Origin of the sequence: Gordonia sp. BP-119, from assembly GCF_016924115.1 — a bacterium.
Classification (GTDB): domain Bacteria; phylum Actinomycetota; class Actinomycetes; order Mycobacteriales; family Mycobacteriaceae; genus Gordonia; species Gordonia hongkongensis.
Window position 1 is genome coordinate 230,687 of sequence record NZ_JAFFZF010000001.1, and the last position, 57,239, is coordinate 287,925.

General features: G+C 68.4%; 55 protein-coding genes and 1 tRNA gene (2 of these 56 running past the window's edge). 29 read left to right on the plus strand and 27 right to left on the minus strand.

The annotated features are described in order from the left end of the window. The 3 genes from JW364_RS00990 to JW364_RS01000 all read left to right on the plus strand — a co-directional run. A protein-coding gene (locus JW364_RS00990) for an aminotransferase class I/II-fold pyridoxal phosphate-dependent enzyme (RefSeq protein WP_058251038.1) crosses the window boundary here: on the plus strand, window positions 1-694 show its 3' portion. 581 nt of this gene lie to the left of the window's left edge; the window shows 694 of its 1,275 coding nt (coding positions 582-1,275); its start codon lies beyond the left edge, outside the window; its stop codon occupies window positions 692-694. Window positions 695-782: 88 nt separating this feature from the next. Further along, window positions 783-2,291: a glycosyltransferase 87 family protein gene (locus JW364_RS00995; RefSeq protein WP_205333152.1), complete on the plus strand. Its 1,509-nt coding sequence runs from the start codon at window positions 783-785 to the stop codon at window positions 2,289-2,291. A 43-nt stretch (window positions 2,292-2,334) separates the two neighbouring features. Continuing rightward, entirely contained in the window at window positions 2,335-4,806 is a 2,472-nt protein-coding gene (locus JW364_RS01000; RefSeq protein WP_205333153.1) for a DNA polymerase III subunit gamma and tau, read from the plus strand. A 108-nt stretch (window positions 4,807-4,914) separates the two neighbouring features. On the opposite strand, the gene JW364_RS01005 is transcribed toward JW364_RS01000, so the two are convergent. Both JW364_RS01005 and JW364_RS01010 read right to left on the minus strand, forming a co-directional pair. Then, entirely contained in the window at window positions 4,915-6,237 is a 1,323-nt protein-coding gene (locus tag JW364_RS01005) for a class I SAM-dependent methyltransferase (RefSeq protein ID WP_205333154.1), read from the minus strand. After that, a complete protein-coding gene (locus JW364_RS01010) occupies window positions 6,234-7,616 on the minus strand; it encodes an FAD-binding oxidoreductase (RefSeq protein WP_205333201.1) in 1,383 nt (460 codons plus the stop codon). Before JW364_RS01010 ends, JW364_RS01005 begins: the two co-directional genes overlap by 4 nt. Window positions 7,617-7,698: 82 nt before the next feature. Here JW364_RS01010 and JW364_RS01015 point away from each other — a divergent pair, with 82 nt between their 5' ends. The 8 genes from JW364_RS01015 (at window position 7,699) to JW364_RS01050 (ending at window position 13,622) form a co-directional block, all read left to right on the plus strand. After that, entirely contained in the window at window positions 7,699-8,136 is a 438-nt protein-coding gene (locus tag JW364_RS01015; RefSeq protein WP_205333155.1) for an SRPBCC family protein, read from the plus strand. A 118-nt stretch (window positions 8,137-8,254) separates the two neighbouring features. Continuing rightward, entirely contained in the window at window positions 8,255-9,154 is a 900-nt protein-coding gene (locus JW364_RS01020) for a pseudouridine synthase (protein WP_374100781.1), read from the plus strand. Window positions 9,155-9,178: 24 nt separating this feature from the next. After that, window positions 9,179-9,508: a hypothetical protein gene (locus JW364_RS01025; RefSeq protein ID WP_058251043.1), complete on the plus strand. Its 330-nt coding sequence runs from the start codon at window positions 9,179-9,181 to the stop codon at window positions 9,506-9,508. Next, a complete protein-coding gene (locus JW364_RS01030) occupies window positions 9,486-9,902 on the plus strand; it encodes a YbaB/EbfC family nucleoid-associated protein (protein ID WP_240198449.1) in 417 nt (138 codons plus the stop codon). The genes JW364_RS01025 and JW364_RS01030 overlap by 23 nt, the downstream gene beginning before the upstream one ends. Window positions 9,903-9,970: 68 nt before the next feature. Next, a complete protein-coding gene (gene recR / locus JW364_RS01035) occupies window positions 9,971-10,582 on the plus strand; it encodes a recombination mediator RecR (protein ID WP_058251045.1) in 612 nt (203 codons plus the stop codon). A gap of 44 nt (window positions 10,583-10,626) precedes the next feature. After that, complete coding sequence (locus tag JW364_RS01040; protein WP_205333158.1) at window positions 10,627-12,258, plus strand: alpha/beta fold hydrolase; 1,632 nt, start codon at window positions 10,627-10,629, stop codon at window positions 12,256-12,258. A 14-nt stretch (window positions 12,259-12,272) separates the two neighbouring features. Beyond that, window positions 12,273-12,815: a (d)CMP kinase gene (locus JW364_RS01045; protein ID WP_091344307.1), complete on the plus strand. Its 543-nt coding sequence runs from the start codon at window positions 12,273-12,275 to the stop codon at window positions 12,813-12,815. A gap of 84 nt (window positions 12,816-12,899) precedes the next feature. Next, window positions 12,900-13,622 (plus strand): uracil-DNA glycosylase, encoded by a 723-nt coding sequence (locus JW364_RS01050; protein WP_058251048.1) that lies wholly within the window; start codon window positions 12,900-12,902, stop codon window positions 13,620-13,622. Window positions 13,623-13,657: 35 nt separating this feature from the next. Here JW364_RS01050 and JW364_RS01055 read toward each other — a convergent pair whose 3' ends face one another. Together JW364_RS01055 and JW364_RS01060 are read right to left on the minus strand one after the other, a co-directional pair. Continuing rightward, window positions 13,658-14,380 (minus strand): type 1 glutamine amidotransferase, encoded by a 723-nt coding sequence (locus JW364_RS01055; RefSeq protein ID WP_058251049.1) that lies wholly within the window; start codon window positions 14,378-14,380, stop codon window positions 13,658-13,660. Continuing rightward, the gene (locus JW364_RS01060; RefSeq protein WP_205333159.1) at window positions 14,377-15,678 is read right to left on the minus strand and encodes a MurT ligase domain-containing protein; all 1,302 of its coding nucleotides are present in this window, start codon (window positions 15,676-15,678) and stop codon (window positions 14,377-14,379) included. Before JW364_RS01060 ends, JW364_RS01055 begins: the two co-directional genes overlap by 4 nt. Before the next feature lie 75 nt (window positions 15,679-15,753). On the opposite strand from JW364_RS01060, the gene JW364_RS01065 reads away from it, so the two are divergent. Further along, the gene (locus JW364_RS01065; RefSeq protein ID WP_205333160.1) at window positions 15,754-16,836 is read left to right on the plus strand and encodes an alpha/beta hydrolase; all 1,083 of its coding nucleotides are present in this window, start codon (window positions 15,754-15,756) and stop codon (window positions 16,834-16,836) included. Here JW364_RS01065 and JW364_RS01070 read toward each other — a convergent pair. Next, window positions 16,825-17,817 (minus strand): EamA family transporter, encoded by a 993-nt coding sequence (locus tag JW364_RS01070; protein WP_205333161.1) that lies wholly within the window; start codon window positions 17,815-17,817, stop codon window positions 16,825-16,827. The genes JW364_RS01065 and JW364_RS01070 overlap by 12 nt on opposite strands. Before the next feature lie 75 nt (window positions 17,818-17,892). Next, window positions 17,893-18,255 (minus strand): thioredoxin, encoded by a 363-nt coding sequence (gene trxA / locus JW364_RS01075; RefSeq protein ID WP_205333162.1) that lies wholly within the window; start codon window positions 18,253-18,255, stop codon window positions 17,893-17,895. A 103-nt stretch (window positions 18,256-18,358) separates the two neighbouring features. Between trxA and JW364_RS01080 the strand changes: the two genes are divergently transcribed. Next, entirely contained in the window at window positions 18,359-19,240 is an 882-nt protein-coding gene (locus JW364_RS01080) for a LysR family transcriptional regulator (protein WP_205333163.1), read from the plus strand. 80 nt (window positions 19,241-19,320) lie between these two features. On the opposite strand, the gene JW364_RS01085 is transcribed toward JW364_RS01080, so the two are convergent. The 6 genes from JW364_RS01085 to leuA all read right to left on the minus strand — a co-directional run bounded on the left by JW364_RS01085 (window position 19,321) and on the right by leuA (window position 25,990). Continuing rightward, window positions 19,321-20,472, minus strand: a complete 1,152-nt coding sequence (locus JW364_RS01085; protein WP_058251055.1) for an acyl-CoA dehydrogenase family protein — start codon at window positions 20,470-20,472, stop codon at window positions 19,321-19,323. A gap of 51 nt (window positions 20,473-20,523) precedes the next feature. Continuing rightward, window positions 20,524-21,195 carry a TetR/AcrR family transcriptional regulator gene (locus JW364_RS01090; protein ID WP_058251056.1) on the minus strand — a complete coding sequence of 224 codons (672 nt, stop codon included), beginning with the start codon at window positions 21,193-21,195 and terminating at the stop codon, window positions 20,524-20,526. Further along, the gene (locus tag JW364_RS01095; protein WP_068972280.1) at window positions 21,188-22,381 is read right to left on the minus strand and encodes an acetyl-CoA C-acyltransferase; all 1,194 of its coding nucleotides are present in this window, start codon (window positions 22,379-22,381) and stop codon (window positions 21,188-21,190) included. The genes JW364_RS01090 and JW364_RS01095 overlap by 8 nt, the downstream gene beginning before the upstream one ends. 176 nt (window positions 22,382-22,557) lie before the next feature. Continuing rightward, window positions 22,558-22,878 carry a putative quinol monooxygenase gene (locus tag JW364_RS01100; protein WP_068972281.1) on the minus strand — a complete coding sequence of 107 codons (321 nt, stop codon included), beginning with the start codon at window positions 22,876-22,878 and terminating at the stop codon, window positions 22,558-22,560. Window positions 22,879-23,015: 137 nt separating this feature from the next. Next, window positions 23,016-24,035, minus strand: coding sequence for an LLM class flavin-dependent oxidoreductase (locus JW364_RS01105; protein WP_068972282.1), 1,020 nt, complete (start codon window positions 24,033-24,035; stop codon window positions 23,016-23,018). A 104-nt stretch (window positions 24,036-24,139) separates the two neighbouring features. Continuing rightward, on the minus strand, window positions 24,140-25,990 hold the full coding sequence (gene leuA / locus JW364_RS01110) for a 2-isopropylmalate synthase (protein ID WP_068972287.1): 1,851 nt from the start codon (window positions 25,988-25,990) through the stop codon (window positions 24,140-24,142). Window positions 25,991-26,347: 357 nt separating this feature from the next. Between leuA and JW364_RS01115 the strand changes: the two genes are divergently transcribed. Beyond that, window positions 26,348-27,751 (plus strand): MFS transporter, encoded by a 1,404-nt coding sequence (locus tag JW364_RS01115; RefSeq protein ID WP_205333164.1) that lies wholly within the window; start codon window positions 26,348-26,350, stop codon window positions 27,749-27,751. Between the two features lie 98 nt (window positions 27,752-27,849). Here the strand turns inward: JW364_RS01115 and JW364_RS01120 are convergent, their stop codons facing one another. From JW364_RS01120 to JW364_RS01130, 3 genes are read right to left on the minus strand one after another with little or no spacing between them, the layout of a single operon-like run. Next, a complete protein-coding gene (locus tag JW364_RS01120; RefSeq protein WP_205333165.1) occupies window positions 27,850-28,755 on the minus strand; it encodes a glycoside hydrolase family 16 protein in 906 nt (301 codons plus the stop codon). A gap of 59 nt (window positions 28,756-28,814) precedes the next feature. Further along, on the minus strand, window positions 28,815-29,393 hold the full coding sequence (locus JW364_RS01125) for a nitroreductase family protein (protein WP_205333166.1): 579 nt from the start codon (window positions 29,391-29,393) through the stop codon (window positions 28,815-28,817). Between the two features lie 40 nt (window positions 29,394-29,433). Beyond that, entirely contained in the window at window positions 29,434-31,050 is a 1,617-nt protein-coding gene (locus JW364_RS01130) for an MFS transporter (protein WP_205333202.1), read from the minus strand. Between the two features lie 121 nt (window positions 31,051-31,171). Between JW364_RS01130 and JW364_RS01135 the strand changes: the two genes are divergently transcribed. Then, on the plus strand, window positions 31,172-31,834 hold the full coding sequence (locus JW364_RS01135; RefSeq protein ID WP_058251062.1) for a TetR/AcrR family transcriptional regulator: 663 nt from the start codon (window positions 31,172-31,174) through the stop codon (window positions 31,832-31,834). Between the two features lie 336 nt (window positions 31,835-32,170). Here JW364_RS01135 and JW364_RS01140 read toward each other — a convergent pair whose 3' ends face one another. Next, a complete protein-coding gene (locus JW364_RS01140; protein WP_068969849.1) occupies window positions 32,171-33,472 on the minus strand; it encodes a mannosyltransferase family protein in 1,302 nt (433 codons plus the stop codon). Window positions 33,473-33,620: 148 nt separating this feature from the next. On the opposite strand from JW364_RS01140, the gene JW364_RS01145 reads away from it, so the two are divergent. Both JW364_RS01145 and JW364_RS01150 read left to right on the plus strand, forming a co-directional pair. Further along, window positions 33,621-34,886, plus strand: coding sequence for an aspartate kinase (locus tag JW364_RS01145; RefSeq protein ID WP_065630659.1), 1,266 nt, complete (start codon window positions 33,621-33,623; stop codon window positions 34,884-34,886). 2 nt (window positions 34,887-34,888) lie between these two features. After that, window positions 34,889-35,914: an aspartate-semialdehyde dehydrogenase gene (locus tag JW364_RS01150; RefSeq protein ID WP_065630660.1), complete on the plus strand. Its 1,026-nt coding sequence runs from the start codon at window positions 34,889-34,891 to the stop codon at window positions 35,912-35,914. Here JW364_RS01150 and JW364_RS01155 read toward each other — a convergent pair. Then, on the minus strand, window positions 35,911-36,675 hold the full coding sequence (locus tag JW364_RS01155; protein ID WP_068969848.1) for a FadR/GntR family transcriptional regulator: 765 nt from the start codon (window positions 36,673-36,675) through the stop codon (window positions 35,911-35,913). The genes JW364_RS01150 and JW364_RS01155 overlap by 4 nt on opposite strands. Window positions 36,676-36,800: 125 nt before the next feature. On the opposite strand from JW364_RS01155, the gene JW364_RS01160 reads away from it, so the two are divergent. The 7 genes from JW364_RS01160 to JW364_RS01190 all read left to right on the plus strand — a co-directional run bounded on the left by JW364_RS01160 (window position 36,801) and on the right by JW364_RS01190 (window position 43,459). Continuing rightward, a complete protein-coding gene (locus JW364_RS01160) occupies window positions 36,801-37,319 on the plus strand; it encodes a gluconokinase (protein WP_205333167.1) in 519 nt (172 codons plus the stop codon). After that, complete coding sequence (locus JW364_RS01165; protein WP_058251067.1) at window positions 37,319-38,716, plus strand: GntP family permease; 1,398 nt, start codon at window positions 37,319-37,321, stop codon at window positions 38,714-38,716. Before JW364_RS01160 ends, JW364_RS01165 begins: the two co-directional genes overlap by 1 nt. 31 nt (window positions 38,717-38,747) lie before the next feature. After that, a complete protein-coding gene (locus JW364_RS01170; RefSeq protein WP_205333168.1) occupies window positions 38,748-40,169 on the plus strand; it encodes a hypothetical protein in 1,422 nt (473 codons plus the stop codon). A gap of 127 nt (window positions 40,170-40,296) precedes the next feature. Then, window positions 40,297-41,559, plus strand: a complete 1,263-nt coding sequence (locus JW364_RS01175) for a lipase family protein (RefSeq protein WP_205333169.1) — start codon at window positions 40,297-40,299, stop codon at window positions 41,557-41,559. A 63-nt stretch (window positions 41,560-41,622) separates the two neighbouring features. Beyond that, window positions 41,623-42,312, plus strand: a complete 690-nt coding sequence (locus JW364_RS01180; RefSeq protein WP_058251070.1) for a hypothetical protein — start codon at window positions 41,623-41,625, stop codon at window positions 42,310-42,312. A 129-nt stretch (window positions 42,313-42,441) separates the two neighbouring features. Beyond that, a complete protein-coding gene (locus tag JW364_RS01185) occupies window positions 42,442-42,873 on the plus strand; it encodes an organic hydroperoxide resistance protein (protein ID WP_065630665.1) in 432 nt (143 codons plus the stop codon). 112 nt (window positions 42,874-42,985) lie between these two features. Next, entirely contained in the window at window positions 42,986-43,459 is a 474-nt protein-coding gene (locus JW364_RS01190; protein ID WP_065630666.1) for a Dps family protein, read from the plus strand. Between the two features lie 77 nt (window positions 43,460-43,536). Here the strand turns inward: JW364_RS01190 and JW364_RS01195 are convergent, their stop codons facing one another. Further along, the gene (locus JW364_RS01195) at window positions 43,537-44,076 is read right to left on the minus strand and encodes a hypothetical protein (RefSeq protein ID WP_254661235.1); all 540 of its coding nucleotides are present in this window, start codon (window positions 44,074-44,076) and stop codon (window positions 43,537-43,539) included. A gap of 263 nt (window positions 44,077-44,339) precedes the next feature. Between JW364_RS01195 and JW364_RS01200 the strand changes: the two genes are divergently transcribed. Together JW364_RS01200 and JW364_RS01205 are read left to right on the plus strand one after the other, a co-directional pair. Beyond that, complete coding sequence (locus tag JW364_RS01200) at window positions 44,340-45,716, plus strand: DUF2252 domain-containing protein (protein ID WP_065630694.1); 1,377 nt, start codon at window positions 44,340-44,342, stop codon at window positions 45,714-45,716. A 21-nt stretch (window positions 45,717-45,737) separates the two neighbouring features. After that, window positions 45,738-47,102 carry a dipeptidase gene (locus JW364_RS01205; RefSeq protein WP_205333170.1) on the plus strand — a complete coding sequence of 455 codons (1,365 nt, stop codon included), beginning with the start codon at window positions 45,738-45,740 and terminating at the stop codon, window positions 47,100-47,102. On the opposite strand, the gene JW364_RS01210 is transcribed toward JW364_RS01205, so the two are convergent. Further along, window positions 47,089-48,156, minus strand: a complete 1,068-nt coding sequence (locus JW364_RS01210; RefSeq protein WP_065630668.1) for an acyl-CoA dehydrogenase family protein — start codon at window positions 48,154-48,156, stop codon at window positions 47,089-47,091. The genes JW364_RS01205 and JW364_RS01210 overlap by 14 nt on opposite strands. A 213-nt stretch (window positions 48,157-48,369) precedes the next feature. Between JW364_RS01210 and JW364_RS24485 the strand changes: the two genes are divergently transcribed. After that, a complete protein-coding gene (locus JW364_RS24485) occupies window positions 48,370-48,813 on the plus strand; it encodes a helix-turn-helix transcriptional regulator (RefSeq protein ID WP_065630695.1) in 444 nt (147 codons plus the stop codon). Between the two features lie 65 nt (window positions 48,814-48,878). On the opposite strand, the gene JW364_RS01220 is transcribed toward JW364_RS24485, so the two are convergent. Further along, entirely contained in the window at window positions 48,879-49,493 is a 615-nt protein-coding gene (locus JW364_RS01220; protein ID WP_159369924.1) for a lipocalin family protein, read from the minus strand. A gap of 142 nt (window positions 49,494-49,635) precedes the next feature. Beyond that, a complete protein-coding gene (locus JW364_RS01225) occupies window positions 49,636-50,061 on the minus strand; it encodes a hypothetical protein (RefSeq protein WP_058251076.1) in 426 nt (141 codons plus the stop codon). Between the two features lie 200 nt (window positions 50,062-50,261). On the opposite strand from JW364_RS01225, the gene JW364_RS01230 reads away from it, so the two are divergent. Then, a tRNA-Pro gene (locus tag JW364_RS01230) sits at window positions 50,262-50,335 on the plus strand. A gap of 136 nt (window positions 50,336-50,471) precedes the next feature. Here the strand turns inward: JW364_RS01230 and JW364_RS01235 are convergent. The 4 genes from JW364_RS01235 to JW364_RS01250 all read right to left on the minus strand — a co-directional run bounded on the left by JW364_RS01235 (window position 50,472) and on the right by JW364_RS01250 (window position 54,911). After that, entirely contained in the window at window positions 50,472-50,666 is a 195-nt protein-coding gene (locus JW364_RS01235; protein WP_058251077.1) for a hypothetical protein, read from the minus strand. Continuing rightward, window positions 50,663-51,388, minus strand: coding sequence for a haloacid dehalogenase type II (locus JW364_RS01240; RefSeq protein ID WP_247451100.1), 726 nt, complete (start codon window positions 51,386-51,388; stop codon window positions 50,663-50,665). Before JW364_RS01240 ends, JW364_RS01235 begins: the two co-directional genes overlap by 4 nt. Beyond that, on the minus strand, window positions 51,385-52,392 hold the full coding sequence (locus JW364_RS01245) for a metallophosphoesterase (protein WP_159369925.1): 1,008 nt from the start codon (window positions 52,390-52,392) through the stop codon (window positions 51,385-51,387). The genes JW364_RS01240 and JW364_RS01245 overlap by 4 nt, the downstream gene beginning before the upstream one ends. A 71-nt stretch (window positions 52,393-52,463) precedes the next feature. Next, the gene (locus JW364_RS01250; RefSeq protein WP_205333204.1) at window positions 52,464-54,911 is read right to left on the minus strand and encodes a penicillin-binding protein; all 2,448 of its coding nucleotides are present in this window, start codon (window positions 54,909-54,911) and stop codon (window positions 52,464-52,466) included. Between the two features lie 323 nt (window positions 54,912-55,234). On the opposite strand from JW364_RS01250, the gene JW364_RS01255 reads away from it, so the two are divergent. Next, entirely contained in the window at window positions 55,235-55,543 is a 309-nt protein-coding gene (locus JW364_RS01255) for a WhiB family transcriptional regulator (RefSeq protein ID WP_004022078.1), read from the plus strand. Window positions 55,544-55,724: 181 nt separating this feature from the next. Here the strand turns inward: JW364_RS01255 and JW364_RS01260 are convergent, their stop codons facing one another. Together JW364_RS01260 and JW364_RS01265 are read right to left on the minus strand one after the other, a co-directional pair. Beyond that, window positions 55,725-56,819, minus strand: a complete 1,095-nt coding sequence (locus tag JW364_RS01260) for an ArsA family ATPase (protein ID WP_068969833.1) — start codon at window positions 56,817-56,819, stop codon at window positions 55,725-55,727. After that, on the minus strand, window positions 56,819-57,239 hold the 3' portion of the coding sequence (locus JW364_RS01265) for an ArsA-related P-loop ATPase (RefSeq protein WP_058251082.1). 650 nt of this gene lie beyond the right edge of the window; 421 of the gene's 1,071 nt are visible here — the last part of the coding sequence; its start codon lies beyond the right edge, outside the window; the stop codon is at window positions 56,819-56,821. Before JW364_RS01265 ends, JW364_RS01260 begins: the two co-directional genes overlap by 1 nt.

Below are 57,239 nucleotides of genomic sequence, written 5' to 3' on the forward strand. Positions count from 1 at the left end.
CGAGGAGGTCACCCGCGGGTTGCTCGAGATGTCCGCGGCGCCGGACTTCCGGATCTACTGGGACAACGCCTACGTCGTCCACACGCTGGTGGAGACCCCGCCGACGCCGCTGCCGATCCTGGAGATGGCGGCGCAGGCCGGGCACCCGAACCGCGTGTACGTCCTCGGCTCGACGTCGAAGATCACCTTCGCCGGCGCCGGCGTCTCGTTCTTCGGGTCGTCGCCGGAGAACCTGGCCTGGTTCAGCAAGTACCTGTCGCTGAAGACCATCGGACCCGACAAGGTCAATCAGCTGCGTCACCTCAAGTTCTTCGGCGACGCCGACGGTGTGCGGGCGCACATGGCCCGCCACCGGGAGATCCTCGCCCCGAAGTTCAAGCTCGTGCTCGACATCCTCGAGGACCGGCTCACGGAGTCGAAGGTGGCGTCGTGGTCGGAGCCGGAGGGCGGCTACTTCATCAGCCTCGACGTCGTCGACGGCGCGGCCCGACGCACCATCGAGCTGGCCAAAGAAGCCGGTATCGCGCTCACCGCCGCCGGATCGGCGTTCCCGTACAAGACCGATCCGCACGATCAGAACATCCGACTCGCACCGACGTTCCCGAACACCGACGACCTGCGGGCTGCGATGGACGGGGTGTCCACGTGCGTGCTGCTGGCCGCGGCGGAGACCCTGCTCGCCCGCTCCAGCTGACCCGACACGCCGATCCCGGCGTTAGATTGCTCTCATTCTCCGGCGAGTGCGCTGGCGTGCGCACCACTTTGTGACAGGCTTTCAAATCGTGAATCTGCCCAGGCCGGTTCTTCTCGCAACCGGTTTCGCCGTCGTGGGGGTCATCGCACTGGCACTCCAGGATGTCGTCGTACCCCTGGGCGCCCAATTCTGGGGCTTGTTGCACAACCAGATCGATCTCTCGGTGTATCAGGCGGGTGCCCGGGCGGTCGCCAACGGGGTCAGTCTCTACGACGTCAAGATGATCGGCGACCTGGACTACACCTACTCGCCGTTCTCCGCCCTGTTGTTCAGTCCGCTGGCCTGGGTGTCCTTCGACCTCGCGCGTCCGCTGTGGACCGCGGGCATCGTCGTGGCGCTCTACCTGGCGATCATGCTGAGCTTCCGTAGCCTCGGCCGACCGGTGACCTGGCCGTTGCGCGTCATCGCGGTGTCGCTGGTCGCGGTGGCGATGTTGTTCGAGCCGGTGCGGACGACCATCTGGTACGGACAGATCAATGTCTTCCTGATGCTCGTCATCCTCGCGGACCTGACGCGTCCGGACGGTGGACGCCTCAAGGGGTTCTGGACCGGCGTCGCCGCCGGCATCAAGCTGACACCCCTCATCTTCGCCGGATACTTCCTGGTGCAGCGGAACTGGCGCGCCCTCGCGGGGGTCATCGGCGGTTTCGCCACCACCGTGGTGATCGGTTTCGCGGTGTTGCCGGGGGATTCGTGGTCGTACTGGACCGGAAAACTGTTCGAGTCCGACCGGGTCGGGTCGGCGCAGTTGCGCGGCAACCAGTCCCTCCGCGGCATGCTCGCCAACCACCTCGACACCGACAATCCGCCGACGCTCCTGTGGCTCGTCGTGGTCCTGGCGGCGCTCGCGGTCGGCTTCGCGGTCGCGACCTACGCCCATCGCAAGGGCCAGGAACTCCTGGCCATCAGCATCGTCGGCATGACCGCGTGCGTCGTGTCGCCGATGTCCTGGGGCCATCACTGGGTCTGGTTCATCCCGATCCTGGTCATCGGGGTCCACCTGGTTCTCGACGCCCGGCAGCCGCGGTCGCCGCGGGTGTGGGCCGGTGTGGGCGTGGCGGCACTGGTGCTTCTCGCGTTTTCGTGGCCGACGCATGTACCGGCGCTGATCCCGGACGGTTACTACACGGGGCTGTACGTCAAGACCCGCATCACGTGGCTCAACTGGTTCACAGTCAGCCCCTACCTGTGGGCCTACCTCGGCGTGCTCGTCGCGACGGTCGTCGGCCTGCGGATGGTCGGCAGCCGTGGCTACTCCTCGCCGACGCCCGCCGACCCGATCATCCCGCCCGGCGTCGCGGCTGCGGTGATCGCCGAGGGCGGGCTGCCGACCGGCGATGCCGGCGGCGCCGCCAGTGAGGGCACACGACGGCCGGACACGGGTGGCGAGGAGTCCGGGCCGCGCGACTCGCGAGGCACGTCCGGGCATACTCCGCGTACCTCGGAAGACACCCGCGGGATGGCCGATGACCTGGTCGGAACCGATGGCGAACCCGTCACCGAGACACCCGATCAGGGGCCCGCCGCACCAGTGTGAGGCACACTCATCGACTGTCACGGGTCGCCGGTAGTCTCGACGCGTGGCTCTGTATCGCACCTATCGCCCGGCTACCTTCGCCGACGTCGTGGGGCAGGAGCACGTCACCGATCCGTTGAGCCGTGCCCTGGATTCCGGTCGCATCAATCACGCGTATCTCTTCTCCGGTCCCCGCGGTTGTGGCAAGACGTCGTCGGCGCGGATCCTGGCTCGTTCGCTGAACTGTGTGCAGGGCCCCACCTCCACACCGTGCGGAACGTGTGTCTCCTGTGTGGCGCTCGCGCCGGGGGGTCCGGGCAACCTCGACGTCATCGAGCTCGATGCCGCCAGTCACGGCGGTGTCGACGACACCCGCGAGCTGCGTGACCGCGCCTTCTATGCGCCCGCCGAGTCGCGCTACCGCGTGTTCATCGTCGACGAGGCGCACATGGTGACGAACGCGGGATTCAACGCGCTCCTCAAGATCGTCGAGGAGCCGCCGGAGCATCTGATCTTCGTGTTCGCGACCACCGAACCCGAGAAGGTGCTGCCGACCATCCGGTCGCGCACCCACCACTACCCGTTCCGGCTGCTCGCGCCGCCGGTCATGCGCGGTCTCCTGGAGACGATCTGTGAGCGCGAGGGCGTGACCGTCGCGTCCGAGGTGTACCCGCTCGTCATCCGGGCGGGTGGCGGTTCGCCTCGTGACTCGCTGTCGATCCTCGATCAGCTGCTGGCCGGCGCCGACGACCAGGGTGTCGCCTACGAACGCGCACTGGCGCTGCTCGGTGTCACCGACGTGGCGCTGATCGACACCGCGGTCGACGCTCTCGCCGACGCCGACGGTTCGGCACTGTTCGGCACGGTGGAGAAGGTGGTCGACGCCGGGCACGATCCTCGACGGTTCGCCGTCGACCTGCTGGAACGTCTGCGCGATCTGATTCTGCTGCAGGCTGTTCCGGACGCCGCGGACCGTGGACTCGTCGAGGCGCCGGGTGACCAGCTCGCCCGCATGCGCGCCCAGATCGAGACCCTCGGGCCCGCGTCGCTGACCAGGTTCGCCGAGATCGTGCACAACGCGCTCGGGGAGATGCGCGGCACGACGTCGCCGCGACTCCTGCTCGAGGTGATGTGCGCGCGGATGCTGCTGCCCGCGGTCTCCGCCGACGACGCAGCTCTGTTGCAGCGACTCGAACGACTCGAGTCGGGGATCGGCACGACGTCGATCCCGGTACCCGCGAAACCGGCTGAACCGGAACCGGAACCGAAGTTCGTGCGGCCCTCGCAGCGCAAGGCGATGGAAGAGGCCAAGGCTGCCGAGGCGTCCGAGCGCGCAGCCGCGGAAGCCGTCGAGGCCGACGCCGCGCAACCCGACGCCGGCCGGGTGCCGGAACCGGTGGTGTCTGAGCCGGTTGCGCCGGCGACGGTGGTGGAGACTCCTGCGCCGGAACCCGTCGTTGCTGAAGCGGTCGAGGCAGACGCGGCGCCCGAGGCGGTTGAACACGACTCGACCGACGTCGCAACGGGTTCGGGGGCCGAGGCGGAGGCCGTGCTGCCCGCGGAGGAGCCCGCCGACGACGAGTCGATGCTCGACGAACTGATCGCCGACCAACCGAGTGCCGAGGCGGCAGAGGTCGAACCGGCGCCGGACCCGGCGCCGGCCGCTGACGCCTCATCGGAGGACGAGACGGCGTCCCTGATCGAGGTGCCCGCCCCGCCGACGCCGACTCAGCAGCCGGCACGGGCCGACCGGACCCCGTCCGCACCCGAACCGCCGTCGCGCCATCGGGACGCGCCCTCGCCCGAACCGGAACCGATTGCCGAACCGGCGTCGACCGCGGCGTACGACGACATCCCGCTGCCCGATGAGCCCGTCGACGAGGACGACGTCCCGCCACCCGACGCGATGCCGGTCCGTGCCCGTCGGCCCGAGCCCGAGCCGGTGCCCGAACCGGAGCCCGAGCCCGAGGCGACCGCCGGGCTCGACGCCGACTCGGTTCGCAAGCGGTATCAGGACATCCGGGCCGCGGTGCGGGAACGGTCGAAGAGTCTCGAGCCGATGCTGTCGGCGGCGGTCATCGCCGACGTCGACGGGACGACCGTCGTGCTCTCGCATCCGGTCGAGGTGCTGGTCGGGCGGTTGTCCGCGCCGCACGCCGTGACGATCATCCGCGAGGCGCTCACCGAGGTCTTCGGCACCGAACTCGACGTGCGTACCGTGCACCAGGCGCCGGGCGCCGCCGCGCCCTCCGCCACGTCGACCGCGCCGCCGTCGAAGCAAGCGGCCAAGGCTCGGCAGTCGTACTCACGTCCGAGCCGCGCGCGTGACCAGTCGGCGACGCCGGCCCCCACACCGGAGCCGGTCGCCGAACCGGAGGAGCCCGAGCCGCCACGTGCCGACGAGGACATCCCGCACGACGAACGCGCGGAGATGGTGGCCGATGCACGCACCGGCAGCCCCGAGCAGCGGCTCGACCCCGACCAGGTGGCGCTGGAACTACTCAAATCGGAGCTGGGGGCACGGCCGCTCGAGTGACCGGGTGCGCTCGGGAAGCTTTGTCTGAAAACCGCCCCGCGCAACAGGTTCGACGACGATACGCCGCGTGTCCGATTTCTGAGGGCGGTTTTCAGAGGCGCGTCGGGCTCAGGCGTCCCACCACGGCCGGAGTGGCACCTGGTGGCCGCCGTCCTCGTCGAGTTTGGTGGCGAGCACGTGGTGGAGCTGGATGATGTTGCGGTCGAAGCCGATTCGGCAGCCGGCCATGTAGAGGCCCCACAGCCGCGCGGTGCCCTCGCCGACCTCGGCCACCGCTTCGTCCCAGTGCTCGACGAGGTTGATGTTCCAGTCGCGCAGCGTCATCGCGTAGTGCTCGCGGAAGTTCTCCTCGTGGATGACCTCCATGCCGCCGATGTCCTGCAGCTTGGAGATGATCTTGCCGGAGCCGGTGAGCTCGCCGTCGGGGAAGACGTAGCGGTCGATGAACGATCCCGCCTTGCTGCGGCTCGCGTTGTCGGGGCGCGTGATGCAGTGGTTCAGCAGCATGCCGCCGGGACGGAGCTTGTCGCGCATGAACCCGAAGTAGGACGGGTAGTTGTGGACACCGATGTGCTCGGTGAGCCCGATGGACGACACCGCGTCGAAGCCGCTCTCGGCGACGTCGCGGTAGTCGCTGTGCCGGACCTCGGCGAACTCGCCGAGCCCTTCGTCGGCGATCGCCTTCTGGGCCCACTGCGCCTGCTCGGCGGACAGCGTCGCCCCGATCGCGTGGACACCACGACGCGCGGCATAGCGGACCATTCCGCCCCAGCCGCAACCGATGTCGAGGAGGCGGTCGCCGGGCTTGAGGCGGAGCTTCTCGAAGATGAGGCGGTACTTGTTCTCCTGCGCGGCTTCCAGCGATGCGTCGCGTTCCGGGTAGACGGCGCAGGTGTACGTCATCGAAGGTCCGAGCACCCACTCGTAGAACGTGTTCGAGACGTCGTAGTGGTAGTGGATGACCTCGGCATCACGAGACTTGCTGTGCCGCAGTCCTTCCGCAAATCGACGCCAGCGCGGCACGGCCTCCTGCGGCGGCGGTGCGATCGGCTTGAAGTGATCGATGCCCAGCGACCGCGCGATGTGGGCGAGCGACAGGGGGGAGGGGCGGTGGAACTGCAGGTTGCTGGCCAATGCCTTCAGCGCGGGGTACGGATCACCGGGGTGCGCGCCGATGAGTTCGAGATCGCCTGCGATGTAGGCGCGCGCGAGTCCGAGATCGCCGGGTGCGGTCACCAGATACGTCGTACCGCGCGGGGTCTTCAGATCGAGGCCGTACTGGGCGTCGACGGGTCCGGCGCTGCTGCCGTCGTAAGCGGTGATCCGGATCGACAGGTTTCCGCCGAGGAGTGCTTCGAAGATCTCGGCGAGGGTCATCTTGCCGGCGTGCGAGTCCACACTCGACGCCGAACTCTCCTTGAACGTGGTCATTGGCGTTTCACCGCTTTCGAGTAGAGGTCCAGCAGACGACCCCGCGGGTCGTACCGCTTCTTGAGGAGCCGATAACTCTCTCCGCCGTAGAGTTCGTCGAACTCCTCCGGCGTGTAGAAACTCTCTGAATACAGCGACTTGTGGCCGTCGAGTTCGGCGACCTTGCGTTCGATGGTCTTGTTGGTGTGCCCGGGATCGCCCGGGGTGACCGGCACGGCGGACCAGAAGCCTACATTGACGTACGTGCGTTGCGGGGCAAGGGGATACAGCGGCCAGGGGCGTACCGGATCGGCGCCGGGGAGGGCGGGCTCGCGAAGCCGGAGGGGGCACAGCCAGATCGGTTCGATGGGAATCTCGGAGAGGAACCACTCGACGTAGTCGGCGGTCCGGTCGATGGGAACCTCGATGTCCTGCACGACGCGTTCACCCGCCGGTAGTCCCTTGCGGGCGTTCAACCGGTCGCCGATGTCGAATCGCTGGTCGAGACCGATCAGCTTCCAGTAGAAACTGCTGCGGAGGTACCGCTTCGGCCACCAGCGCCGGATTCGCGGATTCTGTGCGCCGAAGGCGCGTGAGCACCAGAACCAGTCGGTGTCCCAGCGCCAGAGGTAGTCGTGGATCGTCAACCTATCGGTCGTCTTCTGTTGGATGGATCGATAGAAGATGTCCATCCCGGTGTAATCGCTGACCGGTCCGTCCTCGCCGGTCTGGCGGCCGAGCGTCAGATAGGACTCGTTGGCGGAGAACACGACTCCGTCGAGGTAGTCGACCGGTTCGCCGTCGTGCGACTTCGTGGTGACGATCGTGTCCATCGCCGACTGGAGATCGGCGATACTCGTGAACCGGAGATGGTGCAGTGCCACATACGGCTTCACCGGCTCCAGCTCGATCCGCAGCCGAACCGAATAACCGAGCGTGCCATAGGAATTCGGGAAACCGAAGAAGAGGTCGGCATGTTCGTTGGTGGGCGTCGCTGTCAGGATCTCGCCGTCGCCGGTGAGGATGTCGATCTCGAGAACCGACTCATGGGGCAGTCCGGAGCGGAAGGACGTGCTCTCGATGCCGAGTCCGGTGACCGCGCCGCCGAGGGTGATCGTCTTGAGCTGTGGGACGACCAGCGGTGCGAGGCCGTACGGCAGAGTGGCCGCGACGAGGTTCTCGTAGGTGCACATGCCGGCGACGTCGGCGGTGCGCGCCTCGGGATTCACCGAGATGACCCGATCGAGTCCGGAGACGTCCAGTCCCGGATGCGGATTGGCGGCGCGCTTACGAAAGAGGTTGGACGTCTTCTTCGCAAGACGCACGGTTGCCTGCGGCGGGATGGCACGATAGCTGGCCAGAAGGTCGGCAACCCCCTGGTCGAATGCCGCTCCCCCCATCTCGAGCCCGTTGATCACCCGGTTAGCCTAGGACTTGATCAGTTCGCCCGCCAATCGTTTCGTAACTGAGGAGTGTCCAATCGTGGGTCAGGTTTCCGCATCGCAGTCGCTCGACATCGCCGCCGCCCCGGACGCCGTGGTCGTAGCTCTCGCCGACTATGAGGTCGTGCGGCCGGCCATCCTCCCGGAGCAGTACCGCGACTACAAGGTGATCAGCGGCGGCAAGGGCGACGGCACCGTCGTGCACTGGATTCTGCAGGCGACGTCGAAGCGGCAGCGCGACGTGCAGGCGACCGTCAGCGTCACCCCGGACACCATCACCGAGCGCGACGCCAACTCGACGATGGTGACCACCTACACCGTCGCGCCGTCGGGCAGTGGTTCGCGCGTCACGACCACCACCACTTGGCAGGGGGCCGGCGGCATCGGTGGGTTCTTCGAGAAGACATTTGCGCCGAAGGGTCTCAACCGGATTCAGGCCGAGGTCCTCGGCAACCTGAAGAAGCGCCTCGAGAGCTGACGGCTCGGCATCTCCGACCGCGGCGCTCGATGACCTGCTCACCCGACAGCGTGCGATGACCGGCGCGGGATCGACCGATCCCGTCCGGCGCCGCCGTGGCCGGGCAAGGCCGTCGCCCTTGCCCATCCGCGACGGCGTCGACGCCACGCGCGTGGTGTTGCGTTCGGGGCCGGAGCTGACCGTCGGTCAGGCGCTGCTGGCCGCGCCCGTGCTGGCGGGGCTGACCGCCGACGATCTGGGTCGACGCGCCGCCGCGGGCGAGATCGTCGATGCCGACGGCCGACCCGCGGATCTGGCCGCGCCGTCGAGCCGCAATGTCTCGCTGTACCTCTACCGCGACCTCGACGACGAGATCGCGGTCCCGTTCGACCTGCCGGTGATCCACCACGACGAGAACATCGTCGTGGTGGACAAGCCGCACTTCCTCGCCACGATGCCGCGGGGCCGTCACGTGACCGAGACCGCGCTGGTGCGGCTGCGTCGAGAACTGGGCTCCGACACCGTCTCGCCGGCGCACCGCCTGGACCGCCTCACCGCCGGGGTGCTGCTGTTCACTCTGCGGCCCGAGGTGCGCGCGGCCTATCAGGACCTGTTCGCGTCCCGGACCGCCCGCAAGGAGTACCTCGCGCTCGCGCCGGCCGACGAGGCGCTGGCGTCGACCGTGACCGTGCGGGACCGGATCGAGAAGACCGCGGGCGACCTGCGCGCCCTCGTGGTGGACGGGCCGGTCAACGCCATCAGCGACATCACCCTGACCGAGGTCGTCGGCGGCCTCGGCGTCTACCGACTGGTGCCGCACACCGGCCGCACCCATCAGCTCCGGTTGCACATGGCGTCGCTCGGGGTGCCCATCGTCGACGACCCGCTCTACCCCGACGTGCGGCCGGGACTCGCCGCTCTTCCGGATCACGGGGACTTCACCCGGCCGCTGCGGCTGGTGGCCCGGTCACTGGAGTTCACCGATCCGCTGACCGGCGAGGAACGCCGCTTCGAGAGTCGGCGGCCGGTATCGGGGTAGGGGTCCACGATCTACCCTGGCGCCATGACCATCCGCGCGTCCTACGAACGGCATCCCGACCTGGGCTGCGAGGCCGTGGTCTTCATCGACGACGAGTCGCTGGCCTGTTTCCAGATCCAGCGCGATCTGGTCGGCGGGCCGCGCGCCGACGAATACTGCGTCACCACGGGAGCCAGTGCGCCCGTCTACGGCGGGATCACGCAGTGGCGTCGCATCGACGACCGATTCGAGTTCGCGCTCACCGCGCGCGCCGGTCGGCTGTTCGGCGACGAGGTCCTGTCCTTCGAGGTGGCCGCCGTCGAGGAGTCGACCGTCGACGACATCGCCGCGCATGTCGATCGGTTGCTGCGCTGACGCTGCGACTACCCTGGGCCGGGTGACGCAACCATTCGATCCCAGCGCGTTGTTCGGCGGCGGTCAGGGCGGGGAGAACCCGATGGCCGGACTGCTGGCCCAGGCGCAGCAGATGCAGGAGAAGCTCCTGTCGGCGCAGAACGAGATCGCGGCGGCGGAGGTGGTCGGTAGTGCGGGCAACGGGCTCGTGACCGTGACCGGCAACGGCACCGGTGAGGTGACCGCCGTGTCGATCGATCCGAAGGTCGTCGATCCCGACGACGTGGAGACCCTGCAGGACCTGTTGCTGGGTGCGTTGGCCGACCTGTCGGAGAAGCGCGAGCAGCTTGCCAGCGAGAAGATGGGGCCGCTCGGCGGTGGTCTCGGCGGTGGTCTCCCCGGATTGGGCGGCTGAGTACGCCCACCCCGCGTACGACGCCGAACGACGAGTAGGAATCCCGGACACCGTGGACGCAGATCAGCATGTATGAGGGACCGATCCAGGACCTGATCGACGAGCTGGCCAAACAGCCGGGCCTCGGTCCGAAGGGCGCCCAGCGCATCGCGTTCCACCTGCTGGCCGGGGAGAAGTCCGACATCGATCGCCTCGTCGCCGCGCTGGGACGGGTCCGCGACGACGTCGTCTTCTGCGCGGAGTGCGGGAACGTCTCGGCCAATCGGCTGTGCCGGATCTGTTCGGACGCCCGCCGCGACGCCAGCAAGATCTGTGTCGTCGAGGAGCCGAAAGACGTGCACGCGATCGAACGGACCAAGGAGTTCACCGGGCGCTACCACGTACTCGGTGGTGCTCTCGACCCGTTGTCCGGGATAGGCCCGGACCAGTTGCGTATCCGTGAACTGCTGCGTCGGCTGGCCAATCAGGAAGACGGCGTCGACGTCTCCGAGGTGATTGTCGCGACCGACCCGAACACCGAGGGCGAGGCGACCGCGACCTACCTCCAGCGCATGCTGAAGGACTTTCCCGGCCTGTCGGTCACCCGGCTCGCGTCGGGGCTGCCGATGGGCGGCGACCTCGAGTTCGCCGACGAACTCACCCTGGGTCGTGCACTGTCGGGTCGTCGCATCCTGGCGTGAGGTCGGTGGCCGTCGTACCCGGCAAACCGGACGGCTAGGGTCATGTGGTGATCTCGCGTACTGGGTGGCGTCGTCGTGTCCGGGGTGTTGCAGCAGGCCTGACGGTGGTGGTCGCGGGCGGCCTGGTGGGTGCCGTACAAGGCGTGCAGCCGCCCGAAGCATCCGCTGCGCCGGCGCTCGATTGGCAGGCATGCCCCGCGGTGCACGGCGTACCGGCGACGGTCCGGTGCGCGACGGTCGAAGTTCCGCTCGACCACACCGAGCCGAACGGCGAGACCATCGAGATCGGCGTGAGCCGTATGCAGGCGCGCGACCAATCCCGGCGTCGCGGTGTCGTGATGGGCAACCCGGGCGGCCCGGGCGGCGACGGCATCGCGATGTTCAGTCAGCTGCGCCCGCCGGCGGCCATGCTCGACGAATGGGATCTGGTGGCCGTGCAGCCGCGTGGTCTGGTGTCGGGCACACCGCTGCGCTGCGATCCGATCACCGGCGACGAGCCCGAACTGATGACGGCGCTGGGCAAGCTGAATCGCGATCGCTGCGAGGCGCGTACGCCGGGCCTCGGGGCGACGCTCACCACCGAGAACACCGCCCGTGACATGGAGGTCGTCCGGCGGCTGCTCGGCGAACCGAAGGTCAGCCTCTACGGCATCTCGTACGGCACCCTGCTGATGTCGACGTACGCGACACTGTTCCCGCAGCGCGTCGACCGGATGGTCCTCGACTCCGGTTTCGACCCGAGCGTGGTGTGGAACAGCCTTCTCTCCGTGCAGACACCCGGCTACAAGGCGCGGGTGCACGAGATGATGGCGTGGATCGCGCGCCACGACCGGATCTATCATCTCGGCACGACGCCACTCGCCGTGTACCGGAAGTGGAGCGACCGGGTCAGTGCCGAGGCCGGTGTGCCGCCATCGCTGCTGGCACCTCCCGCGCAGGTCGGGGACGTGCCGCCAGGCCTGCGGGCGGTCGCGCAGCAGTACATCGCGGGAACCGACCTGACCGCCGACGCGCGTGCCAGGTTCGAGAACCTGGTGTTCACCCTGCTCCGGCCCGGGTCGCTGCAGCTGACGTCGCAGCTACTGGTGCTCACCCGCGCGCTCGCGCCTGATCGCAACTCCTGGCCGACAGTGGCGCTGATGACCGCGAACCCCGGCCGGAAGCTACCCACCCCGGGCCCCGCCGCGATCGAGGCCGCCCAGGTATCGCAGGATATGCAGGCCGCGGTCCTGTGCAACGAGAACCAGGTCCCCGCCCAACCGTCGCTCGGCTTCCAGGCGTTCCTCGCGAACTACGTGACCGGGGATCCGTTCGAGGCACCAGGTCTCGCCTACGAGTCCGGCCTCGCGTGTGCCGGTGCGCCGGCGCTCGCGCGGCCGGTCGAGATCCGCAACCGCGGGCTGGCGGTGGCGCCCCTGCAGATCCAGAGCGTCGGCGACCCGCAGACCCCGTATCGCGGGTCGCTGAAGATGCGTGAACTCATGCGCAGCCACCTCATCACCGTCGGTGGTGGCGACCACGCGCAGCTCGGTCGCGCCAACAAGCCACTCGACGACGCCATCGTCGAGTACTTCCGCACCGGCCGGACCTCGGTGCAGCGCGTCCCCGAAGCCCCGATCACGGCTCCGCTCACCCGGTTGCCCTCGGCGTTCGCGTCCGGGGCGGCCGGTCGGTGACCCACCCTGATCTGGTGAGCCCGCAGACCCGCGCCCGTGTGACCGAACTGGCCGCTCGCCTCGACGCCGGGATCGTCGCGATCGACGGACCGTCCGGAGCGGGCAAGTCGACGATCGCCGATCTCCTGGTCGCGGACCTGCGCGCTCGGGGAGTCGGGGTGACCCTGGTCCGCACCGACGACTTCGCGACGTGGGACGATCCGGTTGCGTGGTGGCCGGAGCTGGAAACCGATGTGCTGCACCCCTTCACCCGACGACGCGACTACCGGTACCGGCCCCGCGTGTGGCAGGACGGCGTCCCGGCCCCCGGGCCCCGCGTGTGGATCGAGTGGCAGCCGCTCCTGATCATCGAAGGGGTGTCGTCGGCGCGGCGCCGGATCGCCGGCCGCCTGTCCCACGCGCTGTGGCTCGACGGCGGGACCCCGAGCGAACGGCTCGAGCGGACGGTCGCCCGCGACGGCGAGGACGCGCGAGGTCATCTTCAGGCGTGGCAGGAGTTCGAGCGCGGCTGGTTCGGCGTGGATCGCACGCGGGAACGGTGCGTCGTACTGGATTGAGTGGGCTTGGACTGAGGGGTCTCGGACTGACGGTCCCGTCGGCCGACCGGGATGCCGAGCGGACGCCGCGGTTAGTGTCGAGGGATGGCCACCCGACGACGCTTCCGTGATCTGGCGGAGCTCGACGCGCAGCTGATCGAGTGCCGTGCATGCCCGCGCCTCGTCGAATGGCGGGAGTTGGTCGCGCAGGAGAAGCGACGGGCGTACGCCGACGAGGAGTACTGGGGGAGGCCGGTGGCCGGTATCGGTCCGGCGGATGCGCGACTGCTGATCGTTGGCCTCGCCCCCGCGGCGCACGGTGGGAATCGGACCGGGCGCATGTTCACGGGTGACAGAAGCGGCGATGTCCTGTTCTCGGCGCTGTATCGCGCCGGCCTTGCGAGCCAGCCGCTCTCGGTCGCGATCGGCGACGGGTTGGAGCTGTTCGACACGCGGATCACCGCACCGGTCCACTGTGCACCACCGCAGAACAAGCCGACGGTCGAAGAGCGCGACACCTGTTCGTACTGGCTGCACGCCGAACTCGAGTTGCTCGCGCCGACGGTCCGTTCCGTGATGACACTCGGTGGATTCGGTTGGCAGTCAACGCTTCGTACCTTCGCGAGGCTCGGCTGGACGGTCCCGAAGCCGATGCCGAAGTTCGGTCACGGTGTCTCCACCACCCTCGTCCGCGACGGTGCCGAACTCGAGGTCTTCGGCTGCTACCACGTGAGCCAGCAGAACACCTTCACCGGACGGCTCACTGTGGAGATGGTCGTCGACGTACTCACCGCGGCGGCGCGGTCGGCGGGGATCGAGAGTGCTTGAGGGAGCCCTCGGTCAGCGGAAGGCCGTCGTCGACGTTATCGCCGCCGTCCCGCGGCGAGGCGTTCCCGGCGGAGCCGGTCTACCTCGGGGAGGTCAAGCGGGGCAAGGGATTCGACGCCGAGCGCGGTGGCCAGGAGGTGATCGGCGAGTTCGGGGTTGCGGGCCAGTGCCGGACCGTGCATGTAGGTGCCGATGACGCTGCCCTGGACGACGCCCTCGGTGCCGTCGCCGACGCCGTTGCCCACGCCGTGCCGTACCCGACCCAGTGGGGCCGCGTCGGACCCGAGAGTCGTTCCGCCGCGGTGGTTCTCGAAACCGGTGAGGGACTGTGACAGTCCTGGGAGGGTCGGATCGACGAGCAATTCGCCGATACTCCGCTCCGCCTGGGGCGCCGTCGTGAGATCGAACAGGGAGATGCCGTCGACGCGTTCGCCCGCCGATGTCTCGTACCAGTGGCCGAGCACCTGGATGGCGGCGCAGATGGCCAGCACCGGCCGTCCGGCCGCCGCCGCCTGCTGCAGACCCGGGTAGCGCGTGAGGTGCCGGGTGGCGAGCCGCTGCGCGTAATCCTCGGCGCCACCGAGGGTGTAGACGTCGAGCGAGTCGGGGACCGGATCGTCGAGGGTGATGTGGATGACCTCGGCGTCGATGCCACGCATCAGTGCGCGGCGCTTCAGGACGAGGGCGTTCCCACCGTCCCCGTAGGTACCCATGACGTCGGGCAGGACGAGGCCGATCCGCAGGGTCGATTCGCTCACTGCTCCGCCTTCCGTGATCGTGCTGCGCGTTCCAGGGCGGTGCCGAGATCGCGGAACGCCGTGTAGTTCGCCAGGACCTCGACGCGTCCCGGCGGGCAGGATGCGATGGCGGCCATGGGATCCGGGATGGTGGTGTGTTCGGCGCCCGCGTAGAGCAGCCGGACCGACAGGTCGGCGGCGCGCTCTCCGGCCGCGACGACCTGCATGGTCTCGAACGCCTCGAAGCGCACGTCCCACAACCAGGACAGGTCCTCGCCGTCGGGCACCTGGCCGTTGACCGCGATCACCAGCCCGTCGGCGTCCTGGTCGATCATCGACATCGCTTCCTGCCACCCGGCCGGGTTCTTCGCGAGAAGTGTTCGGACCGAGTGGTTTCCGACCTGGTGGATGCCGTACCGGCCGGCGACCTCGCCGACGGTGCCGACGGCGGCCACCGCGCTGCGCGGGTCGGCGCCCATCGCGACGGCCGCGGCCACCGCCTGGGTCGCGTTGCCGCGGTTGGCCCTGCCCGGCACCGCGAGCTCCAGGGGAGCGCTGAAACCCTCGGGTCCGTAGATGTTCTCGTCGTCGAACCACCAGTCGGGTGTGGGGCGGCGGAAGTTGTCGTCGCCGGTCGACCGCCACCCCTCCTCGGAACGGACGATGGGCTCGCCGGTGCGGGGGCAGCTGACGGAATCGCCGACCCAGCTCGCGCCGGCCGCGACCCAGACCACGTCCGGGGCGTCGAAGGCGGCCGACGTCACCAGGACGTCGTCGCAGTTGGCGATCACCGTGGTCTCGGGATGACGTGCGATGCCTTCACGCAGCCGACGCTCGATCATGTTGATCTCCCCGACTCGGTCGAGCTGATCCCGGGAGAGGTTGAGCATCACGAGGACCTCGGGGTCGACGGCGTCGCTGACGTGCGGGACGTGCAGTTCGTCGACCTCGAGCGCGCAGAACGGCGCCGTCCGGCTCAGGGTCAGCGTCGCGATGATGCCGGCGTCCATGTTGGCGCCGTCGGCCTGGGTGGCGACCTCGCCGAGTTCGGCCATCGCGGCCGCGGTCATCCGTGTGGTCGTCGACTTCCCGTTGGTGCCGGTGACGATCGCGGTGCGTTTGCCCGCGGCGAGCCGACCCATGATCTGAGGGTCGATCTTCGCGGCGACCAGACCGCCGATCATCGACCCCTTGCCCCGCCCCGCGGTGCGCGACGCCCACCGGGCCGCGGCCGCAGCGCCCAGGGCGACGGCGGTACGGGTGGGAACACGGGTGTTCGTACGGGTTGCGGAACCGGCGGAAGAGAGTCGGTCGGGCATGCGCACGAGTGTGTCACAGGCCGATCCGACGGGAGTGGTCGTGCCGTGTGCCGACGCCGCGTAGGCTCGGCGGCTGTGAGTCGCGACACCCATCTGCGCCTGTCCCTGCCCGCCCGAGTGCAACGCGGACTGTTGCTCGCCGTCGCACGAATCCCGGCCGGAGCGTTGGCCGTTCTGGGGCGACGGGCACCGGTCAACTCCGACGGTGAGCGGGTCGCCCCCGAGCTTGCCGCGATCGGCTGGGCCAACGACAACGTGCCCGGGCTGAATCCCTTCCAGGGCGAGGTGGCGCAGTCGCGTGCGCAGACCGACGAGGTCGGCGCCGCCATGGCCGAGGCGCTGCCTCCCATGGCGGTGGAGGAGGACCTCGTCATCGACGGACCCGCCGGCCCGATCCCGGCCACCCGGTATCGCTCCACCACCGACTCGGCCGGGCTGCTCGTCTACTTCCACGGCGGCGGCTTCGTCACCGGCAGCCGGATCAGCCACGACACCTTCGTCCGGCGTCTGGCACATGGCACCGGCCTCGACGTGCTCTCCGTCGACTACCGGTTGGCCCCCGACGCCCCGTTCCCCGCGGCCGTCGAGGACGCGGTGGCGGCGTGGCGCTTCGCTGTCGAGGTGGCGCCGCGGTGGGGTCTCGATCCGGCGCGGATCGTCGTCGCCGGTGACAGCGCGGGCGGAAATCTCGCGACCGTCGTCGCCCGGGAGGTCCGTGGCGAAGCGGTCACCCCGGCTTTCCAGCTGCTCATCTACCCGGTGACCGACCAGGCCGCCGACACACCCTCGCGCCGGGAGTTCGTGTCGGGGTACTTCCTCACCGCCGACGGCATCGACTGGTTCACCGATCGCTACCTGCCCGACGCCGCGCAGCGGAGCGACCCGCGCTGCTCGCCACTGCTTGCCGACGATCTCAGCGGTCTCCCGCCTGCGCATGTCATGGTCGCCGGCTTCGACCCGCTGCGTGACGAGGGCCTCGCGTACGCGCGCAGGCTCGAGGAGGCCGGCGTGCCGGTCACGGTCCGGCGAGAGGGCGCGATGATCCACGGGTTCGTCAACATGACCTTGATCAGTCCGGGGGCCCGGGCCGCGGTCGACCGTCTGTGCGCGGTGGTGCGCGGGGCCCTTCCGTCGGCCGGGTCCAGCTCAGCCGCCTGAGCGCACCGGTATTCGGGCGCCCTCCCGAGCGCCCGTCGACGACGACACGGAATCGGCCGGCTTCTGCGTGGCACCTGGAACGGTCGGGCGCCTACGGGCTCGCGGCCGGGCCATCACCCCGGCAGCGCACCCCGCGACGACGATGACCGCACCGACGATCTCCCCGACGCTGGGGACTTCGCCGAGAACGAAGAATGCTGCCGAGATCCCAACCACGGGCACGAGCAGCGACATCGGCGACACCCGGCTTGCGTCGTTGCGTCCCAGCAGCGTGGTCCACAGACCCGCACCGATGACGGTGCCGAAGATCGCGAGGTAGGCGAGGCCACCCAGGGCACGGAGTCCACTCTCGGTACCGAGCGTGGCGAGCGCGTCGAAGCCGGCGGAGGGGCCCTCGACGATCAGGCTCACCGCATACAGCGGCGGAGTGGCGACGACGGCCATCCACAACGTCATCCGCAAGGAGTCGTCGGGACGGGCGAGTCTGCCCCCGATGTTGCCCGCTGCCCAGCTCAGACCACCGAGCACGGTGAAACCGATCGGGAGCAGAGCGGCCACGCCGAGGTCGCTGCCGCGCATCCGGTCGATCGCGATGACCGCCATGCCGAGGACCGCGACCGCCAGGCCGAGGATCTGTCCGGTCGTCATCCGTTCGCGGAGGAACAGCACGCCGAGCATGACCGTGAAGGGCGCCGAGGTCTGGAGGACCAGCGAGGCGAGCCCGGTCGGCATGCCCAGATCCATGGCCAGGAACAGCATGATGAACTGCACGCTGCCGAAGCCGGCGACGTACAGCAGGAACCACTTCAGGCGCACCTTCGGGAACCGCACGAACAACATGACCGGTATCGCCATCACCGCGAATCGCATCGCGGCGAGGAAAAACGGCGGGAAGTGGTCCAGCCCGACTCGGATCGCGATGAAGTTCAGTCCCCAGAGCAGGACGACGAACAACGCGAGGAGGCGATCACGAGTGGACATGGCCCCATCGTCGGCGTGGACGATGTGAAGGACAATCGAATTTAACCGGAATAACTATTCAGTTTCTCTGAACGGTTACTCCTGCGCCGCGGCGACCTTCGCCCGCACGTCATCCATGTCGAGCCCCTCGACGGCGCCGATCAGTTCCTCGAGCTGAGCCGCAGGTAGTGCACCGGGCTGGTTGAAGACCAGGATCCCGTCCCGGAATGCCATGAGCGTCGGGATGGAACGGATTCCGAGACTGCCGGCGAGCTGCTGCTCGTCCTCGGTGTCGATCTTGCCGAACACGATGTCGGAGTGTGCTTCGGAGGCCTTCTCGAAGACGGGCGCGAACTGTCGGCACGGGCCGCACCAGCCGGCCCAGAAGTCGAGGAGGACGATGCCGTCCGAGGCGATGGTGTCCTCGAAGGTTTCCAGGGTGATGTCTTGTGATGCCATGCCCCCACCAACGGATCGGACCGCTCGGACATTCCACCCCGGAGGTCATGCCGTGACCCACGGCACCGCCTGACGACGACGTGGGCCTGAGTACCGTTGTGGCATGGAAGTCCGGCGTCTGCGGCTGCTGCGGGAATTCGCCGACCGGGAGTCGATCGGCGCGGTCGCCGAGGCGATGCACATGACCCCGTCGGCGGTGTCGCAACAGCTGAAGGTCCTGGCCGAGGAGGCCGGTGTCGCGTTGTTCGAACCCGATGGCCGCCGAATCCGATTGACCGAGGCGGGGCGTGCGCTCGTACTGCGCGCCGATGACGTGATCGCGGCGGTGGATCGGGCGCAGGAGGAGATGTCGTCGTATCGGTCGGGCAAGACCCGGGTCCGCCTGGCGATGTTCCCGTCCGGTGCGACCCTGCTGCTGCCGGCGGTCCTGGAGCGGGCCACCGCATCGGGCATCGACGTACACGCGGTCCATCTCGACGTCGGATACCACGACGCGGCACCGGCTCTCGCCGACCACGATATCGTCGTCACCCACCGTGACGAACGCACGCCGGCGATCGACGTGCCCCGGGTCCGGGTCACCGAGCTGATGCGCGAACCGGTCGACGTGATCGTCGCGGCCGACAACGAGTTGGCCACACGAGATCAGGTCGCGGTCACCGAACTGGCCGACCACGATTGGATCAGTGTCGAGGGCGGGTTCCCGGTCGATGACGTGCTGGTGTCGATCTCGGCGGCGACCGGAGTGGCGCCGCGGGTCACGCAGCGGATGCTGGACTTCACCACCATCGAGGCGCTCGTCGCCCATGGGCACGGCATCGCGCTGATGCCGCGCTTCGCGGTCCGCCATCCGAAGGTGAAACGGCTGGTGCTCAAGGGAGTTCGCGCCGCACGGGTGTACGAGGCGCTCGCCCGTCCGCGTTCGCGGTCCGCCGTGCAGCAGGTCGTCGATCACCTACGTGTGGTGGGTGCCGAGCAGGGCTGACGGCCCGACGCCACCTGAGCGGGCCCGGATACACCGACAGCCCGGGGCGCGTGCCCCGGGCTGTCGACGATTGCGAGAACTCAGACGCCGAGGCTCTTGCCGACGATGTCCTTCATGATCTCGGTGGTGCCACCGAAGATCGTCTGGATACGAGCGTCGGTGTAGGCGCGGGCAACCCGGTACTCGTTCATGTAGCCGTAGCCGCCGTGCAGCTGGAGGCAGCTGTCGATGACCCGCTTGGCGAGCTCGGTACACCACCACTTGTTCTTCGAGGCGTCGACGGCGTTCAGTTCACCATCGAGAACGCCCTGCAGGCAGCGGTCGATGTAGACCTCGGCGATGTCGAGCTCGGTCGCCATCTCGGCGAGCGAGAAGCGGTTCGCCTGGAAAGTGCCGATCGGGCGGCCGAAGGCCTTGCGGTCCTTGGTGTACTGCAGGGTCTCGTCGAAGATCGCACGCGCACCGGCGATGGCGCCGATGCCGATCGACAGCCGCTCCGACGGCAGGTTCTGCATGAGGTGGTAGAAGCCCATGCCCTCCTGGCCGAGCAGGTTCTCGACCGGGACGCGCACGTCGTTGAAGTGCAGCTCGGCGGTGTCCTGGGCCTTGAGGCCCATCTTGTCGAGCTTGCGACCGCGCTCGAAGCCCTCCATGCCGCGCTCGACGACGAGCAGCGAGAACGCCTTGTGGCCCGCCTCGGGATCGGGGTTGGTCCGGCAGACCACCACCACGAGGTCGGAGTTGATGCCCGACGAGATGAACGTCTTGTTGCCGTTCAGGACATAGTGATCGCCCTCGAGCTTGGCCGAGGTCTTGATGCCCGCCAGGTCGGAGCCAGCGCCCGGCTCGGTCATCGCGACGGCGAGGATCGTCTCGCCGGTGGCGATCCCGGGCATCCAGCGCTTCTTCTGCTCGTCGTTGGCGAGGTGCACGAAGTACGGTGCGACGACGTCGTTCTGCAGGCTGAGGCCGGGTGCCGCGCCGTCGAACTTCGCGAACTCCTCGACCACCACGGCGTTGAACCGGAAGTCGTCCATGGCACCGCCGCCGCCGTACTCCTCGGGGATGTTGAATCCGAGAAGACCTGCGTCACCGGCCTTCTTGAATGCGATGCGATCGACCTGACCGGCTCGCGTCCACTCCTCGGTGTACGGGGCGCATTCGCGCTGCAGGAACTGCCGCGCGGTTTCCCGCAGGGCCTCGTGCTCGTCTTCGAAGATGGTGCGTTTCATGGCTTCTGCCTTTCTGCTCTACTCGATCGTCGTTCAGGAGTTGTCGGTCGGTCAGTTGTCGTTCTGGTCGGCGTCGCGCGCGCCGACGACGCGCAGTGAGAGCAGCGCATACGACGCCGCGACCTCGGCCGGTGTCCGGGCACCCGAGGGGCGGTACCAGGTGGTGATCGCCTGGCATGCGCCGAACAGGTAGCGCAGCACGTCTTTCACGTCGTCGTCGAAGTGGAACTCACCGGATTCGACGCCACGCTCGATGACACTGGCGAGCAGCTCCTCGGTCTCGGTCCGCATCGCGACGTAGGTCTCCCGTCGCGGATCCTCGACGTCGAGGTGGCGGAACTCGCTTGCCACGCTGGCGAGTTCGACGTCGTTGGTCATGTGCAGGACGATCGACTCGATCGCGTTGGACAGCTGCTCGCTCGGCGTCCGTCCGGACTCGATGGCCGCACCCACCCACGCGAGCACAGCGGTCATCGCCGCCTCGAGCAGTTCGACCAGGATCCCCAGCTTGTTGTCGTGGTGGTAGTACAGCGTCGGCAGCGACACCCCCGCTCGCGAGGCGATGTCGCGGATCGAGGTGCCGTGGTAACCGCGTTCATAGAACGCGTGTTTCGCCGCGACGAGAGTGGCCGGCAGCGGAACCTGTTCGCGCAGCCGCCAGTCCAGACCGTCGGTCTCGATCGTGAATTTCCGGGCGGGAACCGCCCGGGCCGGCTCAGACACGTTCGATGATGGTGGCGTTGGCCATGCCCGCGCCCTCGCACATGGTCTGCAGGCCGTACCGGCCACCGGTCGCCTCGAGATGGTTGACGAGCGTGCCCAGCAGGCGGGTGCCCGACGATCCGAGCGCGTGGCCCAGCGCGATCGCGCCGCCCCGCGGGTTCAGCTTGGCCGGGTCGGCGCCGAACTCGTGGGCCCAGGCCAGGGGCACGGAGGCGAAGGCTTCGTTGACCTCGTAGGCGTCGATGTCGTCGATGGACAGTCCCGAGCGCGCGAGGATCTTGTGCGTGGCCGGGATGGGAGCGGTCAGCATGAAGATCGGATCGTCGCCGGCGACCGAGAACGAGTGGAACCGTGCGCGGGGGGTCAGGCCCAGCTTCGAGGCCATGACGTCGCTCATGATCAGTGCGCCCGACGCGCCGTCGGTCAGCGGCGACGAGTTACCGGGGGTGATGTGCCAGTTGATCTCCGGGAAGCGAGCCGCGAAGTCCTCGCTGTAGAACGACGGCTTCAGGCCCGACAAGCCCTCGGGAGTGGTGGTCGCGCGCACCGTCTCGTCGGTCTTGTGCGTGAACGTCGTGCCGTCGGCGTCAGCGACGTCGATGGGCAGGATCTCGCGATCGAAGAAGCCCTCGCCGGCCGCCGCGGCGGCACGCTGGTGGGACTGCGCGGCGAAGGCGTCGAGCGTGTCGCGGTCGAACTTCCACTTGGCGGCGACCAGTTCAGCGGAGATGCCCTGTCCGACAAGTCCATCCGGGTACCGTGCTTCGATGCTCGGGCCGTAGGGGCTGCGCCCGGCGGTGGTGAAGCCCATCGGGACGCGACTCATCGATTCCACGCCGGCGGCGATCACCACGTCGTAGGCGCCGGCGATGATGCCCTGCGCGGCGAAGTGGGCGGCCTGCTGGCTCGATCCGCACTGCCGGTCGACGGTGGTGGCGGGTACGGATTCGGGGAAGCCGGCGGACAGCAGCGCGGTCCGCGAGATGTTCAGGGCCTGCTCGCCGGCCTGACCGACGCAGCCGCCGATCACGTCGTCGACGAGTGCCGGATCGAGGTCGTTGCGCTCGACCAGGGAGCGCAGCACATGCGCGAGGAGCTCGACGGGCTTGGTCTCCGACAGCGAGCCACCGGGCTTGCCCTTTCCGGACGCGAGGCGGACGACGTCGACGATGACGGCTTCGGGCATGAGGGTTCCTCTCGGGAGCGGGTCACGGCGCAGCGCACCGCTTCGCGCGGCGTCCTTTATCTAACGATCGTTATACCGGTCTAGCACGCGCCCGGCAGGGGAATCAACAACACTGGCCGCGGAAATGCGCGAAGCCCCCACCCGACAGGTCGGATGGGGGCAGATGTCGCGGTGGGTCAGATGGTGCCTTTGTCCGGCTGACCTGCAGGAACGGCGGTGAAGGTCCGGACGTCCAGCGGTCCGGAAAGCAGGCCCCCGATCGCCTTGCCGAGCGTGGTGAGCGCCGGAGCGGAGCCGTGCGTCGCCAGGGCCTCCGTGGATTCCCAGCGCTCGATCATCACCAGGTCGGTCGAGTCGCCGGTGGCCTCGTGCAACGCGTACTTCCCGCATCCCGGCTCGCCGTGGACTTCGGGGATCGCGGCGAGCACGGCCTCCCGCACGGCCTGTTCCTCACCGGGTTTGGGGGAGATGGTGGCGACGACGATGACTTCGGACATTCGTGGAACTCCATTCGCGTCCAGCGGGTCGTGGACTCGGGACATGCCTGGCACGTGGACGCCGGACACCCCGGTGACGTTAGGTCAGCGAGACGACCCGGTGTGGCGGTTTCGTCAGGACCGCGGGTCGTCGGAGGTCAGCGCCAGCCGAGAGCCGGTGCGACGTGTGTGAGGATCGACTCGAGGACGTGTGCGTTGTACTCGACCCCGAGTTGGTTCGGCACCGTCAGCAGCAGTGTGTCGGCCGCGGCGATCGCCTCGTCCTCACGCAACTGCTCGATGAGCTTGTCCGGCTCGTCGGCGTAGCTGCGTCCGAATCGGGCCACACTGTTGTCGATGACACCGACCTGATCCGATTCAGCACCACCACGTCCGAAGTAGGCGCGGTCGCGGTCGTCGACAATTGCGAAGATGCTGCGGCTCACCGATACTCGTGGCTCACGCGGGTGTCCGGCATCGGCCCAGGCCTTGCGGAACCGCTGGATCTGTTCGGCCTGTAACTGGTGGAACGGCACCCCGGTGTCCTCGGTCAACAGCGTCGAGCTCATCAGGTTCATGCCCTGCTGGGCGGTCCATTCCGCGGTCGCCCGGGTCCCGGCGCCCCACCAGATGCGGTCCCGCAGGCCGGGGGACTGCGGCTCGATGGGCAGGAGTCCCGGCGGGTTGGGGAACATCGGACGGGGATTCGGCGTGGCGAAGCCGCCGCCCTCGATGACCTTCAGGAACACCTCGGTGTGCTGTCGCGCCATGTCCGCATCGGTCGACCCCTCGGGCGGTACGTAGCCGAAGTACTTGTAGCCGTCGATGACCTGCTCGGGGGACCCACGACTGATCCCGAGCTGCAGCCGACCGCCGGAGATGAGATCTGCGGCGCCGGCGTCCTCGGCCATGTACAGCGGGTTCTCGTAGCGCATGTCGATGACCCCGGTGCCGATCTCGATGTGACTGGTCTTCGCGCCGATCGCCGCGAGCAACGGGAACGGCGATGCGAGTTGCCGTGCGAAGTGATGGACGCGGAAGTACGCACCGTCGGCGCCGAGCTCCTCGGCGGCCACCGCGAGGTCGATGGACTGCAGCAGCGTGTCCGCGCCGGACCGCACCTGGGACCCGTGGGCGTCCGACCAGTGACCGAACGACAGGAAACCGATGTTCTTCATGCCCTCTAAATGAAACTCTGGTCCGTTTTGTTCCCGTCAGAACGATTCCGTCCCGCCGATCGGCGCGATCGACGGGACGGAATCGGGTCTTCGAAGGGGGAGGGTCAGGGCGCCCAGGTGCCCGGGGCGGCCTCGCCGTCGGCGACCGGAACCGAGGTGACCCGGTAAGCGCGGTTCACCGCCGAGACGACTGCACGCAGGCTGGCGGTGGTGATCGACGACGCGATGCCGACACCCCAGACCGTCTCGCCGTTGACCTCGGTCTCGACGTACGCCGCGGCGCTGGCGTCGCCGCCGGCGGTCAGCGCGTGCTCGCTGTAGTCGAGGACCCGGACCTCGTAGCCGACGGCGCCGAGCGCGTCGACGAAAGCCGCCAGCGGACCGTTGCCGGAGCCGGAGATCTCCCGCTCGTTGCCCTCGACCTTCACCACGGCGGTGATGTGGTCGTCGCCGCCGTCGACCTCGGCCGCGTCCACCTTCTGCCGGATGCGCTCGAGCGGCCAGATCGGGTGCAGGTAGTTCTCCGCGAAGACGTCCCACATCTCCTTGGGATTGACCTCGCCGCCCTCGCCGTCGGTGATCTTCTGGATCTCCCGGCTGAACTCGATCTGCAGACGACGCGGCAGGTTCATGCCGTGGTCGGCCTTCATGATGTACGCGACGCCGCCCTTGCCGGACTGGCTGTTGACGCGGATGACCGCTTCGTAGTTGCGGCCGACGTCCTTGGGGTCGATCGGCAGATACGGGACGGCCCAGGTGATGTCGTCGACGTCGGAGTCGGCGTTGTCCGCGTCGACCTTCATCTGGTCGAGGCCCTTGTTGATCGCGTCCTGGTGGCTACCCGAGAACGCGGTGTAGACCAGGTCGCCGCCGTAGGGATGACGCTCGGGGACGTTGAGCTGGTTGCAGTACTCGACCGTCCGGCGGATCTCGTCGATGTCGGAGAAGCTGATCTGCGGGTCGACGCCGCGGCTGAACATGTTCATGCCGAGGGTGACCAGACAGACGTTGCCGGTGCGCTCGCCGTTGCCGAACAGGCATCCCTCGATGCGGTCGGCGCCCGCCTGGTAGCCCAGTTCGGCTGCGGCGACGGCGGTTCCGCGGTCGTTGTGGGGGTGCAGGCTGAGGATGACCGAGTCGCGCCGGGCGAGATTGCGGTGCATCCACTCGATCGAGTCGGCGTAGACGTTGGGAGTGGCCATCTCGACGGTGGCCGGCAGGTTGAGGATCATCGGGCGCTCCGGGGTGGGGGCGATGATCTCGGTGACCGCGTCGCACACCTCCTTGGCGAAGCTCAGCTCGGTGCCCGTGTAGGACTCCGGCGAGTACTCGTACCGCCAGTTGGTGTCCGGGTAGTTCTGTTGTACCTCGAGGACCTTGTGTGCGGCGTCGGTCGCGATCTTGGTGATCGCCGCCTTGTCCGCGCGGAACACGACGCGACGCTGCAGGACCGACGTCGAGTTGTAGAAATGGACGATCACGTTGGCCGCCCCGCGGCAGGCGTCGAAGGTGCGCTCGATCAATTCCTCACGGCACTGGGTCAGCACCTGGATCGTGACGTCGTCAGGGATGGCGCCGTCTTCGATGATCTCGCGGACGAAGTCGTAATCGGTCTGGCTGGCCGACGGGAAGCCGACCTCGATCTCCTTGTAGCCCATCCGTACGAGGAGGTCGAACATGCGGCGCTTGCGGGCCGGGCTCATGGGGTCGATGAGTGCCTGGTTGCCGTCGCGGAGGTCGACCGCGCACCACATCGGGGCGGTGGTGATGACCTTGTCGGGCCAGGTGCGGTCGGGAACCGCCACCTTCTCGACCTCGTCGGCGAACTGGCGATAACGATGAACCGGCATCGCGGAGCTGCGTTGCGGGTTCCATGAGGGTTGTCCGGCGGGAATCGGGCCCGCCGGCTCGACGATTCGGCTGGCGCCGGAAGTGAAGCTGTCTGCTGGTGCCATGGTGGTCATTCTCCGTGTGTGGAAGGAAAGTGACCGGCGCGTGATGAGGCCCCGCGACGGAGGGCCGGTCGGTTCAGACCCCGCCGCGGCAACCGAGGAGGAGTGCGCGCTGCATGCGCTTGACTGTACTCCCCGGCGACGAGGTGGCCAAAGCTGCAGGTGAGGCCGGGTCATGACGTCCCCCTCTTCGGGGGGTGCCGCCTCACCGGCACGAGCTCCAGACTATGACATGCCTCTCACCGCGCAGCCGGAGTGACCCAAATCATCCGAGCGGCGGACGGGGCCACCCGGACCGATGATGCCCGGGATCTCGAGCCGCCACCCCGACGCGGCCGTCTGCAGAAAGGGCGAACGCCAGTGACGACCATCCCCGCCGAACCGCCGGTGACCGAACCGCCGGAGGGCAAACGCACGAGCCTTCGACGCGTGGCCGCCGCGAGTTCCATCGGCACGACGATCGAGTTCTACGACTTCTTCATCTACGGCACCGCCGCCGCCCTGGTGTTCCCGACGGTGTTCTTCCCGGCCGCCGACGAGGTCACCGGGACCATCGCGTCCTTTGCCACCTTCGCCGTGGCCTTTTTCGCGCGGCCGGTCGGAGCGATGCTCTTCGGTCACTTCGGCGACCGGATCGGCCGTAAACGCACCCTGGTGTGGACCCTGCTCATCATGGGACTGGCGACGGTCGCGATCGGTCTTCTCCCCGGTTACGAGACCGGCGTGTTCGGCTTCGCCGAATCCGGGATCGGCATCGCGGCGCCCATCCTCCTCGTCTGCCTGCGGTTCCTGCAGGGCTTCGCCGTCGGCGGCGAATGGGCGGGCGCAACGCTTCTCACCGCCGAGTACGCCCCACCGGGCAAGCGGGGGCTGTACGCGATGTTCCCGCAACTCGGCCCGGCCTTCGCGTTCTTCCTGTCGAGCCTGACGTTCCTCATCGCGAGTTTGACGCTCGGCGAGACCAGTTCGGCGTTCCTCGACTACGGCTGGCGCATCCCGTTCATCCTGTCCTTCGCGCTCGTCGCCGTCGGGTTGTGGGTCCGGCTCGCGGTCGCGGAGACGCCGGTGTTCCGAGAAGCGCAGCAGCGCGGGACAATCGGCGGTCCCGAGGTCGACGGTCCGGCACTGCCGTTCCTCGACGCCTTCCACCACCAGTGGCGCGAGATCCTCATCGCCGGCGGCGCGCTGGCGAGCCTGTTCTCGCTGTTCTACATGGGCACGGCGTTCCTCACGAACTACGGCACCAAGTCACTGGAACTGTCGCGGACCTTCGTGCTGACCGCGGGAATGGGCGCGGCCGTGGTGTTCGGACTGTCGACCGCGGCGTCGGCGGTGTGGTCGGACCGCGTGGGTCGTCGCCGGGTCATCCTCACCTCGTGCAGCGTCGCGATCCCCTGGGCGCTGGTGCTGTTCCCGATCCTCGAGATCGGCGGCGGCTTCGCGTTCGTGGTCGGACTCTTCGGGACGCTGCAGATCTTCGGCATCGCCTACGGTCCGGCCGGTGCGCTTCTGCCCGAACTGTTCGAGGCGCGGTACCGCTACACCGGTGCGGGGATGGGTTACAACCTGGCCGGCATCCTCGGTGGGGCGATCCCGCCGCTGATCGCCGCCCCGCTGATCGCGGGTCCCGGTGCGATCTGGGTGGGTGTCCTGCTCGCCGGTCTGTCGGCACTCAGCGTCGTGTGCACGATCAAGATCGTCGAGACCAAGGACAAGACGATGCGGGCGTCGGTCTCCGACGACGAGCAGGTGCTGGTCGCGTAAGCGACCGTCCCGCAACCGCATACAAGAACTCCGCCCCGGGCCTGTCGGCTCGGGGCGGAGTTGTTGCCACCGTCCGCAAGCTACGGGCGCTCCTCAGCTCAGGGAGCGGGGGTGGAAGGGGTGTAGCGCAACCAGTCGACCGTCATGGTTGCCGGGCTCGGAGTCGTCGACGACGGGGGCCCGGGCCAGATGCCGCCGACCGCGACGTTGAGCAGCGCGTACATCGGCTTGTCGAAGACCCACCGTTCGTCGCCGGTGAGCGAGGAGCGGTTGATCGTGTAGACCGCGCTCCCGTCGATGGTGAAACGGATCTGCGACGACGACTTGGTCACCGCGTAGACGTGGAAGTCGCCCGGATCGATGCCGGTGAGGTCGTGGCCCCGCTCCCAGCGGCCGGCGAGCGGTCCCGGCAGCGGCAGTCCGGGGAGGAGATCGGCGAGCGAGAGATCGAGTGATCCCATCGCGGTGCCCAGCGCCGTCGGGCCGTGCACGCCCACGTGGACCCAGTCGGAGGTGTTGATCGTCTCGGCGATGTCGACCTCGCCGGCCGCCGGGTACCCGACGGAGTCGATGTCGCTCCCCAGCAGCCAGAACGCCGGGTGCAACCCGCGACCCTGCGGCAGGGAGATGCGCGCGGAGATCGTCCCGTAGGTGAACTCGAAGCTGTCCTTGGTGGTGAGCCGGGCCGACGTCCAGCCGCCGGTCGCCGCGCGGCGCGCCTCGATGAGCAGGTTGCCGTTGCCGTCGAGCCGCGAGTTCAGCCGATCGGCGGTGTAGTTCTGCACCTCGTTGTTGCCCCAGCCGCCGGCGCCGGTCTCGTGCTGCAGCGCCGACGGGAGAGTGCCGGCGGCGCCGTCGAATCCGAGGCTGAACGGCTCGTCGGCGTGGGCGGCCGCCGGCACGGACAGTGCTGCCGCGGCTGTCAGTGCGGTGACGGCGGCGACGGGCGCGAGGTGCGCTCCCAGTCGGCGGAGGAGTCCTCGAGGTTGAGGTGTGACAGTCATGGAGAACAAGTACCACACGTCACTTCTGTCTCATATGCCTCGTTCGTCACATTCGCCGGTCAGGCGCCTGTGGAGTCCGGGAACGCGGGACGTCCCCAGCGGCCCGCGAACGCGACCTCGGACAGCGGGAGCCGGGTGCGGGATTTCTCGTCGCGGGCGCGGATCTCCTCGGGAAGGGACGCCGGGTCGGCGAGCGCGCCGACTCCGAGCAGCACCAGCGGTCGTTTGTCGGCGGGGATCCCGAAGATGTCGCGGGCTGCCTCGGCGTCGAAACCGGCCATCGGATGGGCATTGAAGCCGAGGGCCTCGGACTGCAGGATCATCTGCGCCACCGCCAGTCCACAGTCGACGGCCCCGTACGTGTGGGCCTTCGCGTCGTCGGGGTCATCGGTGGTGCAGACCAGGATCAGGGCTGCCGAGCGCGGCGCCCACCCCGAGTTCCCCCGGGTCAGGACGCCGGCGAGGGCGTCGAACGTCGGGTCGCCGCGCAGTCCCGCGATGAAGCGCACCGGCTGCACCCGGCCCCAGGTGGGAGCCCAGCGCCCGGCGTCGACGATCGTGGTGACGTCGCCGAGCGAGATGGTCGCGGACGGATCGTAGCCGCGGGCGCTACGGCGGCCCGAGATGAGTTCGTGCATCCGCCCGAGGGTAATGGCGTGGCGACCGCCGGGCTCGCCGTCAGGAGTCGGCGCGTGCGACGCCCACGGGACCGGTCGCCGGGAGCGAAGCAAGCGGCACCGGATCAGCACCGTCCGGCAGTTGCACCTCGGCGACCTCGGCCTGCGGATCGGTGGGCTCGTCGCGCATCACGAACAGCAGGACCGTGCCGAGTGCGAGGAGCGCCAGACCGCTCGCCAGCGACGCCGCGTGCATGCCGTCGACGAAGGCCTGCTTCGCAGCGGTGGCCAACCCCTCTCCGGCCGAACCCATGTCGGTCGCCCGGTGCAGGGTCTCGCCCAGGGTGTCGCCGAACGACCAACCCCGGTCGCCGTCTCGGAACACGAGGGTGGCCAGCGATCCGAGAAGGGCCAGGCCCATCGCGGTCCCGAGCTCGAAGCTCGTCTCCGAGATACCCGACGCGGCGCCCGACCGCTCCGGCGGAACCGAGCCGACGACCACGACCGACACCAGGCTGAACTGGATGCCGTAGCCGACGCCCGCGATCGTCGTGCACAGCACGTACACCCAGACCGGGGTCGAGGTGCCGAGGGTCAGCATGCCGAGATTGCCTGCGGCGGCCAGGCCGACAGAACCGACGAAGGCCAGCCGGGTGCCCAGGAACGCGGCGACCCGGGTCGCGCCGATGGAGAACACCGCCACCGCGACGGCCATCGGCAGGCCGGCGATGGCCGCGGCCAGGACGTCGTGGCCCATGACCGACTGGAGGTAGACGCCGGTCAGGTACGACATGCCGCCGAGGGCCATCATGCCGATCAGCGCAACGGCGACCGCTCCGCTGAACTGCGCGTTGCCGAACAGCTTGAGGTCCAGGAGCGGTGACGTGACCCGGCGCTGGTGCAGCAGGAATGTGACGAGCAGCGCGGCACCCACCACTCCGGCGACCACCACGCCGGTCGTGGCGCCTTCGCTCGCGACCGTCTTGACGGCATAGACGAGCGGGAGGATTCCGGCCATCGAGAGCACGACGCCGACGACATCGAACGGGTCGTTCGTCGCGGCCCGGTACTCGGGGATCAGGCGCGGCCCGAAGACGAACAGTGCGGCGAGCACCGGGACGTTGATGAGGAAGACCACGCCCCACCAGAAGTGGTGCAGCAGAACGCCTCCGATGACCGGGCCGACCGCACTGCCGCCGGCGAACGCCGCGGTCCACACACCGATCGCGCGCCCGCGCTCGCGGGCGTCGGGGAACATGTTGGCGATGAGCGACAGGCTCGAGGGCAGCAGGGTGGCACCGCCGATGCCCATGAGGGCGCGCGCCGCGATCAGGATCTCGGGCGAGGGTGCGAAGGCGGCGATGACCGAGGCGATGCCGAACAGGGCGGCGCCGGCGAGGAGGATGCGTCGCCGGCCGACGCGGTCGCCGACATTGCCCATCGTGATGAGCAGCCCGGCGATCAGGAAGCCGTAGATGTCGAGAATCCACAGCTGCTGGGCCGCGGACGGCGCGAGGGCATCGGTGATCGACGGGATGGCGAGGTACAGCACCGAGACGTCCATCGAGACCAGGAACACCGGCAGGGTCAGCACGGCCAGTCCCAGCCACGTCCGCCGGTCGGCGGTACCCGAGGTGGTCGGGCGGAGCCGGTTCGACGGGCCGAGCTGGGCGGACATCATTCCTCCTTCGCGGCAGACGGCAGCTACCTACGCGTACGGTGTACGCGGGTCAGCGTACGGGGATGAGTACGCTGTACGCAATCGGATTATTCCCGCCCTGAGCAGGAGGAACGAGAACGTGACGGCCGACACCTCGAAACTGTCGACGGCGACGATCGTCGATGCCGCCATCGCCGTGGCCGACGATGCCGGGATCGGCTCGCTGTCGATGCGGCGGGTCGCCGAGAAGCTCGGGGTCGGGGCCATGTCGCTGTATCGCCACGTCGAGGACAAGGACGCGCTGCTGCAGGCGATGTCGACCGAGGTCGGCCGGCGGTTTCCGTACCCCGTCGACACCGCGCCCGAGTGGCGGACCCGGGTCGGGATCGCCGTCGACGTCGACTGGGACCTCTACACCCGGCATCCGTGGGTGGTCCTGGCCTACTCGTCGCCCCGGCACAGTTACGGCGAGGATTCGCTGGCGTGCCTCGACTGGCTGGCGGCCGGATTCCTCGAGCTCGGCGTCGGCATCGAACGCGCCACCGACATGGCGCTGTCGGTCTGGAGCTTCGTCCACGGCGTCGCCCTTGTCGCAGTGAGCGATCAGTTGCTCCACGACGACGCCCTGCTGCCGTCCGCGGGACTGGCCGAGGTGATCTCGGGGGAGTCAGAGGTCGAAGTCCCGTCGCATCTCGCCCGCCTCGCCGGCCGTCGCGATGCCGGCCGGCTGCTCGATCCCCGGGCGCGCCTCGACGCCGGAATCGACTACCTCTGCCTGGGATTCGCGGCGTCGGCGGTGTGACAACCTTCGGCTCCCTGAGAGGCGAGCGAAAAGGGTTTTTCTGCTCCCTGAGGTGCGAGCGTAGCGGGTCGTTTCCTGCTCCCTGAGGTGCGAGCGTAGCGGGTCGTCTCCTGCTCCCTGAGGTGCGAGCGTAGCGAGCCTCGAAGGGTCTCGCACGGCATCTCACCAGGCCCTTCGAGGCTCGTCGCTATCGCTCCTCGCACCTCAGGGAGCAGAGGGTCCGCTCGTCGCGCTTGGGGGCAGAGGGGGTCCGCTCGTCGCGCTTGGGGGTAGAGGGGTCGCGCTCCTCAGAGAGCAGGGGAACGTGGCTCCTTGGGGAACGGGGGTGCGCGACTCTCACATGGCGTGGGGGAACACGGTCAGCATGTGCGCGCCGAACCACGAGCTGCCGACCACGATCGGCACGACGATCAGTCCCGCGACCACCGGCCGCATCCGGGCGAGCGCCATCGCCAGCGGGATCAGCAGGACGAAGGCGGGCAGCAGCAACCGGGGCCGGCTCATCATCAGTCCGCTCGACAGCACGATCTGCGCGACCAGCAGCGAACCGTAGAGCAGGACCGGCCACGGCACCCGTGACCAGACGGCGACGCCCAGCATCACCAGCGTGCTCAGCACGATCCACGACGTGGCCACGGGGGCGATCTCGGCCGAATGGACGAGCATTTCGTTGATGAACTCGAAAGCGGCCACGCCCCAGTCGAACTGGGTGTCCCAGCCCTCGGTCTGGATGCGGAACCACCCGGTCGGCGACCCGGTGTGCGCCCACACCACGCAGAGATAGGCGAGGTAACCGAGCGGGCTGATGACGATGGCGACGACCGCGCGAACGCGTGCCGCTCTCGGGACGTCGGTGCCGCGCGCCTGCCACAGGAACACGAGGGCCGCGAGCATCACGACCCCGATCAGGACCGCCGCCGTCGGCCGGCACAGCCCGCAGAGCCCCGCGACGACGCCGGCGAGGAGCCAGCGCTTCTCGAGGACCCCCACCAGCGCCCACACCGCGAGCGCGCAGAACAGCGCCTCGGTGTAGGCCATGTTCAGCACGATCGACATCGGCGTCGCCGCGAAGAGCACCACCAGGAACAGTCCGGTTCCGCGTTCGGGTGCCGGGCCGATCGGGGACCGTCGTGCCATGAGTCGGGCGCACACCATTCCGAGACGTGCCGCACCGACCGCCGCCACGCATCCCAGGACCAGGTTCACCGTGATCGCCGCACCGAAGGGACTCAGGCCCGGCAGCTTCGCGATCAAGCCCACCAGGTACGGGTAACCGGGAAAGAAGGCGTACGCGGTGTCGACGGTGTGCAGACCCCGGGCGTCGGTGAGCGTGTAGGGCACGCCGTCGTAGCCGTGGGTCGCGATCGCGATCATCCACTGCCCGTCCCAGACCGCCAGGGAGTCGCCCAGCGTGGTGCCGCGGAGATCGGCGAACCGCGCCAGGACGAGGATGCCGATGGCGCGGATGACGAGAAAAACGAGCAGCGCGTCGAGCCACCAGCGATGACCACGGACCGCGGCGGGAGACGAACCGAGCGGACCGAAATAACCGCGGGTCATCGACGCCAGTCGACGACCGTACCCGTTCGTACCGACGGGACCGGTTCCGGTGTCACCGACGTCGGTTGGGGAGGCCACGCGAGCGATCCTAGGGCGGATCACCTCGGTCCGGTCCCGTCGGGTGGGGCGGAGACCAGGTCAGAGCGGTCGCGGCGGTCCCGGTAAGGTTGTCCCGGCAAGTTGACGTCTATCGACCGGCACACTGGCCGGCGGGAGGTAACTCGACGTGGCCCTCGTGGTGCAGAAGTACGGCGGATCCTCGGTCGCAACGGCCGAACGCATCCGTCGCGTCGCCGAGCGGATCGTCGAGACCAAGAAGCAGGGCAACGACGTCGTCGTGGTCGTGTCCGCGATGGGCGACACCACCGATGAGCTGCTCGACCTCGCCCAGCAGGTCAACCCGGCGCCGCCGGCCCGTGAGATGGACATGCTGCTGACCTCGGGTGAGCGGATCTCGAACTCGCTCGTCGCGATGGCGATCAGCTCGATGGGCGCGCAGGCGCAGTCGTTCACCGGCTCGCAGGCCGGTGTCATCACGACGAGCAGCCACGGCAAGGCCAAGATCATCGACGTCACGCCCGGGCGCGTTCGCAGCGCACTCGACGAGGGCAAGATCGTGCTGGTCGCCGGTTTCCAGGGCGTCTCGCAGGACACCAAGGACGTGACCACACTGGGACGCGGCGGCTCCGACACCACCGCGGTCGCGCTGGCGGCCGCGCTCGAGGCCGACGTCTGCGAGATCTACACCGACGTCGACGGCGTCTACTCGGCCGATCCGCGGATCGTGCCCGACGCCCGCCGTCTCGACACCGTCTGCTTCGAGGAGATGCTCGAGCTGGCTGCCTGTGGCGCCAAGGTGCTGATGCTGCGGTGCGTCGAATACGCGCGCCGATACAACGTTCCCGTTCACGTGCGCTCGTCGTACTCGACCAAACCCGGCACCATTGTGACCGGATCGATGGAGGACATCCCCGTGGAAGAAGCCATTCTCACCGGCGTCGCACATGACCGCAGCGAGGCCAAGATCACCGTCGTCGGCCTCGATGACAAGCCCGGTTACGCCGCGCGGGTGTTCCGCGCCGTGGCCGACGCCGAGATCAACATCGACATGGTGTTGCAGAACGTCTCGAAGGTCGACACCGGCAAGACCGACATCACCTTCACCCTGCCGCGCGAGCTCGGGCCGCTCGGCGTCGAGAAGCTCACCAAGCTGCAGACCGAGATCGGGTTCACCGATCTGCTCTACGACGATCACATCGGCAAGGTGTCGCTCGTGGGCGCGGGCATGAAGTCGCACCCCGGTGTCACGGCCACCTTCTGTGAGGCCCTCAGCGAGGCCGGCGTGAACATCGAGCTGATCTCCACCTCGGAGATCCGGATCTCGGTGCTGTGCCGGGACACCGAACTCGACGACGCGGTGCGCGCTCTGCACGCCGCCTTCGATCTCGGCGGCGAAGAAGAAGCCGTCGTCTACGCCGGAACGGGGCGATAGCAGTGGGCGTACGCATCGGAGTCGTGGGCGCGACCGGTCAGGTCGGCGCCGTCATGCGAACCCTGTTGGCGGAGCGCAACTTCCCGGCCGACGAGGTGCGCTTCTTCGCGTCCTCGCGCTCGGCGGGCAAGAAGCTGCCGTGGGGCGACGGCGAGATCGTCGTCGAGGACACGGCCACCGCCGACCCGTCCGGACTCGACATCGCGCTGTTCTCGGCGGGTGCCACCATGTCGCGCGAACAGGCGCCGCGGTTCGCCGAGGCCGGCGTGACCGTCATCGACAACTCGTCGGCGTGGCGCAAGGATCCCGATGTGCCGCTGGTGGTCTCGGAGGTCAACGGTGAGCTGGCGAAGAACCCGCCCAAGGGCATCATCGCCAACCCGAACTGCACCACGATGGCCGCCATGCCGGTCCTCAAGCCGCTCCACGATGAGGCGGGCCTGCAGCGACTGATCATCTCGAGCTACCAGGCGGTCTCGGGTAGCGGTCTGGCCGGTGTCGACGAATTGGCCACCCAGGTGCGTGCGGTTGCCGGCGACGCGGAGAAGCTCGTGCACGACGGTTCCGCCGTGGACTTCCCCGCCCCGAACAAATACGTCGCGCCCATCGCGTTCAACGTCGTGGCGCTCGCGGGTTCGCTCGTCGACGACGGTTCGGGTGAGACCGACGAGGACCAGAAGCTGCGCAACGAGTCGCGCAAGATCCTCGGGCTGCCCGAACTCCTCGTGAGCGGAACCTGCGTACGCGTGCCGGTGTTCACCGGCCACTCGCTGTCGATCAACGCGGAGTTCGCGAACCCGCTGTCGGCGGCACGTGCACAGGAGATCCTCGGTGGCGCAGCGGGTGTGGAGCTCGCGGACGTGCCGACGCCACTGGCCGCCGCCGGCAAGGATGCCTCGCTGGTCGGCCGGATCCGGCAGGACCCGGGTGTTCCGGACGGCCGCGGTCTCGCGCTGTTCGTCTCAGGGGACAACCTCCGGAAGGGCGCTGCCCTCAACACGATTCAGATCGCCGAGCTGCTCGTCTAGAGCACCTCGGGCGGGGCCTTCGTGGCTCGCTGCGCTCGCACCTCAGGCAGCAGAGAGGACTCCTCGGAGACGGCCGCCGCCGCCTCGGTGATGATCGCGCGCATCGACGCCTCCGCGACCTCCGGGTCGTGGAGGCGTATTGCTCTGGCGACGTCGTCGTGCAGTGCGATGGCCACCGGATTCGGTGTCGCGGGCATCATTCCGTGGTGGGTGCGGCCGGCGAGGACCTCGTTCACCACCCCGGTGAGCGACCGGAACATCTCGTTGCCGCTGGCCTCCAAGAGCGTTCGATGAAAGACCTTGTCGGCCAGCAGGTACGACTCGAGGTCGCCGTTGCGCCCGTGTACCGACATGTCCGACACGGCTGCCGCCAGGATGCGGCACTGGTGCTCGTTCGCGCGCTCGGCGGCGAGGGCCGCCGCCACCGGCTCGAAGCCGCGTCGTAGCTCCGAGAGGGTGGCGAGGAACTCGGCGCGGTCGGCGCCGTCGAGGCGCCAGCGGATCAGCCGGGCGTCGAACACGCTCCATCGGGTCCGCGGCTGGATCGTGATGCCGACGCGGCGCCGGGATTCGACGAGGCCCATCGACTCGAGAACCCGGATCACCTCGCGGGATACCGTCCGCGACACCCCGTGGTCGGCGCTGATGGCGTCGAGGGTCAGCACGCTGCCGGCCGGCTGCGCTCCCGAGACGATGCGTCGGCCGATCGCCGCGAGGATCTCGTCGTGCCGCTCGCCTGTGCTCCGTGTGCCCTGACTCACCGTTTCATCTTCTCATTCATCGAGGTACGGACAAATGTGCGTACTTAATGGTCGCGAGGGCTTGCAAAAGTATGACTATTGAGGCAGCCTACGTGATCAGCAGCACAGCGTGGTGAGGAGTGAACATGCGATCGCCGATCGTCGTCATGGGGGTGTCGGGGTCCGGGAAGTCGACCGTCGGGGCGGCGTTGGCACAGCGCCTGCGGGTGCCGTTCGCCGACGCCGACGACTTCCACCCCGCCGAGAACATCGCCAAGATGTCGGCGGGAGAACCGCTCGACGACGACGACCGCCGACCCTGGCTCGAGTCGATCGGCGTCTGGCTCGCCGAACACGCCGACGGCGGTGTCATGAGCTGCTCCGCGCTCAAACGGCATTACCGCGACCATCTTCGTGATCACGCACCGACGACGCTGTTCGCGCATCTGGCCGGGTCGGTCGAGGTCATCTCGCGACGGCAGGCATCACGCCCGGGGCATTTCATGCCACCTGCCCTGCTCGCCTCGCAGTTCGAGACCCTAGAGCAGCTGACTCCCGACGAACGCGGCCTGACCGTCGACGTGGACCAGAGCGTGGACGCCATCATCGATGAACTGGTCGAGGCCCTCTCGCGCGGTTCCGATCTCGACGCCGAGGAGAACTGATGTCGCCGACCACCACCACGATCCTCGCCGCGAGTACAGATCTGCCGCAGCCGGTCGCGCCCGGCTGGCAACTCATCGTCGCGGCGCTGGCGGGTATCGCCGTCATCGTCGTGGCGATCACGATCGCCAAGGTCCATCCCTTCCTCGCGTTGGTGGGCGGCGGCGCGACCGTCGGCATCGTCGCGGGTGAGTCGATCCCGACGGTCCTCGAGTCGTTCACCGCCGGGTTCGGCACCACCGCAGCGGGAGTCGGCATCCTGATCGCACTCGGCGCCATGTTCGCCAAGCTGCTGGCCGACTCCGGTGGTGCCGACGAGATCGTGGACACGATCGTCGGTCACGCCTCACCGCGGATGCTGCCGTGGGCGATGGCGCTCGTCGGCGCGATCATCGGTCTGCCGATGTTCTTCGAGATCGGTCTCGTGCTGTTGATGCCGGTGATCTACCTCGTGGCCCGACGCTCGGGTCTCGGCCTGATCCCGATCGGCATTCCCGCACTGGCCGGGTTGTCGGCGATGCACGGGTTCGTCCCGCCGCATCCCGGCCCACTTGTGGCGATCGACGCCCTCGGCGCGGATCTCGGCATGACACTCGGACTCGGTGTGCTGGTTGCCATCCCGACCATCATCGTGTCCGGGCCGCTCTTCGGCGTGCTCGCCGGGCGATGGGTGACGGTCGAGGCCCCGACAACCTTCGACGTCGATCCGTCCGACGGCCCGACCACCAAGCGACCGTCCTTCGCGATCACCATGTTCAGCGTTCTGCTGCCCGTCGTGCTGATGCTCGGCAAGGCACTCGCCGAGATCTTCATCGCCGACGAGGACCAGCCCGTGCGCAAGGTCCTCGACATCCTCGGCACGCCCCTCATCGCGCTGCTCATCGCGGTGATCGTCGCGATGTTCACCCTCGGCCGCGGTTCCGGCATGGACCGCGAGACCATCTCGAAGTGCACGGGCGCGGCACTCCCCGCGATCGCGGGCATCCTGCTGATCGTCTCCGCGGGTGGCGGATTCAAGGAGGTCCTCGTCGACACCGGGATCGGCACCCTGCTCGCCGACTGGGCGACCGGCGCGAACGTCTCGGTGCTCCTGCTGGCCTGGACGCTCGCGGCGCTGATCCGCCTGGCGACCGGATCGGCGACCGTTGCCACGATCACCGCGTCGTCGCTGATCCTGGGTCTGGTCGACGGGATGGGTTCGGGAGAACTCTCGCTGGTCGTCCTGGCGATCGGTGCCGGGTCGGTGTTCCTGTCCCACGTCAACGACGCCGGTTTCTGGCTGGTGAAGGAGTACTTCGGCATGACCGTCGGACAGACCTTCAAGACCTGGTCGATGATGGAGACGGTCCTCTCGGTGACCGGATTGATCGTGGTACTCGCACTCGGCTTGGTCATCTGAGCCGGCCCCCTGTGCGGTAGCTTGACCACTCATGACACGGAGGATGCGGTTCCGGGCGGCGGTGGTCACCGGGGTTCTGGCGTTGGCGGCGACGCTCGCGTACCCCGCAGCGGCACAACCCGATTCGCCGAGCACCGGACTCGGACCGAGCGACACCTCGCTCATGCACGGCGACCTCGCCTCCACGGACTCCACGGCGCATCGAGGCCCCGGCCGCGGGGCTCGACTGGCCGGCTCCTCGATCCCGGGCGGCGCCTGCGCGGCAACGTTCGTGGGACGCGACGGGATGCCCGTCGCGTTGTGCACGCAATTCGTCGGATCGTCGCCACCGGCATTCGCGGCGCCGTCGGTCGTCCTCTTCGATCCCCGGACCGCGCAACCACTGGCGTCGACGCAGCTGACGAAGGGCGGACTGCTCGGCGGCGTGTACGGCTATCTCGACGACCGCGACCGGGTGGTCGTCGCCGACGGGTCCGGGTCGATTCTCCGTGTCGCGCATGCGAAGACGACCAGCGGCTGGCGGGTGTTCGTCGACGATCGGGTCGACGTCGACCACGCGATACCGGCGGGTGACGCCATCACCGGCCTGGCGCCCGACTTCGACGGCCGCGTGTGGTTCGCGACGACGCGCGGGGTGGTCGGGACAGTCGACCGGCATGACGCCGCGCGGGCCACCCGGCTGCCGGCGGGAGAGGAACTGGGCAACGGATTGTCCATCCGGCGTTCGGGGGCGTCGATTCTGACGACGCACGCGCTGTACGAGATGCGCGCCGAACCGGGGAGCGCACCGCGAGTCGTCTGGCGCCGTGCCTATGACCGGGGGCCGGCACGCAAACCCGGCCAGCTCACCTGGGGCTCGGGGACGACGCCGACGTACTTCGGTCCCGGTGGCGATGGTTGGGTCGCCATCGTCGACAACGCGGAACCGCCAGATCTCCGCGTGCTGCGCAGCGATGACGGCTCCGATGTCTGCCGCATGCGGGCCTTTTCGACGTCCGGGCCGGGCACCGAGAACTCGCCGATGGCCTGGGGCAACTCGCTGGTCATCCCCAGTACGTACGGCTATCAGTACCCGCCGATGGCGCTGCGGGGTCCGTCGGCCCCGGCCGACGCCCCGTTCGTCGGCGGCGCCACCCGCATCGATGTCGGCGAAAGCGGTTGCCGTCGCGTGTGGGAGAACGGCGACCGGATCGCGACGCTCCCCAAGTTGTCTCGCGCGGACGGTCTGATCCACGCGCTCGGATATGGTCCGATCCAGCCGAACCTTCCACAGCAGATCGGTGAAGTCGACTATGTGGCAACCGACTTCGCGACCGGCCGGCGGGTCGCGACGGTGCCGGTCGGGACGGCGCCGTTCGACGAACCACTCGAGCTGACCGGGACGATCACGGCCGACGGAACGCTGTGGCAGGCAACTCTCAGCCGCGTGCTCAAGGTGACGCCGGGCCGCTAGGCCGTCGATCGGCGACACCCCTGTGGCCCTCTGCGAGGCGTCGCGCGCCCGGAAGCGACACCAGTCACCTACCTCAAGTTACTGTGCGGTAGGTTACACAGCCATGAACTGGAAGTCGGGGAGAACCATGACCCATCGCAGGACATCGAGACGGACGCTCGGAATCGCCGCGCTGGTGGCAGCGTGCGTCGCGTCGCTGGCCCCCGCAGCGGTCGGTACTGCAGCGGCGGCGGATTTCTACACCCCGCCGGCCCGGTTCGCGTCCGAGCCGGGATCGGTAATCCGCAGTCAGCCGAGTCCGCTGCTGCTCCAGATCCCCGGCATGGCGGGTCAGTGGCCGGGGACCGCCCGCAAGGTCATGTACACCTCGCGTTACCAGGACGGAAAACCCGCCGCGGTCACCGGAACCGTCATCGAACCCACCGCGCCATGGCGCGGCAAGGGACCGCGACCGACCGTCGTCGTCGGCTCCGGGACCATCGGTCAGGGCGACCAGTGTGCGCCATCGAAGCTGATGACCATTCCGTTCGCGGTGGATCTGATGAAGCCGGGCATCTCGGTGAACTACACCGCCCCGGAGATGTACTACATGCTGGTCAACGGCGTACGGGTGTTCCTCACCGACTACATCGGGATGGGCACGCCCGGTGTCCACACCTACGTCAACCGCGCGGAGACCGGTCAGGCGATGCTCGACGGCGCCCGGGCCGCACTCGCGATCTCGGGCGCCCCGAAGGACGCCCCCGTAGGTTTCGCCGGTTACTCGCAGGGCGGCGGCGCAGCCGCGTCGGCCGCCGAACTCGCCGAGACCTACGCACCGGAACTGGACGTGCGCGCGACCTACGCCGGCGCGCCCCCGGCCGACCTCGAGAAGGTCATCCCCGCGATCGACGGCACCACCATCGCGGGGGCGATCGGCTTCGCTGTCAACGGGCTGACCGAGCGGTATCCGAACGTCGCCGACGTGGTGCGACGAGAGACCAACCCCACCGGCAAAGCCGCGCTGAAACAGCTCTCGACCAGCTGCATCGGGGACATCATCCCGGCCTTCGGTTTCCGCCGCGTCGAGACATGGACCCGAACCGGCGAGACACTGTCGTCCCTCATCGCACGATCCCCCGGACTGCAAGAGGCTGTCCGCCAGCAGCGGATCGGTCGCCTGAAGCCGAACGCGCCTGTCTTCGTCGAAGGCGGACTGCACGACGACGTGATCCCGTACGGCCAGGTCGCGCAACTCGTGGCGGACTGGCGCGCCCAGGGCGCCGACGTCACCTTCGTCACCGACCCCACCCCGCCCATCTTGACGAAGTCGATCGTGAACCATGTCGTCCCCATGCTCGGCACATTCGTCCCCGGGATGGAGTTCGTCCTCGCCGAGTTCCGGAAGTGAGCCGCTCGCGGCCGAACCTCCTCGACGCTGGAGGCCCGCCGGGGTGAGTGGCAGGATCGGGACATGACGGATCCGAAGGACCCGGCCGGGGGCGCGTCCGGCGATTCTGCCGCGGATGACCCCGATCGCGTCCCGAGCCAGGCCGAGCTGGACGCCGAGGATCTGGCGGCCATCGAGCGGTCCTCGCGCGATCGGGACCAGTCCGCGCTCTATCCGACGCGGCCGGGCGATGCGGGACCGCCGCCGGAGGCGCTGGCGGTGCACGCACGCATCGTGTGGTGGGGCGCGGCCGTGATCGGTCTCGTGCTGACGATCTACGGCTTCTTCAACCTCGGCACCATCACCGACGATCTGCGCAACCGACTGCTCGAAGGCGTGGTCTCGGACCCGGCGAACTCTGCACCCGAGAGTGAGGTCGAGACCCTCGCCGGCTTCTTCCCGCCGTTCATGCTGGTGATGATCGTCGTCGTGCTCGCCATCGAGTACGCGTGCCTGGTGACCGCTGCGTCGCAACACAGCCGCCATCTCCGCAACTTCTTCCTGGCCGCCGTCGTCGTGCATCTGCTGTGTATCCCCGTCGGCGTCGACCTGCTGTTCCGATACCCGGACGTGTCGTCCGTCATGGTCGTCCTGAGCTACCTCCAGTTCGGTCTCCTGGTGGTCGCCGCCCTCTGCACCCTCCGGCGACCGGTCAACCAGTGGCTGCCGGAGTCGACCCGGATGAAGCCCACGCGGATGATGCGGGGACGGTGAACCGGACTCCGACACCGGTGTCGTGACCATCACGTCGCCGTGGCCGGTGTCGTCGGAATGTTCCGCGAGCGGGTCGGGTTGAACCGACCGTTGGCCCGAACCCGCACTGAGCATCCAGGAGGATTTCGAATGGCAATCGAACCGGTGTACACCATCTCGTCGAAGGCGTCCGGCGGCGGACGCGACGGCGAAGTCGTCTCGGCGAGCGGCCAGATCGATCTGGACCTCCGGCCGCCGAAGGAACTGGGTGGCAGCGGTGAGGGGACCAATCCCGAGGAATTGTTCTCGGCGGGTTATGCGGCCTGCTTCCTGAGCGCGCTGCGCGCCACCGCCAAGCAGGCCGACACCCCGGTGCCCGACGGGGCGACCGTGGACGTGGCCGTCGGGATCGGAAAAGACCCGGCGGACAACGGGTTCGGTCTCACCGTCGCCATCGAGGTCTCGCTGCCCGGCCTCGACGAGGCCAAGGCCAAGGAACTCGCCGACCTCGCCTACACATTCTGTCCGTACTCGAAGGCGACCAAGGGCAACATCGACTCGTCGGTCACCGTACGCGTCTGATCGTTGAGCCGTGCGGGGTGTCGGTGTCGGCGCCCTTCGTGGCTCGTCGCTATCGCTCCTCGCACCTCAGGGAGCAGAGGTAATCCATAGGACAAGAAGGGAGTTCTTGATCATGACCAACCCGATCACCAGCACGCTCACCGACGAGCAGCAGTCCGTCGCCGGAAAGGCGTTGCAGGACACCCTCGTCGACCTCATCGACCTGACGCTCATCGCGAAGCAGGCGCACTGGAACGTCGTCGGCAAGCAGTTCCGGTCGGTGCATCTCGACCTCGATGAACTGGTCACGGTGTCCAGGGAGTTCACCGACGCGGCCGCCGAGCGGGCCACCGCGATCGGCGTGAGCCCGGACGGCCGTGCCGAGACCGTCGCAAAGACCGCCCACACCAAGGGGTTCGGTGAGGGCTGGACCAAGGACAGCGACGTCGTCGAGTCGATCGTCGACAATCTCAAGGCAGTGGTCGCGGGTCTCCGCGAGCGAATCGGGGTCACCGAGGAGGCCGATCCGGTCACTCAGGACCTGCTGATCTCGTTCGCGTCGAAACTCGAGCAGCTGCACTGGATGTGGCAGGCGCAGATCGCGTGAGCGAGTACGCCTGACCCTCTCACAGCAACGAACCCCCGTCGACTCGCGACGGGGGTTCGTTGTGTCCGGGGGCCTGATCAGTCGACGGACCGAGCAGATCCGGGGATGCCGGGATCGGAGGTGCCGGGATCGACGGCGTCGACGGCGGGATCGGCGTCATCGTCGGCATAGGAGTCGCTGAAGGAGACCCGAGGCGTGGTCGCCGAGTGGTAGAGCGCGATGCCGACGTACACGAGGGCGGCCACCGCGAACACCGCGGACACGAGGATCGCCGCGATGTGTGCGACGGTCGCGAACACCCCGTCGAGCGGTCCGGTCGCGAGCGCTCCCGCACCGGCCAGCGCCGCGCCGAGCAGAGCCCACGCGGCACTCCGTATCCACGGGGCCACCACCGAGACGTAGAACAGCCGTTGGTAGATGGTCAGCGAGAACTCGTCGACCGCGGCCAGCCGGACCTCGTCGCCGCCGGCGAGGTCACGCAGTTCGCGCGCCAGCTGGGTCTGACGCTGCAGACTCGTCGATTCCCGTTCGCGGTACCGCACGAACCCGATGACGCCGAGCGCCGTCGCCACGAGCCCCAACCCGACCATCACACCCCAGTAATCCACGACGTTCACGCTACAACTAGAACCTGTTGCAGTCGTGAAGCGGGTCACACGCCCTGGGCGGCGGTCGGCAGATCCCGGTGGACGCGACCCGGACGACCGAGGGAACGTGGCGCAGATTGATCACCGATCCATCGGCGGAACCGCCGACGGGCTGGAAGAATTCTCCCTCGGAGGACTTCGTTTTCGGCGGCGTTCACCCGCGGGTTCCGACCGGGCCCGGACACACGGACCTCTGCCTGTGGCGGGGCCGCATCGACGTGAAGGAGCACTCCGTGTCGACACTTCTGTCCACTCCGCCCACCGCTGTCGAACTCGCCGCGTGCCCGACGCCGACGGAGCGGGCCGACCCGCTGCGCATCCTGGAAGCGCAGGCGCAGACCCGGGTCGCCGATCTCGTCCCGGTCCGGCACGCGCGGATGTCGGCGACGCCGTTCACCTTCTATCGTGGTGCGGCCGCGGTGATGTCCGACGACCTGTCGAGAACGCCGGACACCGGGATCATCACCCAGCTGTGCGGCGACGCGCACCTGAGCAATCTGGGCCTCTTCTTCAGCCCGGAGCGTCGAATGGTGTTCGACCTGAACGACTTCGACGAGACGCACATCGGACCGTTCGAGTGGGACGTCAAGCGTCTCGCCGCGAGCTTCGCGATCGCGGGGCGTAACAACGGATTCGACGACGCGACCAACCGCAAGGTCGCCAAGACCGTTGCCAAGGCGTACCGGCGGGCGGTCGTGCGCAGTGCGTCGAAGACGACTCTGGAGAACTGGTACGCCGGGATCGACGTCGACCATTTCCTGGCGGAGTTCGGACCCAAGCTGGACACCTCGATGAGCGAGCGGACGCAGAAGGCGCTGAAGAAGGCGCGGCACCGCGACAGTGCGCAGGCTCTCGCGAAGCTCTGTGTGATCGGCGCCGACGGCTCCGCGCACATCCGCAGCGACCCGCCGCTGCTGGTACCCCTGCACGAGCGGTTCCCGGCCGAGACCGCCGAGATCGTGGCCGAACGGGTCCGCGAGCGGGTCAGCGCCTACCGCGACACCGTGCCCTTGCACGTGCAGGCGCTCCTCGACCAGTTCGCGATCGTCGACATCGCGTTCAAGGTGGTCGGCGTCGGCAGCGTCGGCACGCGGGCGTGGATCATCCTGCTCACCGGCAAGGAGCTGGGTGATCCGTTGTTCTTGCAGGTCAAAGAAGCGCAGCGGTCGGTGCTCGCCGACCATGTGCCGGCATCGGGCTTCGACAACCAAGGGCAGCGGGTGGTCGAGGGACAACGCCTGCTCCAGGCGACGAGCGACCTCTTCCTCGGCTGGTCGACCGGGATTGACGAGAACGGTGAGCGACGCGACTTCTACGTGCGGCAGCTCCGCGACGGAAAGGGCTCGGTCGTCGTCGAGGCCCTGGGCGCGGAGGGGATGAAGTTGTACGCACAGCTGTGCGGGCTGGTTCTCGGTCAGGCACATGCCCGGACCGCGAGCCGGTTCCGGATCGCCGAGTACCTCGGGACCACCAAGGGTTTCAGTGACGCAATCGCCGAGTTCTCGCTCGCGTACGCGGATCTCAACGACTCCGACCACACCCGGATGATGGAGGCCATCGGTCGAGGCGAGCTCGAGGTGTACGACCTGGCGGCCGAGGGTAAGAGTTGAGTCCGGCAGGGAAGGTTGCCGGTGGAACCGACTGCGCGCGAGGATGAGACGTCGTTGCGGGAGCAGGTCGCCGCGCTGATGCCGCAGGCGAGATCGGATCTCGCGGAAATGGTCCGGTTCCGGTCGGTGCACGCCCCACAGCAGTTCCCCGTCGAGGAGTGTGACGGGATGGTCGACTGGCTGCTGGCGGCCTTCGGTGCCGTCGGCGTCGACGACGCCGCCGCACATGTCACCAGCGACGGCAGCAAGGCGATCACCGGGTCCATTCCCGGCCCGGAGGGTGCTCCGACCGTCCTGCTCTACTTCCACCACGACGTGCAACCGCCGCTCGGTGACGACGAATGGGACTCTCCCGTCTGGGAACTGACCGAGCGGGGCGGGCGGTGGTACGGCCGCGGAGCTGCCGACTGCAAGGGCAACATCGCCGTGCACCTCACCGCGTTGCGCGCACTCGCCGGCCGGGCCGGGGTGACGGTGAAGATCATCGGCGAGGGGTCCGAGGAGCAGGGGACGGGAGGCCTCGAGGACTTCGCGGTCCGCAATCCGGACTTGCTTGCCGCCGATGCGATCCTGATCGCGGACTCCGGCAACTTCGCGGTCGGGAAACCGAGTCTGACGACGACGCTGCGCGGCATCGCGAACGTCGTCGTGTCCGTGGAGACGCTGGGGTCGGCGATGCACTCCGGAATGTTCGGCGGGGCCGCCCCGGATGCACTCGCGGCGCTCATCTCGATGCTCGCGACCCTGCGTGACGAGCACGGCAACACCACCGTCGCCGGACTCGATGCCGACGCCCGGTGGCCGGGTGTGTCCTACCCGCCCGACCGATTCCGCAGCGATGCAACGGTTCTCGACGGGGTCGACCTGGTCGGATCGGGATCGGTGTCCGACATGGTGTGGGCGCGCCCGGCCGCGACGGTGCTCGGCATCGACTGCCCGCCGGTGGTCGGATCGTCGGCGGCGGTGCAGCCGCGGGCGCGGGCGCGCATCAACCTCCGCGTGCCACCGGGGATGGACCCGATGGTTGCGCAGGACGCGCTCGTCGAGCACCTCCGTCGCGTCGCGCCCTGGAACTCACGGGTGTCCTTCGAGCGCGAGGCGGTGGGCGCGCCCTTCGTCGGATCCACCAGCGGTCCGGCGTACGACACGCTCACCGGCGCCCTGTCGACCGCCTACGACAGCGAGGTGCTGATCCAGGGGCAGGGTGGATCGATCCCGTTGTGCAACGTTCTCCAGTCGCTGTACCCCGACGCCGAGATCATGCTGTTCGGCGTCGAGGAACCGCGGTGCCTGATCCACGCACCCAACGAGAGCGTCGACCCGTCCGAGATCGAGCGGATCGCCCTGGCCGAGGCGCTCTTCCTGCGCGACTTCAGGTACCGCTGAAGCGGTGTAGCAGAGCTGTTTTGAGTTCCGGGCGGCTCGCGGCCACCAGGACGAACGCGGCTTCGCGGAACAACCGTTCGGAATCGCTCCCGCGCACGACGCCGCGGCCGCCGTCCGCGGACACCAACGCGGCCGCGGCGTCGAGCGCCAGAGCCGCGGCGTCGGCCCGGGCCGCCAGCAGTGCGGTGGCATCAGCCATCCCGGCGTCGAGCGCGGTTCGGACGACGTCGGCGCGCTCGCGCAGCGCCCGCCCCTCCCGGTGGTGGCCGCCGACATCGAGCAGTGCCGCACAGCGCCGCACCAGACCAAAGGGCAGGGTGCCGTTCAATCGGACGCCGACGTTCTGGGTCGCGAAGAATTCCGCGAGGCCCACGCGCGTGACCTCGCGATCGAACGGGACCATCAGACCGTCGACCCGTAGGGACACCGTGGTCGTCGCGGCGGCGGCGGACAGATCCACGGGCGTTGCCCGGACCGCTGCGGACGACCTGCCGCCGACCAGGTCGGGCATGCGCAGGATCGCGGAGATGACGTCATCGGTCGCGGCGTCGCGCGCCGAGATCTGGAGCAGGTCGACGACACCCCAGCCGCTGACGAACGGCGCATGCCCGTTCAGGAGCCAACCGTCGTCGGTGCGCGTCGCGACCATCCGTGGTGGCGTGGGGACGACTCCGGCGTAGGCGACGCCCGCGCGTAGACGTCCGCTCACGGTCGCGTCGAGGAGTTCGCCACGTAGCTCGTCGTTGGTGCTCCGGGCGAGGGACAGGACGACGCCGTGGTGCTGGATCCAGGTGAAAGCGGTGGCGAGGCAACCACTGGTGAGCACTTCGAGGATCTCGGTGACCTCACCGAATTCGAGTCCCGGCCCGCCGGCCTCGACCGGCGCCGCGATGCCGTACAGGCCGGCGTCGGCCAGCGCTCGCCAGTGGGATTCGGGGACCGCTCTTGTGCGGTCCACCTCGCCGGCCGCCGGGAACAGGACCTCGTCGGCCACCCTGAGCGCTGCTGTTCGCAACTCGGCTCGTCGCTCGCCTCCGGCGTCCTGGGTGGTCACGACTCTCACAGTACGACGAGTGTCCGGGCCGGCAGGGAAGTTGGACGACTGACCGACTCCGCCGTCGCGGCCGTTCACGGAAGTTCGCGTCGCGCAGCACAATCGCGGGACCGGGATCCTTGAAAGTGGGACCAAAGGCCCAAGACCGCAGGTGTGACCGTCGATAAACTCGTGTATCGGGTGGGAGCATTCTCTCGCGTGGAAGGAACCCAGGTGACCGCAGTCCTCAATGGTCGTGACGTTCAGTCGATACGTGTTGTGCCGGAATCGGTTTCGAGTGTAGTACGGTCGGACGTCCGGACGAGTGAGCGGTACCTGCGTGCCGCGGTCGCCGACCTCATCGAACAGAATTTTCGTGATCCCGACTTCAGTGTGGAGGTCGTCGCCCGGCACCTGCACGTGAGCCGCCGGCACCTGTACCGGGTGCTCGCCGGTGGCACCACGTCGCTCGCCGAGATGATCGCCGATCGACGTCTGGAGTGGGCGGAGGGGCTGCTCTTGGGTCCGGGCAACCTGAAACTCGAGGCCATCGCCCACGCGTCGGGATTCGCCTCGACAGCGACGATGCGCAACCGCTTCCGGTCGAAGTTCGGCTGCACCCCCGACGAGTTCCGCCGGATGGCGCCGGCGTCGGGACCGGACGCCGAAGCCGGCTGAAACACCTCCGGCGCAGACCTTTTCAAGTCTGCGCCGGAGTCGTCGTCACCGTCTGGCGTTGACCGTCACACCGTGCAGAGCGGTGAATAGTCGCTGCGACCACCGGTGGTCGGCGAGACGAGGAACGTGCACGGGTTGTACCCGACCTTCTCGATCTCCTTGGTCAGGCGACGCAACTCCGAGTTGGGGACCACCTTGTCGCGCGACAGCAGGAATCCCGATCCGCGCGAGGGGTCCCCGACGATCGCGTACCGGTACGGCCCGGCGGGATCCGGCCCGTCTTCGAGGTAGGCGACGATGTAGTTCGGTGCGCCGCCCGGGTTGATGCTGCCCGGTGTCTGTGGGAACCGGACGCTCAGTTGGGCATTGGTCTGCGGGTCGACGACTGTCGCACGGCCGACGACGCCACCACGCATGCCGGTGGGGCCGGTGCACCGGTTATCGACGCCGATCGTCTTGGCGTCGATGTAGGTGTAGGTCGCGCTGGTATCCCGGGCGCAGGTGACCCCGAAGAAAGACGGCACGGTGGCGAGCTGCCACCACTTGCCGAGGTAGCGATCCACCTCGACCTTCGCCACGGGGGCCAGCGGCGCGGCTTGCGCCGGACCCGTCCCGGCGGCGAGGCCGACGCTGAGGAGGACGCCGGCGACAAGGGCTGCGAGGGACCGGGTGATGCGCATGGTGTTCCTTTCGGGCGGTTCGTCGTCGCGCTACCCAGGTGGAGCAGCGTCACCAGACGATTCGGACCGGATGCGCGTCGTGGATTGGTTACCCCGCAGCCCTCGTCTCAGCGAACTGTCGTCACCGCGTCAGAGCGGTCGGTCACAGGTTGTATTCGTTGTTGGGGTTCCAGGTGGAGACAGCCCAGATCACGATCAGGTCCAGCACGATGATCAGGATGGCCCACGCCGGGTAGTAGGGGAGCCACAGGAACTGGGCGATGATCGACAGCGAGGCGATGATGATCGCGGAGATCCGCGCCCAGTCGGCGCCCACCGCGAGACCGCCGGCGACGAGGACCCCGACGATGCCGAGGATCAGGTGGATCCAGCCCCAGGTGGTGAGGTCGAACTCGAAGATGTAGTTCTGGCCGGCGACGAACAGGTCGTCGTTCGCGATGGCCGAGATGCCCTGGAAGATCGAGACCAAGCCGGCCACGAAGAGCAGCGCGGCGGCCACGATCGCGATACCGAAGGCGAAACCCTGCTTGGCCGACGAGTTGGCCTGCTGATCGGGGGAAGCGCTCATTGTTTGGCGTGTCCTTTCAGTGGTTGTGCGCCGACTCCTTGGTCCCGACCGACGGCGCGGCGGCACTGGTACGGATGGACCACATCAAGGATGGGGTGTGCGACTCTCCTCCGCACGGGTTTCAGCCAGACCGGACGCATCTTTGACCAGGCGATTTAGTAGTCGGCCGGGGCGGGGTATAAGCTATCGCAGGCTACACACGGGGTGTGGCGCAGCTTGGTAGCGCGCTTCGTTCGGGACGAAGAGGTCGTGGGTTCGAATCCCGCCACCCCGACGCAAGGTTGAGATTGCAGAAGAGACCCTGACCTGGAGAAATTCGGTCGGGGTCTCCTCGTCTCTGGAGGTCCCGGCTGGGATCGCGTTGCGATTTCTTCCGGTTACCGGGACAAACCGCAACGTGAACCCGAAGGTCACTCCGGTTCCTCGGCCGACGACGACCGGCCACCGATGTGGGCCAGGATGATCGGATCGTCGGTGACGACGCGGTCCACCTCCTCGCCACCGTCGCAGCGCAGCAGACCCAGGGTGATTCCATCCGGTCCGTGATGGACCACCCGCCACGACGCCCCCGAATCTTCCCAGCGCAGCAGGTCGTCGAGTGTCATCGGGACGGGCCGGTCACCGACGGGCTCAGCTGCCGCGCGAGGTCGAGGAGATCCGTCGCGTGGAAGTCGTTGTCCGGCGAGCCGGAATCATCCTTCTCGTCCCCGCCCCACTCGTCCGGCCGCTCGACGAAGGCCGTCCGCAGGCCGAAGGAGCGCGCGGCGTCGAGATCGCTCTGGTGGGTGGCCACCATCATCACCTCGGCGGGCTCCACCTCGAGCAGATCCGCCAGCCCGCAGTAGGTCTCGCGCGCAGGTTTGTAGTGCCGCCAGAGGTCGGACCCGCCGATCACGTCCCAGGGGAACGCGTTGTACCGGGCCATGTCGGTGAGCAGTGCGACAGTGCCGTTGCTCAGTGCGCAGACGATGTGATCGCGTTTGAGGAGTTGCAGACCCTCGACCGCGTCCGGCCAGGCCGGAATCGTCCGCCACGCACGGACGAGGGTGCGGGCCTGATCGTCGTCGAGTGTCAGTGCAAACAGCGAGGCGACGTCGTGCAGCGTCTCGGTCTGCAGGTCGTCGAGGCGACGCCACGGCAGTTCGCCGGATTCCACGCGAGCCAGGATCGGCGAGTACCGGCGTCGCCACTTCTTGGCGAACGCCGCTGCGTCGACCTCCGGTGCGATCGCGCCGACGGCGCCGGAGATCCCGGTGAACCAGTCGGTGACCGTCCCGAAGGTGTCGAACGCCAGGACCTTCACGCGGGGATGAAGGTCAACGCTCACATGGTCTCCCGGGCCAGCTGCGGGAGCGACTGGTCGGCGTCGTAGTCGGCATCACCGTGCGACACAGGTGTGAGGGTGAGCAGGCTGGCCTCGGGGCGGCAGCAGAAGCGTGCCGGGGCGTACGGGGACGTGCCCAGACCCGCACTCACGTGGAGCTTCATCGACGACCCCCAGCTCGACGGACCCTTGACCCGGGAGCGATCCAACTGGCAGTTCGTCACCAACGCGCCGAAGAACGGCAGGCAGAGCTGGCCGCCGTGCGTGTGTCCGGCCATCACGAGGTCGTAGCCGTCCGCGGCGAACCGGTCGAGGACCCGCGGTTCGGGGGAGTGGGTGAGTCCGAGCCGCAAGTGTGCCAGCGGGTTCGGGCGGCCCGCGATCGTCTCGTAGCGGTCTCGCTCGATGTGGGGATCGTCGACGCCGGCCGCGACGACCCGCACGCCGCTGACCTCCAGCTCGCGGACCGTGTGCGTCGCGTCGAGCCATCCACGCTCGGTGAACGCCGCACGCAGATCCTGCCACGGCAGGGGCTCGCCGTGCGTGCGCTGATGGTCCTTCTTGAAGTACTTGAACGGATTCTTCGGCTTGGGGCCGAAATAGTCGTTGGACCCGAAGACGAACAGGCCGGGCCGCGACAACAACCCACCGAGCGACTGGATGACCGACGGTACGGCCTGCGGGTGCGCGAGATTGTCCCCGGTGTTGACGACGAGGTCGGGTTCGAGCGCCTCGAGCTCGGCGATCCACGCCTGCTTGAGCCGTTGGTTGGGCATCATGTGCAGGTCACTGATGTGCAGGACACGCAACGGCGAGGCGCCCGGTTCGAGAACGGACAGCGTCGTGTGTCGTAACGCAAAGGCGTTGCGCTCGATCACCGTCGAGTAGAGCAGACCGGCGGCGGCGAGCCCCGCCACGCCGGCCAGAGCGCGCGCGGGTACCCCGGAACCGGACGGACCGAGGCGAGAGATGCCGAGGCGTGCGATGTCGAGTTCGGAGTGCTGCATCACCCCAGAATACGCATCCCCGACGACGATCCCGCCCCGGTTTGCGGAGCGGGCCGTACCCACACCGCGGGTCAGCCGGGTAGCTGGATCACCACCGGGCCGACACCGGGTACCACGACGGTGGTCTCGGTGGGGCCGCCCTCGTCACCGTCGGCGCGGCGGCCGTTGCTGACGTAGATCGTCACGGTGCTGCCGGGCATGGCCGAGTCGGACGGTGCGGTGAAGACCACGGTGCCCTGCGGGCGTCCGCTGTCCACGTCGAGCTCGCTGACCTTGAACCCGGCACCCTGCAGGCGTGATGTGGCCTCGCTGGCGGGTAGGCCGCTGACCTGCGGTATGCGGCCCCGGTCGCTGCCGTTCCAGTATTCGCGGTCGATCGGGGGCAGGTTGACGGGGCCGAACTTCGTCGCCACCGGTTTGACGGCCTGGAACCAGGTGCGCGCCGGTTCCATGCCGCCGTAGAGGTCGCCGTCGTAGCAGGAGCGCAGCGGACTGCTGCAGACGCCCTGCGGGTTCGGGCCGTCGCTGTAGACGTACGCGGCGCCGGCGATCTGGTTGGTGAACCCGACGAATGCCGAGGAGCGGTGCGCTTCCGTCGTGCCGGTCTTACCCGACATCGGCAGCGTCCAGCCCGCGGAGCCCGCGGCACCGGCCGCGGTGCCGGCGCCCACGTCGTCCTTGCTCATGGCGTTGGCCAGCGAGTGTGCCAGGCCTTCGTCCACGACCTGCTCGCACGGAGGTGGCGTGAACGGCACCGCGGTCAGGGCGCGCCGGCCGTCCGGTCCGATGACGGGGTTGCCGTACTGGTCCCGCTTGATCTGGCTGATCGACTTGATCGGGTTGGGCGGGCACCAGGTGCCGCCCGACGCGATGGTGGCGGCGACGTTGGCGAGCTCGAGGCCGTTGAGCGGTAGCGGGCCGAGGGTGAAGGAGCCGAAGTTCCCGTCCTTGACGTACTGGGCCATGCTCTTCTCGCCGTAACCCGACGACCCGGGGATGGTGTACGAACGCAGGCCCAGGCGAACGGCCATGTCGACCGCCGGCTTGACGCCGACCTGCTGCAGCAGCTTCACGAAAGCGGTGTTCGGCGACTGTGCCAGGGCGTTCGTCACCGACATCGACGCCGGGTAGCGGCCGTCGTTCTTGACGCAGTACGCATTGGCGGGACACCCGTTCGCCCCGCCGCTGTTGCCCATGCCCTCGACGGCGATGGACCCGGGGACGGGGATGGTGGAGCCGGCGCCGAGACCCTTCTCCATCGCGGCGGCGACTGTGAAGATCTTGAATACCGACCCGGCACCGTCGCCGACCATCGAGAAGGGTTGCGGCTGCATCGTCTCGCCGCGGTTGAGATTGAGACCATAGTCGCGGCTCGACGCCATCGAGAGCACGTCGTGCGATTTCTTGCCCGGACGCAGGGTGCTCATCACGTCGGCGACGCCGTCGGCGGTTGGGCTGGCCTGACTCTTCACCGCGCGGACCGTGGAGCGCTGGACCTCGGGGTCGAGCGTGGTCTGGATGATGTAGCCGCCGCGCAGGACCGAATTGCGGGACATGCCGTTCTCGGCCAGGAACTGCAGGGCGTAGTCGCAGAAGAAGCCGTTGTTGTCGGCCGCGATGCAGCCCTGGGTCGGGGTCCGCGGACTCGGGAGCACGCCCAGGGGTGCCTCCTTGGCCGCGACGAGCTCGGCGCGTCGTTCCGGGAAGTTGTCGATCATCGTGTCCAGCACGATGTTCCGGCGCGCGAGGGAGGCTTCGGGGTTCGAGTACGGATTCAGCGCGGAGCTGGACTGCACCATGCCGGCCAGCAACGCGGCCTGCTCGACCCGCAGGTCCTTGGCGGGGATGCCGAAGTAGGTCTGCGCGGCGGCCTCGATGCCGTAGGCGTTGTTGCCGAACGGGACGACGTTCAGGTACCGCGTGACGATCTGCTTCTTCGCCTCCTGCTTGGCGGCGGCGTCGTCGAGTCCCTTGTCGCGTTTGGCCTGGTCGATCAGGGTCTGCTCGAGGGTGAGCGCCATGCGCACCTCGCGGAGCTTGCGCGCGGGCGTGGTCTCGATCGCGGCCTGGCGGTCCGCCTCGGTCCGTGCGAGCACCAGGAGCTGATAGTTCTTGATGTACTGCTGGTCGAGCGTCGACGCACCCTGCTGGACCTCGCCCGACGACGAGTTCTTCAGCGCGGCACGGATGGTGCCCTTCCAGTCGACACCGTCGTGTTCCAGGAACCGGCGGTCCTCGACGGAGATGATCGCCCGGATCATGTCGGGCGAGATGTCGTTGTAGCCGACCTGATACCGGTACTGGTCGAACAGCACCGCGATCGGCTTCCCGTCGACGTCGGTCATCGTGGTGACCTCCGGCAACGTGCCGTTGAGCAGTTCGGAGGACACGTTCTCGACAGCGGCCGCCGCCCGGTTGGAGACGACGCCGATTCCGCTGGCCACGGGGTAGAGCAGGCCGGCGACGAGAACTCCGGCCAGCAGGCTCGCCCACGCCAGCGACCACAGTTTCTTCGACATCACCCCGACAGGATACGTGCGTTGGTTCCGAACATCGTCCTGCCTCGCCCGCGGCATCGGCGCAGCGTGGTCCCGAGCCGACGGTCGGGGGTGCCCGCGGGTCGCCGGGCGGAGGTGCCGGAGGCCGCCGTCCGCGGGCCGTCCGTTCGGGTGAGTTTGCACGGTTGTCCCACTTTGTTCGCTCCAGGGGTTGCGCCCCCAAGCACAGATCCCTAGATTGAGTGCAGAATGTGACTCACTTAACAGTTCGCTGCAAATGTGGCTTGAGCAGCGAGGTTGAGACGTTCTCGCAGCTACGCAGATACGACAGGTAGGGGTGGCGGATGGCGACAGCGGCAGTTTCCAACGAAGAGGATCGCTTGGCGTGGGTTGCTCAGGCGCGTTGCCGAGGGGGAGACCCTGATGATCTGTTCGTGCGGGGCGCGGCCCAGCGCAAAGCCGCCACGATCTGCCGCCACTGCCCGGTGCAGCTCGAATGCGGTGCCGATGCACTCGACAACCGCGTCGAGTTCGGCGTCTGGGGCGGACTGACCGAACGTCAGCGTCGCGCACTCCTCCGCCAGCACCCCGAGGTCACGTCCTGGTCGGCGTTCTTCGCCGCGCAGCGCCGGCGTCATCGCGACGCCGTCTGACCTCTTCTCCGCCGAGCCGTGTCGAGGGGTTTCGACACGGCTCGTCGCACGCTCCTCGCCTGCTCAACCAGCGGGGTGCGGTCTCGGCGCACGCCTCGCCTGCTCAACCAGCGGGGGGAACGGCTCGTCGCACGCTCCTCGCATTCTCAACCAGCGGGGGACGGCTCGTCGCGCTCGGTGATCAGCCGCGGCCGGTGATCTGCTCGGCCACCGCGCGCAGGGCGGTCACGTCGGCCACCTCGAACGGCAGCGCCGGGACCCCGACGATCGGCACCCGCGGGTGCGACGCCGTGAACCGTTGCAGCAGATGGAGTTCGCGCTTCCCGGTGGCGGCCCGATCCGCGTGAATCCGGAGTACACCGCGAGCCAGTTCGTCGGTGACCGATTCGAGGGCGACCAGCGCTGCCTCCTCGTGGATCGACGTCAGGTTCGGGTGGGTCCGGTTGAGGATCAGTCCGGCAAGCGGCATCGACTCCTCGGACAGGCGGTCGACGAAGAACGCGGCCTCCCGCAGGGCATCGGCCTCGGCCGCAGCCACCACCGCGAACTGGGTGCCCGGCTGTTTCAGCAGGGCATAGGTCTTCGCGGCGCGGTCCTGGAAGCCGCCGAACATCGAGTCCAGTGACTGCACGAAGGTCGCCACGTCGCGGAGCATCTCGCCGCCGATGATCGTCGAGACACCCCGCATGGCCAGGCTCATCGCGCCGGTCACCATCCGGCCGACGCCGCGACCGCCGCCGACCAGCACCTTCATCAGACGCCCGGACAGGAACGACCCCAACCGCTGCGGGGCGTCGAGGAAGTCCAGTGCGTTGCGCGACGGCGGGGTGTCGACGACGATCAGGTCCCAATGGTCCTGCTCGAGGAGCTTGCCGAGCTTCTCCATCGCCATGTACTCCTGCGTCCCGGAGAACGACGAGGCGACCGTCTGATAGAAGGCGTTCTGCATGATCGCCTCGGCGCGTTCGGGAGTGGAGTACTCGAGCACCATCTCGTCGAACGTGCGTCGCATGTCGAGCATCATCGCGTCGAGCGTGCCCTTGCCGTCGATCGCGACCGGCTGCGGGTCGTTGGTGAGTTCGGACATCCCGAGCGACTGCGCCAGGCGCCGGGCCGGGTCGATCGTCAGCACGGCCACGGTCCGGCCCTGTTCGGCGGCGTACATCGCCATCGCGGCAGCAGTCGTCGTCTTGCCGACTCCGCCTGCGCCGCAACAGATCACGACGCGGGTCGCGGGGTCGATGAGCACCGCGCCCATCTTGAGGTCGAGTGGCATCACGCACCCGCTTTCTGGAGGAGGTCGGCCAGCTCATAGATCGACCCCAGGTCGACGCCGTCACCGAGGGACGGCAGTTCGAGTGTCGGCATCTCCACCTCGTCGAGCTGCGCCTTTGCGATCTGCTGCGCCTGCAGGCGGGTCGCGTGCTCGATCGTCTCGGTGAGCAGGCCGGCCAGGTCCCCGTCGGCGAGCTTGAGTCCGGCGGCGGTGAGGCCGTCCTCGACACGCCCCGCGTCGACCCGACCTTCGGCGATCTCGTCGATCACCTCGGCCGGCAGGTGGGGTTCGCTGACGCGGTTGATGACGAGACTGCCGAGGTTGAGGTTCTTGCCCCGCAGTTCGTCGATCGCCTCGATCGTCTCCTGGATCGGCATCGCCTCGAGGAGCGTCACCAGGTGGATGATCGTCTCCTCCGAG

Bases quoted from the DNA above. Each gene is read 5' to 3' on its own strand.
- JW364_RS01005 (WP_205333154.1), bottom strand. From the start codon at position 6,237: ATGACCACGTTCAAGGAGAGTTCGGCGTCGAGTGTGGACTCGCACGCC.
- JW364_RS01010 (WP_205333201.1), bottom strand. From the start codon at position 7,616: ATGGGGGGAGCGGCATTCGACCAGGGGGTTGCCGACCTTCTGGCCAGC.
- JW364_RS01025 (WP_058251043.1), top strand. From the start codon at position 9,179: ATGACCATCCGCGCGTCCTACGAACGGCATCCCGACCTGGGCTGCGAG.
- JW364_RS01030 (WP_240198449.1), top strand. From the start codon at position 9,486: ATGTCGATCGGTTGCTGCGCTGACGCTGCGACTACCCTGGGCCGGGTG.
- recR (WP_058251045.1), top strand. From the start codon at position 9,971: ATGTATGAGGGACCGATCCAGGACCTGATCGACGAGCTGGCCAAACAG.
- JW364_RS01050 (WP_058251048.1), top strand. From the start codon at position 12,900: ATGGCCACCCGACGACGCTTCCGTGATCTGGCGGAGCTCGACGCGCAG.
- JW364_RS01060 (WP_205333159.1), bottom strand. From the start codon at position 15,678: ATGCCCGACCGACTCTCTTCCGCCGGTTCCGCAACCCGTACGAACACC.
- JW364_RS01070 (WP_205333161.1), bottom strand. From the start codon at position 17,817: ATGTCCACTCGTGATCGCCTCCTCGCGTTGTTCGTCGTCCTGCTCTGG.
- trxA (WP_205333162.1), bottom strand. From the start codon at position 18,255: ATGGCATCACAAGACATCACCCTGGAAACCTTCGAGGACACCATCGCC.
- JW364_RS01080 (WP_205333163.1), top strand. From the start codon at position 18,359: ATGGAAGTCCGGCGTCTGCGGCTGCTGCGGGAATTCGCCGACCGGGAG.
- JW364_RS01085 (WP_058251055.1), bottom strand. From the start codon at position 20,472: ATGAAACGCACCATCTTCGAAGACGAGCACGAGGCCCTGCGGGAAACC.
- JW364_RS01095 (WP_068972280.1), bottom strand. From the start codon at position 22,381: ATGCCCGAAGCCGTCATCGTCGACGTCGTCCGCCTCGCGTCCGGAAAG.
- JW364_RS01100 (WP_068972281.1), bottom strand. From the start codon at position 22,878: ATGTCCGAAGTCATCGTCGTCGCCACCATCTCCCCCAAACCCGGTGAG.
- JW364_RS01105 (WP_068972282.1), bottom strand. From the start codon at position 24,035: ATGAAGAACATCGGTTTCCTGTCGTTCGGTCACTGGTCGGACGCCCAC.
- leuA (WP_068972287.1), bottom strand. From the start codon at position 25,990: ATGGCACCAGCAGACAGCTTCACTTCCGGCGCCAGCCGAATCGTCGAG.
- JW364_RS01120 (WP_205333165.1), bottom strand. From the start codon at position 28,755: ATGACTGTCACACCTCAACCTCGAGGACTCCTCCGCCGACTGGGAGCG.
- JW364_RS01125 (WP_205333166.1), bottom strand. From the start codon at position 29,393: ATGCACGAACTCATCTCGGGCCGCCGTAGCGCCCGCGGCTACGATCCG.
- JW364_RS01130 (WP_205333202.1), bottom strand. From the start codon at position 31,050: ATGTCCGCCCAGCTCGGCCCGTCGAACCGGCTCCGCCCGACCACCTCG.
- JW364_RS01160 (WP_205333167.1), top strand. From the start codon at position 36,801: ATGCGATCGCCGATCGTCGTCATGGGGGTGTCGGGGTCCGGGAAGTCG.
- JW364_RS01165 (WP_058251067.1), top strand. From the start codon at position 37,319: ATGTCGCCGACCACCACCACGATCCTCGCCGCGAGTACAGATCTGCCG.
- JW364_RS01170 (WP_205333168.1), top strand. From the start codon at position 38,748: ATGACACGGAGGATGCGGTTCCGGGCGGCGGTGGTCACCGGGGTTCTG.
- JW364_RS01175 (WP_205333169.1), top strand. From the start codon at position 40,297: ATGACCCATCGCAGGACATCGAGACGGACGCTCGGAATCGCCGCGCTG.
- JW364_RS01180 (WP_058251070.1), top strand. From the start codon at position 41,623: ATGACGGATCCGAAGGACCCGGCCGGGGGCGCGTCCGGCGATTCTGCC.
- JW364_RS01185 (WP_065630665.1), top strand. From the start codon at position 42,442: ATGGCAATCGAACCGGTGTACACCATCTCGTCGAAGGCGTCCGGCGGC.
- JW364_RS01190 (WP_065630666.1), top strand. From the start codon at position 42,986: ATGACCAACCCGATCACCAGCACGCTCACCGACGAGCAGCAGTCCGTC.
- JW364_RS01220 (WP_159369924.1), bottom strand. From the start codon at position 49,493: ATGCGCATCACCCGGTCCCTCGCAGCCCTTGTCGCCGGCGTCCTCCTC.
- JW364_RS01225 (WP_058251076.1), bottom strand. From the start codon at position 50,061: ATGAGCGCTTCCCCCGATCAGCAGGCCAACTCGTCGGCCAAGCAGGGT.
- JW364_RS01235 (WP_058251077.1), bottom strand. From the start codon at position 50,666: ATGACACTCGACGACCTGCTGCGCTGGGAAGATTCGGGGGCGTCGTGG.
- JW364_RS01245 (WP_159369925.1), bottom strand. From the start codon at position 52,392: ATGCAGCACTCCGAACTCGACATCGCACGCCTCGGCATCTCTCGCCTC.
- JW364_RS01250 (WP_205333204.1), bottom strand. From the start codon at position 54,911: ATGTCGAAGAAACTGTGGTCGCTGGCGTGGGCGAGCCTGCTGGCCGGA.
- JW364_RS01255 (WP_004022078.1), top strand. From the start codon at position 55,235: ATGGCGACAGCGGCAGTTTCCAACGAAGAGGATCGCTTGGCGTGGGTT.
- JW364_RS01260 (WP_068969833.1), bottom strand. From the start codon at position 56,819: ATGCCACTCGACCTCAAGATGGGCGCGGTGCTCATCGACCCCGCGACC.